Annotated in this window: 52 protein-coding genes and 1 pseudogene (1 of these 53 running past the window's edge); 27 read left to right on the top strand and 26 right to left on the bottom strand. The window is 42.0% G+C overall.

The features are described from left to right. Window positions 1–186 carry the 3' portion of an NAD(P)H-quinone oxidoreductase subunit O gene (locus tag V7K25_RS07960; RefSeq protein ID WP_100899786.1) on the top strand. It extends 30 nt beyond the left edge of the window, so 186 of the gene's 216 nt are visible here — the last part of the coding sequence; its start codon lies off the left edge, out of view; the stop codon is at window positions 184–186. A 435-nt stretch (window positions 187–621) separates the two neighbouring features. On the opposite strand, the gene V7K25_RS07955 is transcribed toward V7K25_RS07960, so the two are convergent. Further along, the gene (locus tag V7K25_RS07955; RefSeq protein WP_335156706.1) at window positions 622–951 is read right to left on the bottom strand and encodes a translation initiation factor; all 330 of its coding nucleotides are present in this window, start codon (window positions 949–951) and stop codon (window positions 622–624) included. Between the two features lie 220 nt (window positions 952–1,171). Further along, window positions 1,172–1,666 (bottom strand): hypothetical protein, encoded by a 495-nt coding sequence (locus tag V7K25_RS07950; protein WP_335156705.1) that lies wholly within the window; start codon window positions 1,664–1,666, stop codon window positions 1,172–1,174. Between the two features lie 338 nt (window positions 1,667–2,004). Here V7K25_RS07950 and V7K25_RS07945 point away from each other — a divergent pair, with 338 nt between their 5' ends. The 3 genes from V7K25_RS07945 to V7K25_RS07935 all read left to right on the top strand — a co-directional run bounded on the left by V7K25_RS07945 (window position 2,005) and on the right by V7K25_RS07935 (window position 6,117). Beyond that, window positions 2,005–2,679 carry a hypothetical protein gene (locus tag V7K25_RS07945; RefSeq protein WP_335156734.1) on the top strand — a complete coding sequence of 225 codons (675 nt, stop codon included), beginning with the start codon at window positions 2,005–2,007 and terminating at the stop codon, window positions 2,677–2,679. Between the two features lie 64 nt (window positions 2,680–2,743). Next, window positions 2,744–4,504, top strand: a complete 1,761-nt coding sequence (locus V7K25_RS07940; protein WP_335156703.1) for a P-loop NTPase fold protein — start codon at window positions 2,744–2,746, stop codon at window positions 4,502–4,504. A gap of 104 nt (window positions 4,505–4,608) precedes the next feature. Then, a complete protein-coding gene (locus V7K25_RS07935; protein WP_335156701.1) occupies window positions 4,609–6,117 on the top strand; it encodes a DUF1802 family protein in 1,509 nt (502 codons plus the stop codon). An 86-nt stretch (window positions 6,118–6,203) separates the two neighbouring features. On the opposite strand, the gene V7K25_RS07930 is transcribed toward V7K25_RS07935, so the two are convergent. The 5 genes from V7K25_RS07930 to V7K25_RS07910 form a co-directional block, all read right to left on the bottom strand. Next, window positions 6,204–6,566 (bottom strand): aspartyl protease, encoded by a 363-nt coding sequence (locus tag V7K25_RS07930; protein WP_335156699.1) that lies wholly within the window; start codon window positions 6,564–6,566, stop codon window positions 6,204–6,206. Continuing rightward, window positions 6,563–6,880, bottom strand: coding sequence for a hypothetical protein (locus V7K25_RS07925; RefSeq protein ID WP_335156697.1), 318 nt, complete (start codon window positions 6,878–6,880; stop codon window positions 6,563–6,565). The genes V7K25_RS07930 and V7K25_RS07925 overlap by 4 nt, the downstream gene beginning before the upstream one ends. A gap of 204 nt (window positions 6,881–7,084) precedes the next feature. Beyond that, window positions 7,085–8,671: a glucose-6-phosphate isomerase gene (locus V7K25_RS07920; protein WP_335156695.1), complete on the bottom strand. Its 1,587-nt coding sequence runs from the start codon at window positions 8,669–8,671 to the stop codon at window positions 7,085–7,087. 111 nt (window positions 8,672–8,782) lie between these two features. Beyond that, window positions 8,783–9,040, bottom strand: a complete 258-nt coding sequence (locus V7K25_RS07915; protein ID WP_335156693.1) for a cytotoxic translational repressor of toxin-antitoxin stability system — start codon at window positions 9,038–9,040, stop codon at window positions 8,783–8,785. Between the two features lie 67 nt (window positions 9,041–9,107). Further along, window positions 9,108–9,305 (bottom strand): hypothetical protein, encoded by a 198-nt coding sequence (locus V7K25_RS07910; RefSeq protein WP_109011273.1) that lies wholly within the window; start codon window positions 9,303–9,305, stop codon window positions 9,108–9,110. Window positions 9,306–9,480: 175 nt separating this feature from the next. On the opposite strand from V7K25_RS07910, the gene V7K25_RS07905 reads away from it, so the two are divergent. The 3 genes and pseudogenes from V7K25_RS07905 to V7K25_RS07895 all read left to right on the top strand — a co-directional run. Further along, window positions 9,481–10,614, top strand: coding sequence for a branched-chain amino acid ABC transporter permease (locus tag V7K25_RS07905; protein ID WP_335156692.1), 1,134 nt, complete (start codon window positions 9,481–9,483; stop codon window positions 10,612–10,614). Then, complete coding sequence (locus V7K25_RS07900; protein ID WP_335156691.1) at window positions 10,604–11,386, top strand: ABC transporter ATP-binding protein; 783 nt, start codon at window positions 10,604–10,606, stop codon at window positions 11,384–11,386. The genes V7K25_RS07905 and V7K25_RS07900 overlap by 11 nt, the downstream gene beginning before the upstream one ends. Window positions 11,387–11,453: 67 nt before the next feature. Beyond that, window positions 11,454–11,816, top strand: a pseudogene (locus tag V7K25_RS07895) (Uma2 family endonuclease); the annotation flags it as partial. Window positions 11,817–11,901: 85 nt separating this feature from the next. Here V7K25_RS07895 and V7K25_RS07890 read toward each other — a convergent pair. Further along, window positions 11,902–12,492, bottom strand: a complete 591-nt coding sequence (locus V7K25_RS07890; protein WP_335156688.1) for a Uma2 family endonuclease — start codon at window positions 12,490–12,492, stop codon at window positions 11,902–11,904. 92 nt (window positions 12,493–12,584) lie between these two features. Between V7K25_RS07890 and V7K25_RS07885 the strand changes: the two genes are divergently transcribed. From V7K25_RS07885 to V7K25_RS07870, 4 genes are all read left to right on the top strand, one after another. Next, on the top strand, window positions 12,585–12,719 hold the full coding sequence (locus V7K25_RS07885; protein ID WP_335156686.1) for a hypothetical protein: 135 nt from the start codon (window positions 12,585–12,587) through the stop codon (window positions 12,717–12,719). Between the two features lie 992 nt (window positions 12,720–13,711). Beyond that, the gene (locus V7K25_RS07880; RefSeq protein ID WP_335156732.1) at window positions 13,712–14,764 is read left to right on the top strand and encodes a permease; all 1,053 of its coding nucleotides are present in this window, start codon (window positions 13,712–13,714) and stop codon (window positions 14,762–14,764) included. Window positions 14,765–14,923: 159 nt separating this feature from the next. Then, window positions 14,924–15,697 (top strand): TIGR03943 family putative permease subunit, encoded by a 774-nt coding sequence (locus V7K25_RS07875; protein ID WP_335156684.1) that lies wholly within the window; start codon window positions 14,924–14,926, stop codon window positions 15,695–15,697. Window positions 15,698–15,749: 52 nt separating this feature from the next. Next, window positions 15,750–17,249 carry an Ig-like domain-containing protein gene (locus V7K25_RS07870; protein ID WP_335156682.1) on the top strand — a complete coding sequence of 500 codons (1,500 nt, stop codon included), beginning with the start codon at window positions 15,750–15,752 and terminating at the stop codon, window positions 17,247–17,249. A gap of 76 nt (window positions 17,250–17,325) precedes the next feature. Here V7K25_RS07870 and V7K25_RS07865 read toward each other — a convergent pair whose 3' ends face one another. Beyond that, window positions 17,326–18,384, bottom strand: a complete 1,059-nt coding sequence (locus V7K25_RS07865) for a threonine aldolase family protein (protein ID WP_335156680.1) — start codon at window positions 18,382–18,384, stop codon at window positions 17,326–17,328. Window positions 18,385–18,557: 173 nt separating this feature from the next. Next, window positions 18,558–19,325 (bottom strand): cupin domain-containing protein, encoded by a 768-nt coding sequence (locus V7K25_RS07860; RefSeq protein WP_335156678.1) that lies wholly within the window; start codon window positions 19,323–19,325, stop codon window positions 18,558–18,560. Between the two features lie 1,141 nt (window positions 19,326–20,466). Between V7K25_RS07860 and V7K25_RS07855 the strand changes: the two genes are divergently transcribed. After that, window positions 20,467–22,020, top strand: a complete 1,554-nt coding sequence (locus tag V7K25_RS07855) for a hypothetical protein (protein ID WP_335156676.1) — start codon at window positions 20,467–20,469, stop codon at window positions 22,018–22,020. Window positions 22,021–22,062: 42 nt separating this feature from the next. Here the strand turns inward: V7K25_RS07855 and V7K25_RS07850 are convergent, their stop codons facing one another. Beyond that, the gene (locus tag V7K25_RS07850) at window positions 22,063–24,228 is read right to left on the bottom strand and encodes an NAD(P)/FAD-dependent oxidoreductase (RefSeq protein ID WP_335156674.1); all 2,166 of its coding nucleotides are present in this window, start codon (window positions 24,226–24,228) and stop codon (window positions 22,063–22,065) included. 160 nt (window positions 24,229–24,388) lie between these two features. Here V7K25_RS07850 and V7K25_RS07845 point away from each other — a divergent pair, with 160 nt between their 5' ends. Next, on the top strand, window positions 24,389–24,622 hold the full coding sequence (locus V7K25_RS07845; protein ID WP_229553634.1) for a hypothetical protein: 234 nt from the start codon (window positions 24,389–24,391) through the stop codon (window positions 24,620–24,622). A 514-nt stretch (window positions 24,623–25,136) separates the two neighbouring features. On the opposite strand, the gene hemB is transcribed toward V7K25_RS07845, so the two are convergent. After that, a complete protein-coding gene (gene hemB / locus V7K25_RS07840) occupies window positions 25,137–26,117 on the bottom strand; it encodes a porphobilinogen synthase (protein ID WP_109011263.1) in 981 nt (326 codons plus the stop codon). A 399-nt stretch (window positions 26,118–26,516) separates the two neighbouring features. Beyond that, the gene (locus V7K25_RS07835) at window positions 26,517–26,876 is read right to left on the bottom strand and encodes a DUF4870 domain-containing protein (RefSeq protein WP_335156672.1); all 360 of its coding nucleotides are present in this window, start codon (window positions 26,874–26,876) and stop codon (window positions 26,517–26,519) included. Between the two features lie 124 nt (window positions 26,877–27,000). Between V7K25_RS07835 and prfC the strand changes: the two genes are divergently transcribed. The 8 genes from prfC to V7K25_RS07795 all read left to right on the top strand — a co-directional run bounded on the left by prfC (window position 27,001) and on the right by V7K25_RS07795 (window position 37,041). Next, window positions 27,001–28,629, top strand: coding sequence for a peptide chain release factor 3 (prfC, locus tag V7K25_RS07830; protein WP_335156671.1), 1,629 nt, complete (start codon window positions 27,001–27,003; stop codon window positions 28,627–28,629). A 108-nt stretch (window positions 28,630–28,737) separates the two neighbouring features. Then, window positions 28,738–31,020, top strand: coding sequence for a M48 family metalloprotease (locus V7K25_RS07825; RefSeq protein WP_335156669.1), 2,283 nt, complete (start codon window positions 28,738–28,740; stop codon window positions 31,018–31,020). 642 nt (window positions 31,021–31,662) lie between these two features. Then, a complete protein-coding gene (locus tag V7K25_RS07820; RefSeq protein WP_335156667.1) occupies window positions 31,663–32,169 on the top strand; it encodes an RNA recognition motif domain-containing protein in 507 nt (168 codons plus the stop codon). Between the two features lie 484 nt (window positions 32,170–32,653). Beyond that, window positions 32,654–33,094: a SufE family protein gene (locus V7K25_RS07815; RefSeq protein ID WP_335156665.1), complete on the top strand. Its 441-nt coding sequence runs from the start codon at window positions 32,654–32,656 to the stop codon at window positions 33,092–33,094. Window positions 33,095–33,188: 94 nt separating this feature from the next. Next, window positions 33,189–34,103 (top strand): alpha/beta fold hydrolase, encoded by a 915-nt coding sequence (locus V7K25_RS07810; protein WP_335156730.1) that lies wholly within the window; start codon window positions 33,189–33,191, stop codon window positions 34,101–34,103. A gap of 474 nt (window positions 34,104–34,577) precedes the next feature. After that, on the top strand, window positions 34,578–35,549 hold the full coding sequence (locus tag V7K25_RS07805; RefSeq protein WP_335156663.1) for a CobW family GTP-binding protein: 972 nt from the start codon (window positions 34,578–34,580) through the stop codon (window positions 35,547–35,549). A gap of 79 nt (window positions 35,550–35,628) precedes the next feature. Continuing rightward, window positions 35,629–36,690 (top strand): WD40 repeat domain-containing protein, encoded by a 1,062-nt coding sequence (locus V7K25_RS07800; RefSeq protein WP_335156661.1) that lies wholly within the window; start codon window positions 35,629–35,631, stop codon window positions 36,688–36,690. Between the two features lie 78 nt (window positions 36,691–36,768). Further along, complete coding sequence (locus V7K25_RS07795) at window positions 36,769–37,041, top strand: hypothetical protein (RefSeq protein ID WP_335156659.1); 273 nt, start codon at window positions 36,769–36,771, stop codon at window positions 37,039–37,041. Window positions 37,042–37,164: 123 nt separating this feature from the next. Here V7K25_RS07795 and V7K25_RS07790 read toward each other — a convergent pair whose 3' ends face one another. Next, the gene (locus V7K25_RS07790) at window positions 37,165–37,389 is read right to left on the bottom strand and encodes a hypothetical protein (protein WP_335156657.1); all 225 of its coding nucleotides are present in this window, start codon (window positions 37,387–37,389) and stop codon (window positions 37,165–37,167) included. A gap of 3 nt (window positions 37,390–37,392) precedes the next feature. Between V7K25_RS07790 and V7K25_RS07785 the strand changes: the two genes are divergently transcribed. After that, window positions 37,393–38,997 carry an NAD(P)H-quinone oxidoreductase subunit N gene (locus V7K25_RS07785; RefSeq protein ID WP_335156655.1) on the top strand — a complete coding sequence of 535 codons (1,605 nt, stop codon included), beginning with the start codon at window positions 37,393–37,395 and terminating at the stop codon, window positions 38,995–38,997. Window positions 38,998–39,225: 228 nt separating this feature from the next. On the opposite strand, the gene V7K25_RS07780 is transcribed toward V7K25_RS07785, so the two are convergent. The 6 genes from V7K25_RS07780 to V7K25_RS07755 form a co-directional block, all read right to left on the bottom strand. After that, window positions 39,226–40,587 (bottom strand): sensor histidine kinase, encoded by a 1,362-nt coding sequence (locus V7K25_RS07780; protein WP_335156653.1) that lies wholly within the window; start codon window positions 40,585–40,587, stop codon window positions 39,226–39,228. A gap of 94 nt (window positions 40,588–40,681) precedes the next feature. Beyond that, a complete protein-coding gene (locus V7K25_RS07775) occupies window positions 40,682–41,218 on the bottom strand; it encodes a methanogen output domain 1-containing protein (protein WP_335156651.1) in 537 nt (178 codons plus the stop codon). A 120-nt stretch (window positions 41,219–41,338) separates the two neighbouring features. Beyond that, a complete protein-coding gene (locus tag V7K25_RS07770; RefSeq protein WP_335156649.1) occupies window positions 41,339–41,776 on the bottom strand; it encodes a hypothetical protein in 438 nt (145 codons plus the stop codon). 6 nt (window positions 41,777–41,782) lie between these two features. Beyond that, complete coding sequence (locus tag V7K25_RS07765; protein WP_335156647.1) at window positions 41,783–42,934, bottom strand: FIST signal transduction protein; 1,152 nt, start codon at window positions 42,932–42,934, stop codon at window positions 41,783–41,785. A 38-nt stretch (window positions 42,935–42,972) separates the two neighbouring features. Beyond that, window positions 42,973–43,224: a sensor histidine kinase gene (locus tag V7K25_RS07760; RefSeq protein WP_335156645.1), complete on the bottom strand. Its 252-nt coding sequence runs from the start codon at window positions 43,222–43,224 to the stop codon at window positions 42,973–42,975. A 924-nt stretch (window positions 43,225–44,148) separates the two neighbouring features. Continuing rightward, window positions 44,149–44,802, bottom strand: coding sequence for a response regulator (locus V7K25_RS07755; protein WP_335156728.1), 654 nt, complete (start codon window positions 44,800–44,802; stop codon window positions 44,149–44,151). A gap of 439 nt (window positions 44,803–45,241) precedes the next feature. Here V7K25_RS07755 and lipA point away from each other — a divergent pair, with 439 nt between their 5' ends. Beyond that, window positions 45,242–46,210 carry a lipoyl synthase gene (gene lipA, locus V7K25_RS07750; protein ID WP_335156643.1) on the top strand — a complete coding sequence of 323 codons (969 nt, stop codon included), beginning with the start codon at window positions 45,242–45,244 and terminating at the stop codon, window positions 46,208–46,210. A 158-nt stretch (window positions 46,211–46,368) separates the two neighbouring features. Beyond that, window positions 46,369–46,506 (top strand): photosystem I protein PsaX, encoded by a 138-nt coding sequence (locus V7K25_RS07745; RefSeq protein ID WP_322717902.1) that lies wholly within the window; start codon window positions 46,369–46,371, stop codon window positions 46,504–46,506. Window positions 46,507–46,526: 20 nt separating this feature from the next. On the opposite strand, the gene V7K25_RS07740 is transcribed toward V7K25_RS07745, so the two are convergent. Continuing rightward, window positions 46,527–47,432, bottom strand: coding sequence for a branched-chain amino acid ABC transporter permease (locus V7K25_RS07740; RefSeq protein ID WP_335156641.1), 906 nt, complete (start codon window positions 47,430–47,432; stop codon window positions 46,527–46,529). 205 nt (window positions 47,433–47,637) lie between these two features. Here V7K25_RS07740 and hrmK point away from each other — a divergent pair, with 205 nt between their 5' ends. Together hrmK and larE are read left to right on the top strand one after the other, a co-directional pair. Continuing rightward, window positions 47,638–49,482: a hybrid histidine kinase/response regulator HrmK gene (gene hrmK / locus V7K25_RS07735; protein WP_335156639.1), complete on the top strand. Its 1,845-nt coding sequence runs from the start codon at window positions 47,638–47,640 to the stop codon at window positions 49,480–49,482. A 66-nt stretch (window positions 49,483–49,548) separates the two neighbouring features. After that, window positions 49,549–50,379 carry an ATP-dependent sacrificial sulfur transferase LarE gene (gene larE / locus V7K25_RS07730; RefSeq protein ID WP_335156637.1) on the top strand — a complete coding sequence of 277 codons (831 nt, stop codon included), beginning with the start codon at window positions 49,549–49,551 and terminating at the stop codon, window positions 50,377–50,379. 31 nt (window positions 50,380–50,410) lie between these two features. Here larE and V7K25_RS07725 read toward each other — a convergent pair whose 3' ends face one another. Beyond that, entirely contained in the window at window positions 50,411–50,767 is a 357-nt protein-coding gene (locus V7K25_RS07725) for a DUF4864 domain-containing protein (RefSeq protein ID WP_335156636.1), read from the bottom strand. Between the two features lie 45 nt (window positions 50,768–50,812). Further along, window positions 50,813–51,868: an SGNH/GDSL hydrolase family protein gene (locus V7K25_RS07720; protein WP_335156634.1), complete on the bottom strand. Its 1,056-nt coding sequence runs from the start codon at window positions 51,866–51,868 to the stop codon at window positions 50,813–50,815. A 918-nt stretch (window positions 51,869–52,786) separates the two neighbouring features. Here V7K25_RS07720 and V7K25_RS07715 point away from each other — a divergent pair. After that, complete coding sequence (locus V7K25_RS07715) at window positions 52,787–52,999, top strand: hypothetical protein (protein ID WP_100899890.1); 213 nt, start codon at window positions 52,787–52,789, stop codon at window positions 52,997–52,999. Window positions 53,000–53,158: 159 nt separating this feature from the next. On the opposite strand, the gene V7K25_RS07710 is transcribed toward V7K25_RS07715, so the two are convergent. The 3 genes from V7K25_RS07710 to psaA all read right to left on the bottom strand — a co-directional run. Continuing rightward, window positions 53,159–53,290, bottom strand: coding sequence for a hypothetical protein (locus tag V7K25_RS07710; protein ID WP_335156632.1), 132 nt, complete (start codon window positions 53,288–53,290; stop codon window positions 53,159–53,161). Window positions 53,291–53,639: 349 nt separating this feature from the next. Next, window positions 53,640–55,871: a photosystem I core protein PsaB gene (gene psaB, locus V7K25_RS07705; RefSeq protein ID WP_335156630.1), complete on the bottom strand. Its 2,232-nt coding sequence runs from the start codon at window positions 55,869–55,871 to the stop codon at window positions 53,640–53,642. Window positions 55,872–56,061: 190 nt separating this feature from the next. Then, window positions 56,062–57,671: photosystem I core protein PsaA (gene psaA, locus V7K25_RS07700; RefSeq protein WP_335156628.1), on the bottom strand; the 1,610-nt coding region annotated here is incomplete at its 5' end.

Here is a 57,671-nt window from a genome sequence, read left to right as displayed (position 1 = left end):
GCTATCCGCGAGAAACTAGAAAACAGTCTGGAAGCAAAAGCTAGTGATACTCGCTTTCCTCCCTATTTGTTTGACAGCAAGGGCGAAATTGTAGATATCAAAGGTGATTACGCCCTTGTTAAGTTCGGGAAAGTGCCAACGCCAAATGTTTGGTTACGTGTGGATCAGCTTGAAGAGTTTAAATAATTAAACGCCTTGAGACTGAAGTCCTTACAGTTAGCCATATCCCGTCCTGTGCTGAAGTATGGCAATTCAAAGATTCAGTCTACTTAAAGTGGACTAAAATTTTTGCTTAGAGGATATTTGTAAAGTATCAAGTTGTATAAAGATCCCCCCTAAAAAAGAGGGGGGAACCGGAAGCTTTTTAACAGTTATCAGTTATCAGTAAACATTTAAAAGTATTGAGCGATCGCAGTAAATTTTGGGTAACAATGGGTAATCTAATAATTCGTAGAAGAAACCTCTCCCTGGTTTTACTACCTAAAAGTGTCCCTCTGTGAGTCGGAGAGGGAAAACTTGAACTTTAGTTTGGGGTAGGGAGAAGTAAGTAATGTTTTAAATGCGAGTTTGAATTCTCCCCCTTCCCTAGTAGGGAAGGGGGCTGGGAGGTTAGGTTTCGTGTTAGCGGCGGGAATCCTCATCTGCGGGGTCGCCATAGGGGTCTTCACTGGCTGGGCGGACATCACCGTAAGATGCGATATCTGCGGGGTCGCCGTAGGGGTCTTCACTGGCTGGGCGGACATCACCGTAAGACGCGATATCTGCGGGGTCGCCATAGGGGTCTTGACTAGCTGGAATCACGTTGCCGTAAGATGCCGGGTCTGCGGGGTCGCCGTAGGGGTCTTCGCTGGCTGGGCGGACATTGCGATCGCGAAATTCGGTATCTTCTGATTGCTCGCCGTTACCTCCCAACAAGAGATCCTTCGCTTTTCGGAAAAATTCATCTACCATAATCTGTCTCCTGATTTAAGTTTGTCAGGACTTACGCAAAAAGGCAGTGAAAGCCTTGATTTACCGTAGGGGTAATTCATGTAGACGCTGAATCGGCTTCCCCCAGGATATTGCCCCTACATTTCGTACCTGATGCGTAAGTCCTATTTGTGTTTCCGACGTGCGCGATTGGCGTTATCCTCCAGGAAACCCGCTTTCTTATTTACACACGCTTCGCTATCTAAAGTGCTGGGGCTGACTCTGAAGTTATACCAGTGAGATCGCGACCTGAAGTATTCCCGTTATAGCCTTGGAATTGGCGATATTTTTGTGCCTCAGATTCCGGTACTCGAATTCCTTGTGATGGTGCCGTTACCCAGTGAGCGCGATGTTCAGCATCACGGTAGTATACACGCCCATTCTTGGAAAGATAGTACTTACCTTGCGCTCCTTCTTGTGAAGCATTTTTATGCTGGTTGTAGAGGTAATAAAGTCCCGCAGCTCCTGCCAAAAGTGCCACTTTTTGCCCGGTACCCAATCCCTTCTTAGCTTCAGGTTGGTTTGTAGCGTTGCGATCGCTCACTGTTCTACCAGCAGTATCATCAACAGGTGGTGGCACAGAAGCGTTTCGGGAACCTCCTCCGCAGCTACTCAGCAAGGGTACAGTTAGCAATGCGGAAAGCAGCACTGCAAATAGACGCGAAACTATTTTACGTTCTTTTAATATTGTGTTCATCGGATTTCATCATCACCTGTATTTGCTAAAAGCTTTGCTGTTGCAAAAACAAAGTTGGAATTCCTGTTATTTCGCGCGGGATTGAAAAAACATATACCACTCAATTTACAACTGCACAGCTACAGCGTTTCACTGTTATGATGATCGATTTTCTCAAGTATTCCATCCTGCCTTCGAGAGAAACTGCATTCATCCGAAGGAAATATATTGTTGATTTTTTATTAATCAATTTAGCCAAAACGCGGAAATATTCAGCAATTTCTCGGTTATCTTTTCGGGATAAATAATTTAAAAAGATACAGTTACTATGATGATCTTTGCCAAAAAGTACACTCAATATAACATCACAAAATATAGCCCAAACTAGAACTCGTCTCCTTTTGGCTTTGTGGGATTTGGGAGGAACGCAGCAGGAAGTTAAGAAGGGTCAACTCACTAAGCGGATTGTATCCAAAAGCCAGAAGGTAGCAGATTATCAGGGTTCATTGGAAGAATTACAGAATCAGGGTGCGATCGCAATTTCCACAAAGGGATATTCTCTGACATCTGGCAAGGGTTTAGAGGTATTGGGTGAGGGTTTGAGAAGTGGCGATTTTAAGTTTGAAGGAACGATTGTCGGTACTTGGGCGGCGAATGCGTTGGTGAAGTGGATTAGTCAGATTGATGTTGCGGTAACTGGTGCAGATGTACCAGTTAATGGGAAGAGTGCGTTAGCGGAGCTTTCCAAAGGAATCGCATCTTACGACGAGTTTAAGTCAGTGGCGTTGGAAGTCTACGACAAGTTGAACCAAAACTACAACTTAGATGATCTCGTGCCAATTTATCGGATTAGGAGAGAAATAGGCGATCGGGTTAGTCGTAGAGAGTTCAGTGAGTGGTTGTTGGAAATGCAGGAGAAAGATATTTTACAACTTCAAGGTGGAAGTTTACCAGATAACGACCCAGCCAAACTTGAAGACTCAGTAACTACAGAAGTCAGCGGACTCCGTTGCTATGCCAAACTTTTAAACTAATCCACCAATTTTTGTAATTTTTGCTAATTCTCTGCTAGCCCTCATACACAACGACTTCAAATTTATGTCTAATGATTTAATTAATGCTATCAGCAAAAACAACCCATTTCAGGGACGCTTAGTAGTTAGAGATCAGAATGTTTGGGGACAAGGTTTTCCTGATGTATCCTCTTTAAATTCTCATGCTTCTAATGCTGTTTATGACGCAATTGAGAAAGTTCGTAGCGGACAAAGAAAAGTAGTTGGTATTACAATTACAGCAGAAAGAGGTTTAGGGAAAAGCCATATTATCAGCCGAATTCGTCATCGCTTACAAGTTGATGGTAGCGCTTTATTTGTTTACATGAGTCAGTGCAATAACCTAAACCGTATTAAAGCAGAGTTCTTAACTACTCTAGCCACTAGCCTTAAACAAATAGGTAGTCAAGGTGTTAGTCAATGGCAGTACTTAGCAACAGTTTTAATTAATGAAGCTTTCAACAAAAACTATACGGCCCAACAGCTAATAAATCAATTTCCTGGGGCATTAGTCAAAAATCCCAAGGTAGTTGAAGTTTTACGAGATAAGGTGCTTAGTATCAAGCCTGATCTAGAAAATCCTGATATTATCACAGCGATTTTATGGACACTATCTCCTGATCCAGCTTATGAAATTTTTGCTATTAGATGGCTTGCTGGTAACAGCCTACCACAGACCAAGGCTGATGCAATGGGTTTAGCTAATGTTAATGCAGATGATAAAGAGGCTGAATCCTTCAGTACGGCACGGCAAATCCTCAACTTAATTGGTGATTACAAACCAATAGTAGTTTGTTTTGATGAAATGGAAACTGACCACTGTAATGAAATAGGATATACTGGACGACAAGTAACTGCCATTTTTGCTAAAGACTTATGCGACAAAATTAAACGTGGCGTTTTACTAACTTCTATCTTTCCCGATCACTGGATTAATGAAGTTAAAAGATTAGGAAATGCTGATTCAGTTGTAGATAGAATTGGAGAGCAAGTTATTGAACTAAAGTATCTCAATTCTGATGATGTTATTAATTTAGTTTCTCGATGGCTTGAAGAGTTTTATCAAGAAAATGGTTTAACACCTCCTCATGTACTTTACCCATTTGATGAACAGAAGCTAAGAGCATTAGGTAAAGAAAGACCAATAGTTAGAAAAGTTTTGAAATGGTGTGCAGACAATTTTAAGTTTCCTGGAACAGCCGTAGATATACATCCTGTAGAACCTGCTTATAATCAACAAATATCTGCTTTAGAAACTACCATAGAAAATTACATGGAGGATAAAGCAACTCTTGCTCAAGCACTCCGATTAGGATTTAGTGCAGTCATTGGTGAAACTATAGAGAATGTACAAATTGAAAAAGTTGTCGATATTCAAGTAAAAGCTGTTGATAGAGGCTATCTTGATTTTAAAATTGTTGGCACAGAAAACGGTAAAGATGTCAAAATTGCCGTGGCTGTTCTGCAAGAGTCTGGGGGCTTATTTGTCCAAGCTACATTGAAACGGTTAATTCGCTACAAAGACTTTGATGTAACTCGTGGTTGCTTAGTTCGCTCTAAACAAATTAATAAAGGTGCTACTAAAGCACAAGATTGTTTAAAGACGCTTTTATCAAAGGAATTAGGTGGTGAATGGGTATTATTAAAATCTGAAGACATCAAACCACTTTTAGCATTGCATTTTGTGATGAAGGGTCGTGAAGATGATGAGTTAACAGAAGATCAAATCATAGATTTTATTCACACAAAACGGATAGCAATTGATAATTATCTTATCCGTGAAATTATCAGCGATCCATCAGGGTAAGTTCCTAAAGATGCAATTGATGAAGACAAAGAGAGTAGTATTATCACCTTAATAGAGGTTAAAGATGTAGTAAGTGTTGGTTCAGATGATTTATTCCAGGAATAATGATGAATACAGCATTACGTTTACCAGCACCAGAAATTGAGGCATTGTTGCAAGGGAGAATAATCGCAGTAATGCCTAATAAATTTATTACTCCGGGGCGAGAATTTGCCCTTTGTCCAGCAGATACGTCAATTAATTTACTACCCGTTGAGCAGTATTATTGCTCAAGTTTTTTACCTATTGCCCAAAGTACATTTGCACAACTCAATAGTCAGGGCGTTTTAATACAACCTCAGCAAATGAGTTTACTTCCAGATGAGGAACAGTTAAAACTACCCCTTTTAGCGTATGAAACAGTCTTACTTAAAGCTTGGGCTAAGTGTGAACTGTGCCAAATTATAAACAATGCTGGATCTTTGGCTGCTTTATCACAGCTAACTATTTGGACAACAGAAGCTTTAAAGGAAATACTAAGGCAAAAGCAAAATATTTTTTTGGCATATTTGCGAGTATATCAGTTGCCTAAATCAATTGAAGTCCCGATAAAATCAAATAGCCAGTTTGTTGCATTACCGCAACCTGTGAATCTTTCTGAAGTCAACCCAGTATTAAACGATCGCACCTTCGCCCAACGCAAACGCCAATTAGAAAAGCTAGAACCCCCGTTGCATCCTGAATTGGAAGAATTGCAGAGTGCGATCGCATACCTAACCATTAGTCAAGCAGCAGCTAAACAATTAGACGACGATATCAAAGTATTTTTGGGTTGGAGTAGCGATAAACTAACAAATCTATTAGATTCAGACTTACCTTGGATTCATAAAATTGCTGAAGTTGGCAACTCTAGTGACGGAAATACATTTGAAAAATTAGTTCGTAGAGGATTACTAAAATTAGGATTTACAGGTTCAGGCTTGAATCCAGATGCAACTGGTGGCGCAGGAGGTATGGATTTTTACGCTGAACAACCTTATCCAATAGTAGGAGAGTGCAAAGCAACTAAAACTGAGAAAGTTACTGATGGTACACCTGCACAGTTACTAAAAATAGGTATGAACCATCTTGGTAAATTTCAGTATGACAATTCTATTAAGTTAATTGTAGCCGCCGGAGAACTAAATTTTTACGCATTAAGAACAGCTACCGAAAATCAAATGAATGTTATTAGCCCTGAAACACTACAAAAACTCGTTGAACTGCAAGCACACTACAAAAATTATATCAACTTATTAGAACTAAAAGAATATTTGCAACAAGCTCCTTTTGGTTTAGCTGAAGATAAAATTAATACTTATATCGATAAAGTGAGACAATCTATAAGATTGCGATCGCACATTATCCAGCTTGTCAAAAATTATCTACAAAACTCAGGCGCAGAATCTGCTGGCGTTGATGCTCTACATGGTGCTTATTTCGGCTCACATCCACCACAGCCAATAAAAACAGCAGAAATGCACGAAATTCTGATAGAACTTTCTTCACCCTTAACAGGCTACTTGGGGCGAATTAAAGGTAGTGATTGGAATAGCGATCGCTTTTACTTTCTCCGCGATTTACCTATTAACTAAAAATCATATAATATATCTATTTTCTTACCTTCGCGCTCTTTGCGTCCTTTGCGGTTCGTTTAAAAATAACTGAAGTGCGATCGCAGTTATCCTAAAGTTAATATACCAACCTGATAATTTGCCACCAACGGCAGAATTTTTAGCCACTCTGAACCTAACAATACTTCCATAATTTCATTGCCCACATAAACATTAATTTCATACTCTTGTTCGTTTAATATCACCTTGCCTAAATAAATATCAAATCTTGATTCCCCCTTAGCAGTTCGTAAAGATTCCTCACCGATATAAAACCAATCTAGACCCTCCAAATCTTGTTTGTTAATAGCCAGAAAGCCTGTAAAACCAGTATCCAACATAGCATCCACAGGCAAATCTAATCCATCAGATGTAATCAAACCAATTTCAAAAAATAGTTGCCCATTATCTCCAAAGTTCCCCTGAATCATATTGCGCCAGTTGTTCCCGTTTCATTTAGACAGAATACACAATGTCTACTATTTGGGTATTTTTCAAGGGATTTTTTATGAGCTTGCATTTTATCCGCATCAATTAAGTAATCACCACTATCTGGCTCCACTGCAATATACCAGCCATAGTGTTCCTTAATCAAATCGGGACGCACACGCTCAAAAACTGCCCGACAACGCTGATAAAATAATTCATCTTCAGCTTTGCGTCTAGCAAGTTCTTCTGAGGATAAAGTGCGTTCTGGAAAAATTCTACCCCGACGTGCAGGTTGTTTTGCTGTTGATTCAGCCATAGTCTTAATCCTACTTAATTGATGCTGCCTTAACTTTATGTTAGGGCAAGCAATTAGTTCCTCTATCCTTCAATTGCGAATTATGAATTATACAGTGAAGCATCCTAGACTGAAGATACATCTTCTATCTAGGATGCTTCACAATAAATAATTGTTGCTTATACAACAATTAATGAACAAAATGTGATATTTGGACTAGAGCTATCAGCTAGCAGAAACGGTTAAACTGCCGGGTTTCTGAAGATCACCTTGCAAAACCACACCTCGCTGATTGGCATGGATATGACGCAAAATCTTGTAAATTGCCTCAACTTGCTCTGATGCGCCTGCTTTCTTTGCAAGTTCATCAAGAGAAATGGGAGCTTTTTCTTTTTGCAGCACTGCTAACACTCGTGTTTGCAAATCGAGAATGGAGGCGGCTGCTTTTTTGCCAGCTTCTACCCCTGGTTGATGGTAGGCGTTGACATTGACTAAGCTAGCGTATAAACCAACAGCACGTTCATACAAAGCAATTAATGCCCCTACAATTCGGGGGTTAACTTGGGGAATGGTGACTGTAATCGAATCGCGGTGATTTTCATAAAGCGCTTGTCGGGTTCCTTGGAGAAAACCAGAAAGATAATCGCCTGACGTAACTCCCGGATCTATTTCAGTGGATGGCCCCTGACGATCTTCCAACACTTCGATGAAGGTAGCAAAGAAATTTGCTACACCCTCACGCAATTGCTGAACGTAAGCATGTTGATCTGTTGAGCCTTTGTTGCCATAAACGGCGATGCCTTGATGAACAACGTTACCGTCTAAGTCTTTTTCCTTGCCCAAGGATTCCATCACCAGCTGTTGCAAATAACGACTGAATAAAAATAAGCTGTCCTTGTAAGGTAGAACAACCATATCTTTTTCGCCCTTTCCATTACCAGCAAAGTACCAAGACAAAGCAAGCAAGGCTGCTGGGTTATTTTTCACATCTGGGACGCGGGTAGCGTCATCCATTTCCTTTGCGCCATCTAGAATGGCGTGAACATCAATGCCCTGTAATGCGGCTGGTACTAGCCCCACAGCAGACATTTCTGAGGTGCGTCCTCCTACCCAGTCATACATAGGAAATCTGGCTAGCCAACCTTCGTCTTTGGCTAGTTTATCGAGGTTGCTGTCAACGCTAGTAATTGCTACCGCATATTGAGCAAATTCCAAATTGTGTCCGGCGTAGGCTTTTTTAACTTCAATCATGCCATTGCGGGGTTCCGGTGTTCCCCCAGATTTGGAGATTACCAATACCAAAGTGCTGGCGAGGCTATTTCGCAGATGATTGAGAACGCGATCGATACCTGCTGGATCGTTATTATCGATAAAGTGAAGTTTCAGGGGCGGGAAATCAGGAGCAAGGGCTTCCGCGACGAATTGGGGGCCGAGGGCGGAACCTCCAATGCCAATGGAGATAATATCCGTGAAGCGGCTTGCTCTGGGAGGATGAATAGCACCTGTTTGGACTTTTTCCGCAAAGGCTTCGATTTGTTCTAGGGTTTGGACAATTTCTTGTGTAAGTTCTGGAGTTGGCGCTAAATCAGGATTTCGCAGCCAGTAGTGTCCAACCATGCGATTCTCGTCAGGATTTGCGATCGCACCCTTCTCCAGTTGAGCCATATCCGCAAACGCCTTGTCAAACTTCGGCTGCAACGAATCCACGAAGGCATCATCGAACCGGATTCGACTCACATCTAAGTACAGTCCCAATCCCTCGTGGAAATATAACCAGTTTTGGTATCGTTGCCAAAGTGCCCTAGCATCCATAGGGAAATCTCAAATAAAGTGTTTTTCAAAACCAGTTTAATGTAAGGTTATAGCGATCCCTGCCTAGCCTTATACAGTTTACAGTTTTAAGTGTTCTCTTGAATCTTCACTTTAAACATCTGGCATAGGGATGACACGCAAAAATTTCACAATTTCACCCCTGATTTCTATCCCAATAAGATAATTGTCTAGGGTGAAGCGGTGAAAAATGCCTTCACCATCAAGCTGTCGCAGTTCTGTTAAATCGCTCAACTGCCACTTTTGGGCTAACTCAATAAAAACAAAATCATACACCCGCTCGTAGGCGGCAGGTTCTAAATTCTTCAGGTCTAGCAAAAAAGACCTTGCATAGCGCATTTCCAGAGTCACTAGGCGTTACCTTAACCAAAACTTGAGGGGGCCACCAAAGGAGTGCTGAGTTGAAAGCGCTGCTGAATCAGAAAAACATCAACAGTCTTACCGCTTCTTCATGGGTTAAGATATCCCACGGTTGCTGCGATCGCTTGACTTGTTGTATTGCTTTAAGCATATAAAAGTCACAATGTAAAGCTTCGAGAACGTCCCAAATGTTTTGCAAATCCTCATCGGCTAACTGCTCGATTAAGTGATGCATTCTCAGTCGCAGCAAATTCATACGTCACTACTCCCTATCGCCAAACACCAACAATAAATAGTATTCCCATAAAATTAGCTACGCTCAAGCTACGCTAAAATTTATTCGCTTAGTGAGTAGGGAGTAGGGGGATAAGCAAAAATAACCAACCATCCCCCATTCCCCATTCTCCATTCCCCACTCCCCATTGCAAAACATGGTTGACTATCTCATTTTCTTAGCAATTTCTACAGCACTTTTTGCTTTATTCGCACTAGGGCTTAATTTACAGTGGGGCTTTACGGGGTTAATTAACTTTGGTCATATTGCTTTTATGACCCTTGGAGCATATACAACTGTATTGTTAAGTTTAAAGGGCTTACCCCTACCAATCTCGGCACTAGCTGGGGCAATTGTCGCTGCCTTGTTGGGTTTGATAATTGGTTTTGTAACTCTACGCTTACGGGAAGATTATCTAGGAATTGTCACTATTGGTACGGGCGAATTAATTCGTTTGGTGGTAAATAACCAGGAATTACCTGTGGGTGACACCTGGACTTCTGGGGCGTTTGGTGTGCAAAGTTATCCTATACCCCTATCCACAGAGCCGAATTTGTTTGTCAGATTAGTGATGATTGGGCTTTTGACACTGCTGGCTGCTATAACTTTCTTTACTTTGTGGCGATGGATTCGCACCACCCAAATATCTCGGACTACTGATTTAGGCAAAAGGACAACTAGCAAACAAGAATTTGTATCACGTTTGGGTGTGGGAATTGTTTTAGCAGTTTTGGCCGCAGCGATTTATATTTCTGGGGCGATTGGATTGTATAATTACAACCCCAAAGCAGGTTTAATGCTGGTGTTGCTGTTGGTTTTAGCGTTTGTATACTGGCGCTTAGAAATTTTGGTGCGATCGCCTTGGGGTAGAATTCTCAAAGCCATCCGAGAAGATGAAGAAATTCCCAAAGCGTTGGGAAAAAATGTTTTTTGGTATAAATTACAATCTCTCATGTTAGGGGGTGCGATCGCAGGTATCGCTGGTGCTTTCTTCGCTTGGCAACTTAGCGCCATTTACCCTGATAATTTCCAACCGCAGATCACCTTTGACACTTGGATTATGGTGATTTTAGGTGGTTCTGGGAATAATGTTGGCACAATCTTAGGTGCGGTAATTTTCTTTGCTTACGATGCACTGACGCGAGAAGTCTTACCCAGAATCGTCCCCCTTGATGAAGCCCGTTTGGGTGCATTTCGGATCATGATAATTGGACTAATTTTGATGATACTGATGATTTGGCGACCTCAAGGTATTCTAGGCAAAAAGGAGGAACTTACTCTTGGTAAATAACCAGTCATCGCCACTTCCCCTTTTGGTAGCTACTGGACTTTCTAAAAGCTTTGGTGGTATCAAAGCAGTTAATGAGGCGAAAATCGAAGTTGCTAAAGGTAGCATTACGGGCTTGATTGGCCCCAACGGTGCTGGTAAAACAACTTTATTTAACTTACTCTCAAACTTCATTCGCCCAGATAAGGGACGAGTGATTTTTGACGGCGAACCGATTCACAACTTGCAACCATATCAAATCGCCCAACAAGGAGTAATCCGCACTTTTCAGGTTGCACGGACTCTCTCGCGGTTGTCGGTGTTAGAAAATATGCTGCTGGCGGCGCAAAAACAAACTGGTGAAAATTTTTGGCAGGTGCAGTTACAACCGCACGTTGTAGCTAAGGAAGAAAAGGAACTACAAGAGCGGGCAATGTTCCTGTTAGAATCGGTGGGTTTGGCAAAAAAAGCACACGATTATGCTGGTGGCTTGTCTGGTGGACAACGCAAGCTATTGGAAATGGGACGGGCGCTGATGACGAACCCCAAGTTAATTTTGTTGGATGAACCTGCTGCTGGTGTGAATCCGAGGTTGATTGATGATATTTGCGATCGCATTATCACTTGGAACCGCCAAGATGGAATGACTTTCTTGATTATTGAACACAATATGGATGTAATTATGTCCTTGTGCGATCGTGTTTGGGTACTTGCCGAAGGACAGAATTTGGCTGATGGTACACCCGCAGAAATTCAAACTAATCCCAAAGTTCTAGAAGCTTATTTAGGAAAATAGGGTGCGATTGGCTTTATGTTCCAAAGCTCTCCCACACAGGGAGAAAGGCTTTTATTCTTGCTTTGATTTGCTGCCAGATACAAACCTTAAAGCACCCGATGTTTCCTTTGTTCGCGCTTCCCGACTTCTCCAAAGTAACGAGGACTTTGGAGAACTTGTCCCTGACTTGGTGGTAGAAATTAAATCTCAGAGCGATAAAATTAAACTTATAGTAGCCAAAATTTTGAAATTTATAGAACTAGGAGCGGTTGTCGGAATTGTGATTGATCCTGATGAAGAGACAGTTACAATTTATCGCTCTACAGGCGAACCGACAGTTTTAGAAAATGGCGATACTTTAACCATACCAGAGCTTTTTCCCGGTTGGGAATTGCCCATTACTGAATTGTGGCCTCCTATCTTTACCGAGGAAGAAACACAAATTTTGTGAAGAACTTTGGTAGCTAATCGCTAAACAATTTTAAGTTAATTTTATTGGATGAACCAGCATCTGGAGTGAATCGGAGGTTTATTTCTTAATCCTCGTTATTTTCTGCAAAATTGACTTGCTCATAAAGGTCGTGCAATTCAATTTGAAAATCAACTGTTTGCAGTGATAAAATTGCAGATTCATTCTCAAGTTCAGTAAAGGACCATTGACTTTCCGCAGTTTTTACATACTGCATTACATGATACTGATATTGGTCAATTAAAATATATTCCTTGAATTCTGGAATAGAGCGATAATAAAGAAACTTATCGCCTTGGTCATAATTTTTAGTAGATTTAGATAAAACTTCAGCAATTAACATCGGGTTCATAACCGTTGTTGTGCTGGTTCCTGTATAAATAGGTTGTCCCTCAATCACCATCACATCGGGATAGGTATGCTGCCGATAACGGGGTATCCATAAACGCACATCACCAATATAAACATCATAGTTTTTGCCTCTCAAACCAAACTTCAAATAAGCATAAAAGTTGCCTGCAATTTTATTATGATTTGTAGTGCCACCTGTCATCGGTACAATTTCTCCATCACGGTATTCGCTTTTATATTCTGCTTTTTCTTCAATTTCTAAATACTCTTCAGGTGTGTAATATAATTTTTGTGTTTCTAATTGCATAAAAAGACAACCTATAATTGTGCGGTTATTGTGCGGCTAAAGCAGTAAGAATTAATTGTACTTCTGCTAAAACTGCTCCTCGAAAGATCAAGTTGCGACTTCATGACGAATATACGGCACTTGTTGAACGTCCTCACCAACAACAAACTCCAGAGTTTGAGCAAAACTACGCACGTCAAGCCAATGTTGAAGGTACTATTTTTCAAGGTGTATGTAGGTTTGGCTGATTACAAAGGCGATATTTGGGACTAGCAAAAACACATTTACAGCATATTGCTACTGCTTGTGCTATTAATTTAACGCGGTTTTTTGCCTGACCAAACAAGGATATACTTGCCTCACTCAGATTTTGATGCTCTTTCCAAGGGTTAGCGATCAGAGAGGCAGAGGAGCGGGGGGAGAAATCAGTTTAAAATTCAAAATGACGCTCTCTACGAGACGCTGCGCTAAGAAAATTCAAAATTAAAGAATTTCTGCCTCCTCTTTACCCAATGCCTAATAGAACTCTTGGAGAGGCTGCGCCAACGACTTACCTCGGCTTTGCTCGGCATGATTCGCTCACTATAAGTGCCCAATGCAATAGAGTTTCAGAGCTAATAAATTTATTTATCGGGTTCTCCTTCTCCTTCTTTCCTCTTCTTTGACTCGCTATCGCTCGACTTTTCACCTCATCTAGAAATTTAGGCGATCGCTAACGCCAAAAGATTCTCCCAATCAAATACCTGTGTTTGCTAAACTTTAATCTTGCATTTTTAGAGTTTTTATAGTAAAAAATCAACCAGAGCTTAGATTACATTTTGCCAGAACTAGCCAAAATCAATGATGGTAGCAACCAAGAGCGATGTCTACGACGGGCTACGCCTACCCCAAATTGTAAATCCTTGATGAAAATACAGCCGAGCTAATATCTTCTCTAGCAAATTACTGTAAGTATAAACATAAGTAATTTCAAATCATCTATGCAGCTACTTGCCATCTAGATAGGAACAATTTCTGAACTTAGACAATCTTAGAAATGGTTATCGTCAGTAAATGCGCTCAGGTAAATATCACTATCTTGGCTGAAGCAAAGGTTTACAGCGCTTAAACGCTACTTGAAACGTAGGATAACTTGCTACTTAAATAATGTTTAATTTTCCCGAACTGCTTTTGATCCCCATTTCGATAGAATGACTAGGCAGAACCCTAAAACTAAAAACCGCTTTTGACTGCGACGCCCATGAATCAACTGAACAATGGTTTTACTATATTTCTAAGTCTGCTAGTCGAGGCGATGCCTTTTTTGCTTCTTGGGGTTTTATTCTCCAGTTTGCTGCTGTTTTTTGTTGATGAGCGCAAATTAGTAGAAAAAATGCCCAAAAATCCATTGCTGGGTGCTTTAGTTGGCAGCATGATCGGCTTTTTATTTCCGGTGTGTGAGTGTGGGAATGTACCAGTAGCGCGGCGGTTCCTAATTCAGGGAGTACCCATGCCAGTAGCAATTGGCTTTTTGCTAGCAGCACCAACAATTAACCCAATTGTAATTTGGGCAACTTGGACAGCATTTCGAGATCAGCCAGAAATAGTGGTCTTACGAGTCGTATTTTCTCTTGCAATTGCCACAATTATCGGGTTTGTTTTTAGTTTTCAAAAGGACTTAAATCCCATAGTCCAACCTGCGATCGCTCGGTATATGAAGTTTAATCCACCCGCACAGCCAGAAACCAAGCGCCGTGGTAAACGTTCGCAAGTACAACAGGAAGCAACAGTACCGAATCTGTTACAATCCGGTACTTATATCTTAGGAGGAAAAGCAGGTATACCTCTGCGAATAGATGCGAATTTAGTACCACCTACCTTAATCACTACCTCCGATAAACCGCTTGCAGCTAAACTGCGCCTAGTTGTGGATAATAGCGTCCAAGAATTACGAGAATTAGGCGGAGTGATGATTGTAGGAAGTGCGATCGCGGCTGCTATTCAAGTGCTAGCTCCCCGTGAATTAATTCTCAGTTTGGGTGCTGGCCCCATTACTTCAATTGTGGTCATGCTGATATTAGCAGTAGTGGTGTCAATTTGTTCTACAGTCGATTCTTTCTTTGCACTATCTTTTGCCTCAACCTTTAGCAGTGGTTCATTGTTGGCATTTCTGGTGTTTGGCCCAATGATTGACATCAAAAGTGTTGGTTTGATGTTATCTATTTTTAAACCCAAAACTATCTTTTACTTATTTGCTTTAGCAGCACAGTTGACATTTGTATTCACCCTGTTTCTGAATTTACACGTCTTTTAAAAAACTATTTGTTATTTGTCATTTGTCCTTTGTCGTTTGTTAAGAACCAATACTCGACTCCTTTCGATTTCTCTACGAGACGCTACGCGAACGCTCAAGGCAAGTCGCTCAGTACAAGTGACCAATGACCAATGACCAATGACCAACGACTAATGACTAATGGCTAACAAAAATTCCAAATCTAAAATTCCTAATCTGTTATTCCCTTGGCTGGATGCTCTAGCAATTACAGCTTGGGGAATTTTGATGTTGAGATATTGGCTAACTAACAAGCTGAACCTGTTAATTCACCCAAATTACATTTGGTTGGCGGTCGTGACTGGTATCAGCTTCATCATTATTGGTTTATTTAAAATGCAGGAACTTTCGCAACAACGTCGCCGTGATGTTACGTCAAATACCCAGCATATTAGTTTATTTCCCCCTGGTTGGGGCAGTACTTTGTTATTAACTACAGCAATTATAGGTTTTATCATTACACCGCAAGTTTTTGCTAGTGACAAAGCACTCCAAAGGGGTGTGACGGCTGATTTATTGGGAAGTACACGCGTCAAACCCCAAGCCTTTCGAGCTACTGTTCTTCCAGAGGAGCGATCGCTTGTAGACTGGGTACGCACTGTCAATGTCTATCCAGAGCCAGATACATATACCGGACAAAAAGTCAAGGTGCAGGGATTTGTCATCCACCCGCCAGATATCGGAAAAGAATATTTGTTCTTAGCGCGATTTGTTTTAACTTGCTGTGCAGCAGATGCTTACCCTGTAGGATTACCCGTCAAACTTCCAAACAATCAAGAAGCTTATTCGCCTGATGCCTGGCTGGAAGTAGAAGGACAAATGGTAACAGAAAATTTGGCAGGTAAACGCCAACTCACTATTGCCGCTACCTCTCTCAAAAAGATTCCTCAACCCCAAAATCCTTATAGTTATTAGTTATTTGTTGATGACAAATAACTAATAACTAATGATAAATGACAAATCACAAATGACGAACTCTAAAGCATTTATTCAACCACTAGATCGGATAGCGATCGCACTAATGCTACTGCTGAGTGTGCTGATTGGGTTAATTATATTGCAAGGTGATGTGGTGACTGCTCGTGTCCGGGAATTTACCTGGCAAAATCAACAAATTGGAGCAGAAGATAATTCTTTCACCCTCACCTTCAGCCGCCCAATGGAAGTAAAAAGCGTAGAAGATAACTTGAAAATCGAGCCACCCCTAGCAGGTAAATTCAGTTGGGCTGGGCGGCGGATGGTTTATACGCTGTTGACACCAGCACCTTATGGCACAAATTATAAAGTGCAGTTACAAGGAGCCAAAGATAAGTTTGCCCAGCAAGAAGGTAAAAATCGGGTGATACAGCCCTTTGTTGGTAGCTTTCGTACACGCGATCGCGTCATCCTTTACATAGGAACTGATAAAGAAGAACAGGGACGATTAGTTCTTTACAACTTAACCCAAGAGCAAAAAAGGCTACTTACCCCTCAAGACCTGATAGTAATTGACTTTGAGTCCTTTCCTGATGGTGGGAAAATTTTATTTTCGGCTCGCGCGGCTAAAAACCAAGACTTACTTTCAGCCCAACTGTACACAGTGACAACAGGCGTTCCTGGTAAATCTGGGCAAGAAGTAGAACCAGCAAGCAAAGTTGACTTAGTTTTAGATAGTAAAAATTATCAAAACCTGAAATTTGACTTATCACCTGATGGGCAAACTATTGTGATTCAACGGGGCAATAAAAGTAATCCCGGCGACTTTGGACTATGGTTTATGCCAGCAACCAGTAACGGTTCAGCAGAAAAACCCACCCCTAAACGTCTGCAAAGCCAACCTGGGGGAGACTTTATGATCACACCAGATAGTCAAGCCGTAGCAGTTGCCCAAGGACAGGGAGCAGCTATCTTACCACTGCAAGGTGATGCCAGGAAACCCCTAGATTTTCTGCCGCAGTTTGGTTTAGTACAGGCTTTCTCTAAAGATGGCTCTCAAGCAGCAATGGTAAAGTTTAATACAGATTACACGCGAGATTTGTTTTTAGTGACAAACCAAGGCGTACAGAAACAACTATTAAAAACAACAGGCTCAATTCTCAGCTGCCAATTTGATATTGCCTCACCCACCCTCTATTGTTTGCTGACACAGCTAGTATCCAAAGAACAATACATAGAACAGCCTTATGTCGTGGCAATTGATCTGAAAACTGGGCAACAGAAACCACTGCTAGTACTGCCTCCCGCTCAACGAAATGTGCAAATGAGTTTATCATCTGATGGTTTGGGCTTGTTATTTGATCAAGTAGTACCGCAAGCAAACCCACCAGCATCATTACCTACAAACACTTTGAAAACTGATGATGGAGATGTTATTGCTACTAGTAGTCTGTGGTTAATGCCTCTGTTACCCATCGCTGATGCTGCGACTGTTGAAATTAGACCAGAACAACTCCCCTTAGCCGGATTTCATCCCCGGTGGCTACCTTGAAATAGAGGCAACGAGAAGGGAGCAGGGAGCAAGAGAGTATAAAACAGAATGGTTAAGAATTTTGAGTAGGGGAATGCTACTCCATTATCTTGTGCGACGATAATTTCGCAATTTTGGAAATAGCATCAACTGCCAAATCGAGATCAGCCCGCGAAACATCTAAATGAGTGACTGCTCGAATAGAATGACCAACGGCTCCCATTTTTACATCATGCTCCTGTAACAGAGTGAGAAACATCGCTTTGTCGAGTCCTAATCTTGAAACATCAAAGAAAACAATGTTTGTCTCAGGTTTTGAATCTCGAACTGTAATTCCTTCAATTTCACTCAGTCGTTGAGCCAGATAAGTTGCGTTGTCGTGGTCTTCTTGTAGACGTTCAACATGATGGTCAAGGGCATAAAGACAACCTGCTGCGACAATGCCAGCTTGACGCATTGCGCCACCAAAAATGTGTTTATATCGACGTGCTTCAGCAATGAATTCCCGTGTACCTGCAAGAACAGCACCGATTGGTGCGCCTAGTCCTTTAGTAAAGTCAATCCAGACAGAATCAACACAGGCAGCAAAATCCTTGGCTGGAGTTTGAGATGCAACAACTGCATTTAAAAGTCGTGCCCCGTCCATGTGGGTAGCTAAACCTTTTTGACGGGAGAACTCGCAAACCTCACGTAGTTCATTAAGCCGCCAAACCGAACCCCCTCCAAAATTGTGGGTTTGCTCTACACACAATAAGCGGGGAATTGCAGAGTAAAGATAAGGAGCAATTGCGACTCTTTCAAGTGATTGAGCCAGAGCATTGACTGTAAAAATTCCTCGATCGCTGGCGATCGGTTCCATCAGCACACCAGAAGTCATCGCTGCACCCCCCGATTCAGCTCGAATAATGTGTGCCATCTGTTCTACTAGCACCACATCAGCAGGGCGAGTATGGGTCTTGATTGCCACAAAGTTGCAAATGGTTCCACAAGCAAAGAAAAGAGCGGCTTCTTTGCCTAGTAAATCTGCAACCCTTTCTAGTAGTTGGTTAACGGTCGGATCTTCTCCTTTTTGCTCATCTCCAACTTCAGCAGTGGCGATCGCCTGTCGCATTGCCTGTGTCGGCTTTGTTTCAGTATCGCTTGTTAGCAAAATCATTAGCACTCCTAGAGCAGATATATAGTAATTTACAGTTGCATAAATCAGAGATACTCATTTAGTCAAGTTGGCTTCATCATAAAAGTTGTGTTCCACTGATGTGAAAACTGCTATTGATAACACAATATTGCCTTTACAATACTCAAATGAAAAGGCAAACCTGATGAGCATGGTTATTTGGTTCTAATCGCATCCAGAACTTTGGCTGACTTTTCTCCAACAAAAGTATTATTCAGCATCGTATGGGAATCATCAGTGGGGCCTACATCAGAATCTGGATGATAGATAATAATTCTTAAGGAATCATCAATTGCACTGAAGCTATGTAACTTGTTTTCTGGAAGACAGAAAACCGTTCCCGGCTCCATTTTGAAGGTTCCTTCGTCTACCTGACAAGTTCCACCACCCGCAGCGACAAGCCCAATCCGCAATGAGGGATGGGTATGGGGAGTTTGCGATACACCTGGAGGAACGTAGAGGAAATTTAAGCAGGGTTCTCCACGTCTTAAAGGATTAATCAGAACCGTTGAAGAGCAGCCATCAATATAATTCAATCGCCCTAATGGTTCAATAGGCCCCCCAATTGTGAAAAGTCCAGTGTAGTTGAGTCGTGTTGCGACTAACACTTTTCCTATACCATCTAAAGAAAAGTTCCCTGGAACTGCGGCAAAGCAGTTTTTTCGCAATAAGAACTCTCCGTTAGTGCTATTGAGGGTAACTTGACCCTCTGAAACAAATAGAAAGTGCGTGTCTTTTTCACTCTCATTAACTTTGATAGAATTCATAACCCAAAAAGCACTCGATGGATGACCCGCCATTGTGTAGTCAAGTTTTGTCGCCTCTAGGAATCGCTGACAGTAAAACTTTTGGTAGTCCCCCATAGGAATGCTAAATAGTTCGGACTCAAGAGAAATATTTTGTGCTTGTTTTTGTAATGGCATTTTGTTTACGTGCTGCATAATTTATATGTGTTATTTCTGTTGTATTACCTAGTGGATAACTCGGTTATTCCAATTATTATTTAATAGATGAATTAAAAACTGTATCCGCGATATTACTTAAGTATTTTATGTATTTAGTTATTTAGTATACTATGTATTTTTGAATTCACAAGTAGCTAAGTATACTTTACACAATTTTCTTGTAGTCATTAAATAAACTTGACACATTGAAGGCAGGTTATTAGCGAAAGCTCTCCCCAACTAAGCTTGAAATTGCTTATTAGGACTGTATTTACTTAGAAAAAACCCCGGTTCAAGTTGAGATTATTCTTTAAAAAAATTTTATTATTTTACTTAAGTAAATTGCTACCTATTTACTATACATGTCTACGTATTTATCCGTAATTGTCATGGTTGCCTAATATTTCAGGTCTAGCAGAAGCTCTTGTTTGTTTGCTGACATGAAATAGCGATCGCCCAAAATAACAGAATAGTACTTAAGTACTTTACATATTGACCATCATCTGGGTGGTAATCTTTTTAAGCTAAAATTCATACTCTGCCAAGTTCCCAGGCTATGCCTTCCGTAAAACTAGGAGGCTCTACTTTCTACAAGAGCATTACAAGGCTCTGCCTGTAACTAGAGGTAACTCGCAGTTAGTTGTCTCTGTCAATGCGTAAGTCTTACAGAATGATTATTGAATAGTAGATACTTGTACTGACATCTATCCTAAGTAATAAAAAACTCAGCCTAAAAATGTATTGAGGAATACATTTTTCTTTTATATATTAAGTTGGATGCGATTATAGACAATAATTTATGTGGTGAGGCAGTTTTTTCATGTAGAAAACTTCATCAGCCAAGACAGTTCAGTTTTTAAACATTGGGTTTCTCTTCTCTGCCGCCTATCTCCAAAGGCGGCCCAAATTCCCCTTCCGTCTCTTCTTGACGGGCGAGAGCATCATAGTGTTATAACGGCATCAGTCTAGATACAAAATAGGGAACACCAATTGATGATTAATTGCTGGCGCTTGGAGAGAGTTAAACTTAGCTTCTAGAGCAAACCCTGATTAGACACAGTTAATAAGCAATGCGAATGCCAGCACTGCTGAATATTTTTAAGCAGGTGAGTCAAGAGTGATGAATGAAGCTAACACCTCAAACAAGGGGGTTGTGATGGAATCCCTAAATTCTGCTAATTCGCCACAATCGGAGCAGGCGAGTTGTCCGTTTTACTCAGTTGTGCCTAATGACAATATGACAGTCAGCAAACTGCCACTCCTCATGCCAGCTGAAGATACACAATTTTCAAAAGATACCACCCAGCAAGACTGGGTTGCAGAGCCTGAAAGCGGCAAACAAGCACTTATTGACTCAGAATTTCAGAACCTGCTGGCATTGAACGAAGAATTGCGTGCAGCTAACAATAACTTGTATGAACAAGTGGAGCAGCTAAAAGATAACCTAGCTGAGTCAGAAAAGGTTTTACAGTGGCAGAAAACTCGTTCTAGCGTTAGTGAGTCGATGCTCAATCAACACGCTCAAGAACTGGCTGCGGCTCAAGAACAAATAAAATCCCTATTTCAAAAATTAGAAACTGCTGTACAAACTGTTCAACACCAGGAAATTCTCACTGAAAGTTATAAAGCACAGCTACAAATCAGCCAACAACGCCTTGCCCAGTTAGAGCGAGAATGTACGTTGTTACACACCAACAGCAGCGAACAGTCTCAGCAGTTATTGCAATCAGAAACTGTTTGTCGGGAGTTACGTACTAGACTGATGCGACAACAACGCCAGACGCTGCAATTTAAAGCAGCTTTGGAAAAATGTTTAGATACATCGGTTCCTAACTATGACTCCCTAGAAGATACTGCAAAACATCCCAAAGATATAACTAGTAAGCAAGGAAGATTCTCTAGAAAAGCTCGATCTTTGTTTCCTAACGCCCAGCCAATTCAACCTTGGTCAGCAGAACCAGAATCCCTGACTGATGATCTAGATAATTCTTGGGGCGAACCGTCAGCACCAATCCCATTCCAAAGAAATGAACCGACTCCGACGCCATCATCTTCTTGGAACTGGTCAGTTAAGGAAAATCCTTCAACACCAGCAGAATCGAGTTATTCTCCAAAAATTGATGATCCCACAGAAACACCGGAAGCTGTTTCAACTTCAGGGTCATCAAATTTAGATCAGCAATTAGATAGTCTCATCCAAATGTTTTTCACCTCCCAGCCAGCATCTGGATCACCACCACCTGCGGCAAAAACGAATATGGATAGTAATCAGGGTGATGCACCTATTTGGGAGACTTTAGCAACAATCTTAGAAGACGATCAGGAATTAGAAAATCCACAGGAGGAGCAGTTGGCAGCAGAAACTAATTCTCCTACAACTACCTCCACTTCTTGGACAATAGATTCTGTAGTCTCACCAGCCAATGACTTACCAGTTTCTTCTACTTCACCTCACACTGAGACGCCGCCTGAAGGAACTGAAGATTATTGGTCAGAAGTTTCACAATTGACACAGTTGGAATTATCGGCAACTGATTTGTCTCCAGAGTCATTAGGTGATAACACTAATGATACAAGTTCACCTTCACCAGTGGTTTATCCTCAGCGTCCACCCAAGGGGCGTAAATCATTAGCATCTGTGGAACTGCCAAATTTTCGCCCCAAGAGTCAATAGTTAGTTGTCATTAGTCATTTGTCTAATACTAATGACTAATGACTAATTAAGAATCCTTGCTTCTGACTTTGGAATTATGGCTTCTGGGTTGGCTTTTTCTACTTGAGCGCGCGATCGCGGTTTGCCTGTGGCGATCGCATAATTAATCGCTAGCAGCCACAACCATAAACTCGGATTCCGAGGTTCTAGCCACAAACCTACTCGGTTCAAGAAGCGCCCGAACCACGGACTCAGCAAAGCACCAACTAGGGCATGACGACCGAAGTTGAAATAACTACCAAGCCATCGTCCTAAATCTCTGGGGCCAGCAAGTTCCCAAATCCATAAAAGTAAGGCAGGATTTCTTCTAGCTGCTTTAAGTGCTAGCCGATTAAAGGTTAACCAATCACACCTATCTTTAATGAAGTTATCTGCTACTTCTTGGGGTTCGTCTGCTAACAGTCCAAAGAAGGTGTTGAGCATGGAGTTAATCCGTTGGGGTGGTAAAAATTTCCCTGTGGGTACCATCATGCCTTTGGAAAATAGCCAAGTCACGGAAACGTTGCTTTGGTAAGCACGAATTTGGTTCAAGTGGCGGAAACTCAACAAGTCATGTTTGAGAGCAGTATCTAACAGGGTTGTTAAACGCTCTAAGTTGCGAACTAGCGAACCAAAACCGGTGAAGACGAGGGGAGACTGAAGTGATGCTGCATCACCGATCGCAATCAATCGATCAAAGGCAACTGTGCGATCGCTACTTCCCACACTAAAATGTCCCGGTATATATCCAAATGTCGGTTTCTTCCACACCAATTTGTCCATATCGCACCTGCGATACTCTGGCAAAATCGTGAAAAAGTCCTCGTACATCTCTAGCAAGGAACCGGGATTTTCAGCATTGACCTCATGATAATGAAATAAATAAATCGTCAGTTCATCATCTGCCCCAGGAAACAGTTCCCAAATCAGCTGTCTTCCCCGCGAGATATCGCCATGACTGTAAAGAACGTCCCCATATTGGGAATCCCATACTTCCGGCTCAAATCCGCTCTCAATTGCCGCTCCCACTGTCGGACATACGCTATCAAAAGCACGACCACCATTTAATTGCCAAGCGATGGGCGATGCAGTTCCCATTGCATCAATTAACAGTCGTCCACTTACTTGCTTCTCAACTTGACTGGGTAAGTGCTTGACTTTCAGAAGTACTTGTGATATATCAATATCTGCACGGATAAACTCTGTTTCATCCCAGATTTCACCGCCTGCCGCTTGCAGTTTTTGCCCACACATTTGGAGCCATTTTTCGGAATCTAAGCCTAAATTTAGGACTGTGGGTGTGTGGAGGACAGGCGATCGCAATTTGGATGGATTATTAGCATCAAAAAACTTATTGAATCCGTCTTTGTATTCCCTGGCAATGATGGTTTCTAACTCAGCGGGGGTGAGTAAACCCAGGTTAACTAAGCTTTGAATCTCATCGCGGGAAATATTCCATTCTCGGTTCATCCGCCCAAAGGGCATTCGTTCCACCAGCAGGACTTTATAGCCGAGTTTTGCCATCAGTGCTGCATGAATTGCGCCTAGTGCGCCACCGATGTAGATGATGTCATAGGTCGGAGATAAGGGGGAAGAGGCAAGGGGGCAGGGTGCAGGGTGCAGAGGAGAGAAATTTTCCCCCTGCTCCCTGCTTCCTGCTCCCCTATCCCCTTGACTGGAAAATACTACCTGACGAGGCTGCTGCGGATTCCGTACCCCTTCGCGCCATCGTTGTTCCCACCAATAGGCACGCGTTAGATCGTATTCACCGTTAGGCATTTTCTGAAAATACTTGACGGTAAGGGGGTAAGCAGAGCCTAGTGCTGCAAATATTGATTGCTTAGATAAATCAATTGCCGGCGGTTCTGGGTAATGATGCGGAAAACGGCTTCTGATTTCTTTGGTTAGGCGTTGCAAAATCTGCCCCTCTTTGGGAAAGGGTTGTTCTGCCCAACGAAACACTTTCAGATAAGTAGTTCGTTGTACCGACCAGACAAATACCGAAAGTTCCGCAGGCAAGTTTTCGGAAATAGTCCCGGTAGCAGTTGTAGTTGCAGTGGGGATTTTGAGGCGAAAGCCTTCCGAGGTAAGCACTTTTTCTCCATTTCCGGGTTCAAACTCTGTTTGTAACCAGCTACGCACAGTTGCTATATCCGAAGTTGGAACTTCTAAATAAAGAATTTCTCTCATCGTTTCCTGACATCTCCGATCAATCTACTCACCAAGACAGATTTTATGAAGGCACAAAGTAAGGTAAACTCCGCCCTATTACTTTCGTAAAGATTCAGTGAAGAAATTTTAAGAATTTGTCAAATTTATTGTTCATTTTGTATTTCTGTAAACCCACGCCATGAATTATCCCATTCCAGACAGTCCCCAGGAAATTGTTGCCTTACGACAACAGCCGATTGATGAAGAACTAGTTGCCAGTGCGATCGCTGGAGTAATTAAAATTGTCCGCGCTCAGGGTCAATCTTTGGAAGAATTAACCGCTCAGTTGCTAGCAGATGATCCACTGCTGGATCAGCAACAACGTCGCTGGTTGAGCCAATTAGTTGCCCAATGTTGGGAAAATTTCTCCTAAAACCTTGCATAAGATGAAGTTTTTGTCGCAGCATTAGATTTTTAGTTCTGCACCTAAATATTGGCGATGCCTGCGGCGGGCTGCGCCTACGCATTTTAGGTATAGGAGTAACATGAAGTCAGGGATTAGTTATCTTTGCTGTAATTAGGTATCAAAAGTAAATAGTAAATGTGTTCTCTGCAAGATATTGAAAGATAGTTTTAGCTAAGAAGAAATTGAAATTTGCGGTTTTTCTAAAAGTTGATATACACACAAGTCATTGAATTAGCCAAAAATCTTGAATAACCTCACCCTGTCTTAAGAGCATGTTGGATATGAATAAGAACCTGCTATCCGCAAGTATAAGCGGATAGTAGGTCATGGGTGACGGTTGTTAAGATATTGAGCGATCGCTTTCTTACGGTTTGAGCGTTTCCATAAATCCATTGGTACATCTTGCAGCAGATGTTCAGGGTGTCCACCCCGCCTTTCAACCAAAGTTTTACTCGCTTGTAAGATTAGCCAGCCTTTGCCCCTACTTTAACCATCGTGCCGCATCTTTGGCATGGTAAGTCAAAATCAAATCTGCCCCAGCTCGTTTAAACCCAGTTAAAGTTTCCATAACCACGCGCTCCTCATCAATCCAACCATTGAGAGCCGCAGCTTTTACCATCGCATACTCACCAGAAACATTGTAAGCCGCAACTGGTAAGTTACTCGCTTCTTTCACCCGCCAGATAATGTCCATGTATGCCAAGGCTGGCTTAACCATGAGCATATCCGCACCTTCAGCGATATCCAGTTCAATTTCTTTAATCGCTTCGCGGGCGTTACCTGGATCCATTTGGTAAGTTCTTCTGTCCCCAAATTGCGGTGTCGAGTCTGCTGCATCCCGAAATGGGCCATAATAACCCGAAGCATACTTAGCAGCATAAGACAAAATCGGCGTATCTTGAAATCCGGCTTCATCCAAACCCTGACGAATTGCCTGGACAAAGCCATCCATCATTCCAGAAGGTGCGATGATATCAGCACCAGCTTTTGCTTGCGAAACTGCTGTTTTTTTCAACAATTCCAGAGTTGGATCATTTAAAACTCGTCCTGTTAAATCACCAGTTTGTAAATAACCACAATGACCGTGACTGGTATACTCACATAAACAAGTATCAGCAATTACAATCAAATCTGGAACTGCTGCTTTTACCGCAGTCGCAGCTTTTTGGACGATACCGCAATCATGCCAAGCACCAGTGGCATCCACATCTTTATCAGCCGGAATACCAAATAAAATAATAGAAGGAATTCCTAAGTCGTAAACTTCTTTTGCCTCTTCGACAATTTTATCTACCGAAAGTTGGTAGACTCCGGGCATCGATTTTACTTCGTTAGCGATTCCCTCACCCGGTACAGCAAATAGTGGGTAAATTAAATCGCTTGTTGTCAAAACAGTTTCACGAACCATCCGGCGCAGTTGAGGATGAGTACGCAGACGACGGGGGCGATGTGTAGGAAACATAAAATTTTATGAAGAAAAACAACGCAAATGGACACAAAATAAAGCGTCACAAAAGCAGGCTAAAATTTTCCTGCCGTCAGACAGACTACAAACAGTGCTTAACTGTCCTTTGCCCTACTCTTAATCAAGTTGTGGGGCAATTTTGTATTCTACAGCCTGGTTGCATCTATCCGACGGACTGGAAAAAAAACAACATAGTAAGCAATTCAAAATTCAAAATGATAAGACTGTTTGTTGGCAAAATTGTGGCGAATTGAGGGTGGAAATTTAAACGCATAGGCGCTTCTCTACGAGACGCTACGCGAATGCCTTCCCGCAGGGTAGTGGCGCAGAGGTAAACGTAAATAACTGACAATTACCAATGCCCAATGCCCAATGCCCAATGCCCAATAATCTGTGTTAAAAAACTCGGAAAATATAGGGATAACGAAAGGGTATATCAGGATTGCTAAAAACTTTGATGAGTGCCCAAATTGTTAATCCCCAGTGCAATATATATCCTAGACCGGCTAATGGCCCTAACAATAATAGAGGTAACACTAACCAACCGAATAGAAAAAACAGCGCTCCTAGAATTCCTCCATAAAGCCAGACGTTGAAGTGGAAATTAATGGATTCTTTGGCGTTTTCTTTAACAACAGGATCATCAGATACAAAGAAAATGGCGATAGGTATACCTACAGATACCACCGTTGTGCTGAAAAAAATGGCTCCATGCGACAAGGCGGATAGAAGCTTTCGCTTGTCTGTGTCGTACATTGCTTTCTCCTATTTAGTCAGATTGTTGGTTATATTACGACCCTATCACGAGCATCGTTGTCTTAAGATTAAAAGACTTACCAGAGTCAAAAAAAATTAAGCAAGCTAACAAACAAATACAATTATGTCTACTGAACTTCAGTCTGAACTTATTCAAGCAGTTGAACTTCGCCGCAACTTTGCAATTATTTCTCACCCTGATGCAGGTAAAACTACACTAACAGAAAAACTCCTCCTATACGGAGGTGCAATTCATGAAGCTGGGGCGGTTAAGGCGCGAAGGGCACAGCGTAAGGCTACCTCTGACTGGATGGCGATGGAACAACAACGGGGTATTTCTATTACTTCCACTGTGTTGCAATTTGAATACCGGGACTGTCAGATAAATTTATTAGACACGCCGGGACACCAAGACTTCAGTGAAGATACTTATCGCACCCTTGCGGCCGCCGATAATGCAGTGATGTTGATTGATGCGGCAAAAGGTCTGGAACCCCAAACCCGCAAATTATTTGAAGTGTGTAAGTTGCGCGGTATCCCGATTTTTACGTTTATCAACAAGCTCGATCGCCCAGGAAGAGAACCTCTGGAACTTTTGGATGAAATTGAGCAAGAATTGGGATTGCAAACCTATGCGGTCAACTGGCCAATTGGTATGGGCGATCGCTTTAAAGGTATTTTTGATCGGCATAAGCAACAAATTCACCTGTTTGAACGCAGCGCCCACGGCAGCCGAGAAGCCCGTGATACGATAGTCGAATTAACTGATCCGAGAATAGAAGATCAGCTAGAACAAAGCTTATACTACCAACTAAAAAATGATTTAGAACTGTTAGATGGCGTTGGGCCAGAGTTAGATTTGCAACTGGTACACGAAGGCAAAATGACGCCTGTGTTCTTTGGTAGCGCCATGACCAACTTTGGGGTAGAGTTATTCCTCAAGTACTTCCTCGACTATGCCCTCAAACCCGGTTCTCACTACAGTAGTGTTGGCGAAGTTCCTCCTACATACCCAGAATTTTCGGGGTTTGTCTTCAAACTGCAAGCGAACATGGATCCGAAACATCGCGATCGCGTCGCATTTATCCGGGTTTGCACTGGTAAGTTTGAAAAAGATATGATGGTGAATCACGCCCGCATTGGTAAACTGATCCGTCTTTCTCGCCCACAAAAACTCTTTGCTCAAGAGCGAGAATCGATTGATGTGGCTTATCCTGGCGATGTGATCGGTTTGAACAATCCTGGTGTTTTTGCGATCGGGGATACAATTTACACGGGGCAAAAGCTCGAATATGAGGGGATTCCGTATTTCTCGCCGGAACTGTTCGCATCTCTGAGGAATCCCAACCCCTCGAAGTCTAAACAATTCCAAAAAGGCGTTGCGGAATTGCGAGAAGAAGGTGCTGTGCAAATTATGTATTCAACTGATGAAGCCAAGCGCGATCCAATTTTGGCGGCGGTGGGTCAGTTGCAATTCGAGGTGGTACAATTTCGCTTACAAAACGAGTATGGTGTAGAAACCATATTAGATTTATTGCCCTACAGTGTCGCCCGTTGGGTTGAGGGTGGTTGGGAAGCATTAGAAAAAGTGGGACGAATATTCAATACCACTACAGTTAAAGATAGTATGGGACGACCAGTGTTGCTATTCCGTAACGAATGGAATTGTCAACAATTACTGGGCGACCATCCAGAGTTAAAATTAAGCGCGATCGCTCCAGTTTTTTCTAGTCAACAACCAGTGGAGAAATAATTCACTTGACAAGCAAAACTTGAGCGCGGTTGATTTCCACGGCATCCGAGGTTCGCGCTTTTGCACAAACGTGGATCACTTAGAAGAGATTGGAGTGCCAGAATTTGTATGCCTTCACATGCCAAACCGTCTTTGGAGGCTGGTTTAGTTGCCCTCAAGCAGGGAAATTACCAAACAGCGATCGCTCAACTAGAACCTATTGCTAGCAGCCAAAGTAATGGTACTGCTAGCTTACAAGCCCAGGTTGGTTTAGTGATGGCTTATGCACGGATTGGAGAAGCCTCCAAAGCGATCGCTATTTCTCAGAATCTCATTGAGAGTAACAATCCGCAAGTTCAAGAGTGGGCAACACGCGCACTCGAACACCTGACAAAACGTCAAAAACGCGATCGAGAATCAAAAAATGTCGAAACTGGATTTGTTACTTTTGATAATTCAACGCCAGATTCAACGCCAGATTCAACCCCAGTTACTCCCCCGGAAACTCCGACATTAGAGGAACCAAAAGATCAAGTAATAGAAACTAAGAGCAATGAAACCCCGCCGATGGTGCCACTAGCTAAACTCAAAGCTACAGTAGCGACACCATTGCCAGCAGCAGGCTCTGTGCCCTTAAGCGGCTTCATGGGTTCTGTTACCCGCACCCAAGCTAAATTATTTGGCGTTATTTATTGGCGACAAGCACAACGCGCCAGAGCATGGCAACCCCTACGCAAACCGAAATTAATCCCTTTACGATTGCTAACAGCAGGAACATTTATAGCCCTGTTTTGGGTGATGCGGGAAATGCTCAAGTTAGCAATGGGATTCATCAACCAGACTTTAGTTAAACTACCTTATCTGGAGCCGTTGCAGCTTTTATACAGCAACCCTACTAAATTGTTGCTAATAGTATTGGTGATTTTGCTCGGAGTATCACCTTGGTTGCTGGATCTGCTACTGGCGAACTTGTATGGTCAGCGAGAATTTCCCAAAGATATATTGAATGCCCATAGCCGCGAAGCTGTTCGGGTGCTACAACGTTGTTGCCAACAGAGGCACTGGCCGTTACCCAAACTGCGGATTTTACCAATGGCTGCACCAATTATCCTGACTTATGGTAGTTTACCACGTAATGCCAGGATTGTTGTAAGTCAGGGGCTATTAGAGCAACTAGCTGATGATGAAATCGCCATTATTTATGCCACACAGCTAGGGCATATTGCTCACTGGGATTTTGCTGTGATGTCTTTGTTGCTGCTGGTGACACTACCAATTCATCAGTTATATCAGCAAGTGTCGAACTGGGGAGATAAGATATCAGGGAAAATTTGGCGTTGGCCGGTGACAATTCTGGCTAGTATCGTTTATGGAGTTTGGTGTTTGCTGACTGGGACTGCATTGTGGTTGTCGCGGTTGCGGCTTTATTATAGCGATCGCGTCGCCTCTGAAATTACTGGTAATCCCAATGCCCTGATTCGCGCTTTACTCAAAATCGCCATTGGCATTGCAGCTGATATCCAAAAAGAGGAAGAAACCAGTTGGCAACTAGAAAGCTTAAATCTCTTGACACCAGTCAGCCACCAACAGAGCCTTTCTTTGGGCACTATTGCCAGTAATTTATCTTTTGAATCCTTTTTGAAGTGGGATACTGCCAATCCCTATCGTCGATGGTTTACAATTAATAATAGTCATCCCCTGATGGGCGATCGCATCGAACGCCTCTGCCAAATAGCCCGTCACTGGCATCTAGACACCGAACTACATTTTGATAGCGTTCCATCAAAAGTTAAGCGTCAGTCTTTCTTATTACAAATCGCCCCCTGGTTGGGAATTCCTCTAGGGGTTCTGTTTGCAGGTTTCTTTTGGCTAACCTGGCAATTAGTATTCGCACTCAAGTTGTTTTTAAATTTAAAGTGGGGATACGATGCTTCGTCTTTAATTACAGGCTCCCTTCTGATTGGCTTTAGCATCGGTACACTGATAAGGATTAATTCTTTCTTCCCCGATATTAAGCCTGCCACTGTGCAAACTGACGATTATCTACCCAACCTGTTAGCTGACCCTTCTGCCTTACCAATTGATAGTATCAGCGTGTGTCTTGTAGGTAAATTATTAGGTCGTCAAGGCACTAGCAACTCCCTAGCGCAAGATTTAATCCTTCAATCGAGCGCAGGTTTAGTGAAATTACACCATGTTTCTTGGTTAGGACAGCCAGTTAATCACCAGGATCTAATTGGTAGACAAATTATCGTCACAGGTTGGTTCCGCCGAGGAGCAACACCTTGGATCGATATCCAAACCCTGGAAACTCAAAGTGGCAAAACCATTCATAGCCCTCATCCCATTTGGTCTACTTTTTTAGCAGTTGCAGCACAGGCTTGGGGCGCATACATTTTTCTCACTAGTTAGTCATTAGTCATTTGTCATTAGCAAAGGACAAAGAACAAAGGATAAATTGGAATGTGAACAAAAGTTGCAGGTTTTCTTTCAAAATGTTACATTTATTTACACAAACAATAGCAGGTGACATAACTCAGCACTACAGCTCAGTTGTGAATTCAGATGCTTTTCCCCTCGCTCCATACCTTTTATCCTCCCAACACAGCAGGAGATTAACCAGCCACTGGCTGGTTTTTGTTTCAAAATATGCTCCCTTGAATAAAAAAATGTGTTTTATGTTACGATGCAGTAATACTAATTTCGGAAATGTATGCGCTAAACTAGCTACGTAGAAAATACCGTGGTAATTTAAGGAATGGTATTTGATTCTGCGAAAAAAGGCATGAAAGAAAGCGTGTACTTTAGCAGGCAATAGGCTATTAAATTTACAATTCTTAGAATTAAGGTGTTATTAGCTCACGATAGTGTGGGCCTTTAGATTAAACAAGCTTGATCCCGACGAAAAACTGTATTGTTGTATAGGTTGACAGTTTCAAGCAAAAAAATTGGTTGATGGTAGTCTTGCTCAATAGCATCTATTTAATTAAAAGCCAAAGCCAAGTGATTGTTTTCTTGCCTTGCCATGTTCATTTAACTCTGGAGGTATAGTTCATGTCCATTCGCCTATATATAGGTAATTTGCCTAAAGAAGAAATAGATCGTCAGGATCTGCAAGCAGTTTTTGCAGCAGAAGGTGATGCTGTAACTACTAAATTAATTAAAGACCGTAAAACTGGCAAATGCCGTGGTTTCGGTTTTCTTACAGTTAATAATGACGAGCAAGCTGACGAAATTATTGAAAAATATAATGGTCAGATGTTCAAAGACACTCCGATTAAGCTAGAGAAAGCATTACCTCGGACAAAAGGTGATGAGGGCGAGGAGCAAGCTCCAAAACCAGTTACTGCTGCTAGTAGTACCCCCACTCCTATCCCTAATAGAGAAGGTAGCCGCCGCGAGAAAAGCTCTAAGAAGCCTCGTCGTGGCGGCAGTGGCGGCGGAGGTTCTCGTGAAAACAACACCGCAACCACCGATTCAGACGCTATTCGTCCAGATCCTCGTTGGGCTTCGGAATTAGAAAAGCTGAAGCAGATGCTAGCTGCACAAACTACGAATTAATCCTTAAGGGAGAGAAATTAAAAATTAAAAATCAGAATTTTTTTGATTTTTAATTTTTAATTATTGATTATTCTCTAGCTGCTTAGTTAAAAGCTAATTGCAGCTAATTTTGTAAGTGCGTAGGCGCAGCCCAACCTAGGCATACCATAGTAAAATCAAGCTATACATAAATTTCACCCATTCCATATACTTACGTAATAGCAGTAAGCCTATAGTGATACAACAGTAACTTCCATAGAGTTACTATTAGAACTTGTTTATAAAAAAATTAAGTTTTTGTGATTAGGCGCATTGAAAAACCTGACTGAAAATGAATGCGGTGCTTACGGCTGGCTGCGCCTACGCAGTAATTGTCTAGATTTAACATGTTATAGCTAGCTGATATGCCTTAGTGAAGTGGAGGCGTGTACGCGCAGCCTGCCGTAGGCATCGCACTCCAGATAATTTACACTCAAGGTAAGACCGATCATTTGCAGCTTCTGTTATGTCCTCAACTCTAGATTCTTTGCCACCTGCGCTCGCTAAAATTGTCCAGCGCTTTCAACGCGCTTCCGAACCGAAGCGACGCTACGAACAGCTAATCTGGTATGCTCAGAAGCTCAATGAGTTCCCAGAAGCTGATAAACTACCCGAAAATAAAGTTCCTGGTTGCGTGTCTCAAGTTTATATCACCGCAGCATTGGATGACGGTAAGGTTGTGTTTCAGGGCGATTCCGATTCTCAGTTAACCAAAGGATTAGTAGGGCTTCTGGTTGAAGGATTACATGGATTAACGCCAACTGAGATTGTTCAAGTTACTCCAGATTTTATTCAAGAAACAGGTTTAAATGTTAGCCTGACACCCTCTCGTGCTAATGGATTTTACAATATTTTTAAAACCATGCAAAAAAAAGCATTGGAATGTAAGTTAGATTTACCTAGCTAAACTTGGTTCTTTGTCATTAGTCATTAGTCATTTGCAAAGGACAAAGGACAACTGACAAATGACAAAAAACATACAACTACCAAAATTTAGTCTTATGTCAACCAATTTATTATCTACCTCTGCTGCTACTGGCTTTGGTGGAGTAGTTCAAGAATATCTCTGGAATTGGGAAAATCAGCAATTACGCGTTGTTTATGAAACCCTCGGTAAAGGTTCACCGTTATTGCTGCTACCATCTTTCAGCAGTGTTTCAACGCGTTTGGAAGTAGGCGAACTTGCCAAGTTACTAGCTCCCAATTTTCAAGTTGTAGCAATAGACTGGCCAGGTTTTGGTGAATCTTCTCGCCCTAGTTTGAATTACCGACCGGAAATATATCAGCAATTTCTGGAAGATTTTGTCAAAGCTGTTTTTAATACTACCGTTACTGTAGTAGCGGCTGGTCATGCTGCTAGTTACGTTTTACAATTAGCTGTCAAGAAACCTGATACTTTCTCACGAATTGTGTTGTTAGCTCCTACTTGGCGTGGGCCTTTGCCGACAATGGGGGCAAGTCAGCAAATAGCTGGGATGGTGAGAGAATTGGTGCGATCGCCTATACTTGGTCAAGCTCTCTACAAACTCAACACTACCCAATCTTTCTTAAGTTTTATGTACCGCCGTCATGTCTTTACTGACGCGGCTAAAATTACACCCAGCTTTATTGAAAAGAAGTGGCACACCACTCAACAACCAGGAGCGAGATTTGCATCTGCTGCCTTTGTAACTGGTAATCTCGATGCTGTACACGAACAATCTGATTTTCTGGGACTTGTACAGTCTTTAACCGTACCGCTCATTGTAGTAATTGGAGAATCCAGCCCCCCTAAATCACGAGAAGAAATGAACGCTTTGGTAGCCTTACCAGGAGTGAAAAGCGTTGTTATTCCCGGTTCTTTGGGACTGCATGAAGAATACCCAGGAGTTGTTTTAGAAGTAGTTCAAGATTTTTTATTCTCTTCAGAAAATTAAATCTTTACATTGCACCTTGGTGCGAGACTAGGATTATAGAACTAGCCCTTTCAAGATGGGTAAAAATATTGGTCAATAAATTCTTTTAAACCGCAGAGGCACAGAGGACACAGAGAGAGAAGCAAATGCAGTTCTCGCACTTTTTCTCTCTGCGTTCTCTGCGCCTCTGCGGTAGCCTGCGGCAAGCCGCTCCGCATCTACGTTAAAAAAATGACTTTGACAAAGAGTGCTAACTTTAACCCAACCGTATTGACCGCAGTATAGGTCGGCTTGTATGCCATATTCCTACCAGCTACCCCAACTTATGAATATTTATTACTTATTACAGATGCATAAAAATAAAGTGCTTCTGGATTAAATTATGTAATTATTTTGCTGAAATCCAAAATAACAGCAAGTTCGCACAAAAATATAAAAAGATTTATCATAGGCGATAATGATTATCCATAAGGTGAGACAAGAGGAATTTAGAGTATGGTGGCTGACGTAATCAACAATTCAGTTCCCGTTACTGTTCTTACAGGCTATTTGGGAGCAGGTAAAACGACTCTACTCAATCACATCCTCACCTACGAACACGGTAAAAAAGTTGCTGTGATTGTCAATGAATTTGGGGAAGTGGGTATTGATAATCAATTGATTATCGATGCAGATGAAGAAATATTTGAAATGAACAATGGCTGTATCTGTTGTACAGTGCGCGGCGATTTAATTCGCATCATTGGCAATTTGATGAAGCGGCGCGATAAATTTGACCACTTAGTAATTGAAACAACTGGATTAGCTGATCCTGCACCAGTAATTCAGACATTTTTTGTTGATGAAGATTTACAAAACCAACTATCTCTAGATGCGGTGGTGACAGTGGTAGATGCCAAGCATATTTGGCAGCACTGGGATGCAGACGAAGCCCAAGAACAGATTGCTTTTGCCGATGTAATTTTACTTAATAAAACAGATTTGGTAGCGCCAGAAGAGTTGAATGAATTAGAAAAACGGATTCGGGCGATGAATGCGATCGCAAAAATTTACCGTACCCAAAATTCTGAACTCGGAATGGATGCTTTGTTAGGTGTAAAAGCCTTTGATTTAGATCGTGCATTAGAAATTGATCCAGATTTCTTAGGCGAAGATGCCCACGTACACGATGAAACTGTCTTTTCTGTAGCTTTAGTAGAAGCAGGTGCAGTCGATGGAGAAAAATTAAACACTTGGCTTTCAGAATTACTGCGTACCCAAGGCCCAGATATCTTTCGCATGAAAGGCATTTTAAATATTGCTGGAGAAGATAATCGATTTGTATTCCAAGGAGTCCACATGATATTTGATGGCAAACCCGATCGCCCTTGGAAAGCAAGCGAAACCCCCAAAAACGAACTAGTATTCATCGGTCGCAATCTTGATGCAGCCCAACTCAAGCAAGATTTTCTCGCTTGTTTAGCGTAAATAAAAAGTTAGGAGTTAGGAGTTATGAGTGATGAGTTAAAAATTCCTAACTTCTAACTCCTCACTTCTATAGAAAATTATGAACACCACAACCAGCAAATCTAAGGAATTTGAACAACACTATTCGGGGACACTTTCAGATTATGTAACTGCGATCGCTTGGTCGCCACAAGGTAACACTTTAGCAGCAACTTCCGCCGCAGGGGAAGTAGTTTTGTGGAATGATGGCGAACTCACAAGCTTACAAACTAGTAACGGTAAATCAGTAGACTGTCTAGCTTTTTCACCAGATGGAAAATTTTTAGCTGTTGGTGGACAAGATGGACAGGTAAAAATTTGGCGCAACACTGAATTAATCGCCACGTTAGAAAATGCTCCCGCATGGGTTGACAAGCTAGCTTGGAATTACACCAGTAACCAATTAGCTTTTAGTTTGGGGCGTTACGTCCAAGTTTGGGATGCAGATACTCGTGAAATTGTCGTAACGCTGAATTTCGATAACTCTTCAGTATTGGGTATAGATTGGCGGATTGACGGACAGTACTTAGCCATTAGTGGTTATAAAGGAGTCAAAATTTGGCATAGTCAAAATTGGGATGAAGAACCATACAGCTTAGATATGACTACTGTCAGTTTAGCTATGGCTTGGTCACCCGATGGTAAATTCCTGGCTTCTGGCAACATGGATCGTAGTGTCACCGTTTTGGAATGGAACAACCCCGATCCTTGGGTAATGCGTGGCTTCCCTGGTAAAATTCGCCAATTGGCATGGTCAGAAGCTATGACTAAAGTGGGTGCGCCAATACTGGCATCTTCTAGCGTTGAAGGTATTGTGGTGTGGGAAAAACTAGAGGATGATTCATTAGGTTGGGAAGCACGAGTATTAACTAATCATGTGGGTGTTATCAATGCGATCGCCTTTGCACCCAAAAGCTTCCTTCTTGCTTCTGCTGCTGCTGATGGCTGGTTGTGTTTGTGGAACAAAGCCAAAGAAGTATCCCAAATTATCACAGGTGTCTCAGCAGGTTTTTCCACCCTAGCTTGGCATCCCCAAGGGAAGTTACTGGCCGCAGGGGGTGAACAGGGCGAATTACTTGTATGGTCAAAGGTTTTGCGGGGTCAAGGATTTGGGCGCAGTTGAGCAATACTTGATAATTAAAATTGAAGGTGGGCAATTTATTAGCTATGCTGTATCAGCAAAGCTATCTTTGTGTGAATTATGAATATAGTCAAACTGATTTTACTTGCCTGTCCTGCATTTTTGGTATCCATGCTGCTGGTAGTCAATCCAGCAAACGCATCCAGCCTGAAATCTCTATATGCTACCCAAATTATGACGGTAGTATCTACACAACAAATTCCTGATCTGGCAACACCACATTTGATTCAAACATCTAATCCGATTATCGATCAATTTGGTTGCAATTGTGCCAACTGTGTTCAATCTAAATTTCAGTCACTACAAGGTAAACTGCCATCCGTCGATTTTTAATGAATTTAGGAGTTATGAATATTGTAGGGGCACAGCATTGCTGTGCCCTTATTAGTTTTATAAGCTTTTTATACGTGGCGATTGCCTACGGCACGCTACGCGAACGCATCGGTTGCAGCATAATTATTTATGATATTCGCTAAAAGTCACGCCTGAAAAACGAGGTAGGAAAGCTGTTAGGTAAGTTCCTCGATACTGAGAAAGCTGCTGGTAAGCTAGTGAAATTGGTGCAATCGCTATCTGCACCCAAGCTGTTAAGCTCTTATTAAAAGAGCTAGTCTGGGTATTGGAAAACTTGCTAGAGTGAACAGAGTTAGCCTTAATGTCTAATCCCCAAAACCTATACATCTCATGGATTTTGCTAATATTGCATCCCAGCTAAACGCTGGAACGATTTTACCAGAGGGGATTGTTATTCTCACCCTCTTGGGGGTTTTAATTGTTGATTTGATTTTGGGGCGTACATCCGCACGCTGGATTGGATATCTAGCGATCGCAGGTTTATTTGCTTCGATTGTCGCCCTATATTTTCAATGGGACGCTCCTAATCCCATCGGTTTTACCGGTAGCTTTAATAGTGATGACCTGAGTATCGTCTTTCGCGGTATTATCGCCTTGTCTGCGATCGCCACTATACTGATGTCAATTCGCTACGTTGAGCAGAGCGGCACCGCTTTAGCAGAATTTATCGCTATTTTGCTGAGTGCTACTCTGGGAGGAATGTTTTTATCCGGGGCTAGTGAGTTGGTGATGATTTTCATCTCCCTAGAAACCCTGAGTATTTCCTCTTATCTGTTGACAGGTTATACTAAGCGCGACCCCCGCTCCAATGAAGCAGCGCTGAAATACTTGTTAATTGGAGCTTCCAGTACAGCAGTATTTTTGTACGGTGTATCACTGCTGTATGGACTATCTGGAGGACAAACTGAACTAAGTGCGATCGCTAATGGCATTGCCACAGCTAAAGTCGGTCAATCTTTAGGCTTAGTGATTGCGCTGGTTTTTGCGATCGCAGGTATTGGCTTCAAAATCTCCGCAGCACCTTTCCACCAGTGGACACCAGATGTTTACGAAGGCGCTCCTACCCCAGTCATCGCCTTTTTATCTGTCGGTTCTAAAGCAGCTGGGTTTGCCCTAGCCATCCGCTTACTGACAACAGCCTTCCCCCTTGTTGCTGAAGAGTGGAGATTTGTCTTCACTGCTCTGGCTGTTCTGAGTATGATCTTGGGTAACGTAGTCGCCCTAGCCCAAACCAGCATGAAACGGATGTTAGCTTATTCATCCATTGCCCAAGCTGGGTTTGTGATGATTGGCTTGATTGCTGGTACACAAGCGGGCTATGCCAGTATGATATTCTACCTACTGGTTTACCTGTTCATGAACCTGTGCGGCTTTACCTGCATCATCCTGTTTTCACTGCGGACGGGAACCGACCAGATTGCCGAATACTCTGGTTTATATCAAAAAGACCCACTTTTAACACTGGGGTTGAGTATCTCCCTGCTTTCTTTGGGTGGTATTCCACCATTGGCTGGGTTTTTCGGCAAGATTTACTTATTCTGGGCTGGTTGGCAAGCAGGTCTTTATTGGTTAGTCTTGCTGGGCTTAGTTACCACCGTCGTCTCCATCTACTACTACATTCGTGTAGTCAAGATGATGGTAGTCAAAGAACCCCATGAAATGTCCGACTCGGTGAAGAATTATCCACAAGTGCGTTGGGATTTGCCTGGACTAAGACCTTTGCAGGTCGGATTGGTGGTAACATTAATTGCCACTTCCATAGCAGGTATTTTGTCAAATCCACTGTTTACATTGGCGAACAATTCTATCTCCAATACCCCAATTTTGCAAGCAACAATCAACACTAATGTAAAAGCAGAAAATCCACTGCTTTTACCAAAGTTAGATTCGGTTAGTCAGTCTCAACCCTCAGTTGATTCTACCGCTAAGATTTAACCGAGTCTCAACCAAAGTTTGTACTTAAAGATACGCCTGTCTGCCCATTAGCAGACAGGCGTATCTCATATTTTTTAACATAAAATCAAATTTACAACTTATACTACAATACTACTTAGATTTTTTCAAAAATAATTTACGATTCCTATATAAATAATATTACTAATAAATCATGATTATATTGATGTTTCGCAAAAATACTAAAATAGTAATTAAATTTCATGAGACTCAGGAAACAGGTATCCTAATTACAAATTCTGCTCCTTTTCCTGGAACAGAAAAACAACTAAGTTGTCCCTTATGTGTTTCAACTATAATCTGATAGCTTATAAATAGTCCTAATCCAGTACCTTTGCCCACAGCTTTAGTAGTAAAAAATGGATCAAAAAGCTTTGAGTGAACTTCTTCATTTACCCCCAAACCATTATCAGTAATACTAACCGTTATCCATTTTTCATCGATTACCTCAGTTTTAATTTTAATTTGGGGATTATTCGTAGTTTGTGGATTGACTTCTGACCACTGACTATTGACAACCGACGCCTCCAGCGCATCGATCGCATTAACAATAATATTCATAAAGACTTGGTTAAGTTGACCAGGATAGCAAGTTACATTAGGTAGCTGACTATATTTTTTGATGACTTTGATTTCTGGGTACTTATGGCTAGCTTGCAGCCGATGCTTCAAAATCATTAAAGTACTATCAATTCCTTCATGGATATTAACTTGCTTAATTTCTGCTTCATCCAGTCTGGAAAAGTTACGTAGGGATTTAACAATTTCCTGAATGCGCTCTGTTCCTACTTTCATTGACTGGAAGAGTTTAATTATGTCTTGAATCAGAAAATCTAAGTCTATTTCTTCTAGATACTCTTGGATTTCTGGAGGAGTATTTGGAAAAAATTGTTGATAAAATTGCACCAGTTTTAGTAAATCCTGAGTATATTTGTGAGCATGGTGAAGGTTTCCATGAATAAAACTGACGGGGTTATTAATTTCATGGGCAATACCAGCAACCATCTGTCCTAAACTAGACATTTTCTCAGCTTGGATAAGCTGAGTTTGGGTAAGTTGTAGTTCGTTTAGTGTTTCTTGTAAAGCAATTGTACGTTCCTCAACCCGAATTTCTAGTTCTTGATTGACTTTCAAGAGCGCTTCCTCTGCCTGTTTACGTCTCTGAACTTCTTTTGCTAACTCATCGATTTTCTCGTTTAGGAGGACGAAATTACTGCTAGCTAAAGTTCTACTTTCCAAGCGTAAGAGAATTAAAGCTGAAGATTCAGGCGACCAAGGTTGAATAACTGCTCCTTGACTACGACATATTAAGGTTTGTCCATCATTTTTTCGTAAAGTTAAGGAGCCAATAACCATTGCTCTGCTACTTGAACAAGCTTGCAGGTACTTTACAACATCATTAGTAGACTCGGTTACAAGTTCAAAGAGCGTTCTTCCCCGCAGTTGCTGACGGCGTAGCCTCAGCATATCTGCTACTGGTTGATTGGTAGCTAACACCTGACCATCACTACTGACTAGAAGTAAAGGTTCTGGTAAAACTCTAGCAAGTTCAAGAAATTGTTCAGGAGTCATGGGCTTCCAATTTCACAGTTCGGCTCTACTTTACATATCTGCACTCAAGCTTGTATATTGGGGTTAGTTTAGTGGTGAAGGGTTTACACAGGTTCTATTCTAGTCCTTTAAAGTATTCTCGACCTTCTGCATCTTCTGCCTCTTCTGTAAGTTTTAAGTAAATAATAACTCTACATCCAGAAGCACCCTGCGCTATGGTTTCTTGCAATTCTACTTTCGCATATCCCAGATTATTAGCTGCGATCGTTCCAAAAACGTTTGAAGTCATCATACACATGGCAGGGCGATTAACCACTTTTTCGGCAAATGGGCAGACGCGGTTGCCAAAGATAATTTTTTCATCATCCTGCTCAATCACATAAAAATCGCCCTGGATTCGTTTTTTTAAATCAACCAAGACATCAGCTAGCTGCTCACGCGAAAGATTTGAGACTTCCAAGGCAGATTTGTAATCTTGGTTTAGCTGCCTAGCCATCCTTTCACCAACTACACTAATAAATCCAGAAGCTTCTTCTAAGCCAACTACGTCCTGCAAAGTACCAGATAATTCTCTGATTAATGTACGTAAAAATATATCGCGTTCTAAAGAAACATTAAGTGTAGCCATTGAGCCGTTAAGTGCATTGGTCATAAATTTTGAGGATACAATTTTGAAAGTACAGTTCTAGAGTTCCCCAAAATACATCTAAAATAACTGCTTAATCTCTTTTGTCAGAGAATTTCATGCTTGCTTTTATCCGCTTGTTCACAATCAGGGCCAAAGTTTGCTATTTTTCATACATAAATTTTGCGGCAAACCGTAATTAATTACGAATGTCTGTTGATAAAGTTTTATCAGATGTAATAAATTTTCAATATACTCTTGAGCCGGAGCCAGATTACCTGCTATAAAGCTAACTGGATTATTAATTTCATGAGCTACATCGGCAACAAGGCTTCCCAAACTAGACATCTTATTCTGCATTATCTGAAGATTAAGCAGCATCATTTCTAGTTCCTGGCTTCTTTCCTCTAAGTTATTTTGATATTCCTTTAACTCCTCAATTACTGTTCTAAGCAAACATTCTTTTTTTTGATTTATATCTTCAAGTTTTATCCGGTCTAATTCAGAACGCTGCAATTGCTTTTGGATAATTCTATTTGCTCTTTTGAGTTCCTTAATTTCTTGTTGATAATCCTCAATTTTCATCAGCTTCTACCGATTTCCCAAAATTAAAGTAACAAAAGTTTCATTGTGAAATTGCGTTTGGCTAATTCGATCTATAGGAGCAATCTCTCCGTAAGAATAAAATCCACAGGCAGGTAAATAGCGAGTCAGAGAAAGTTTGGTATTCTGATACTCTTCTTGTGCCCTCGTACCAAGTATCTGCCGACGAGCTACACATGAGAAAAACAACACAGCACTCGGTTCTGTGCCTGAATAGTTATCTAAGGCATTCATGAATGATGATTTGGAAGCTGCCAAAATATCTTCATAAGCTGCTTCTGAAATTTGAATAACTGCTTGATCGGGAATATCTCCAAAAAAGGTTATGCTGCCAGATTCTTGATTGTAACTAATAGGTGCTCTTATATAAAAATTTTTTCCATTCTGATCAAACACTGCTAGCGGATACTCTATTGAAGGAGGAAGAAAACCTAGATAATGATAATAAAAATCTAAAGCTGGCTTACCATCTATTTCATAGAGTATATTTTTATCTACTTTAGTTACTTTGCTTGTTTGACCTATGGGATGCCAACCACTTGCAACAGCGTGGGAAAATAATATTGTGCCGGAAAAAAGCAGAATTGGTACAGAATCACTTAATACTTCTGTTTGAAAAAATTGATATGTATTTTGATATCTTGACTGATCGCCTGCCAAGCCACCGAATATTGGCACATGTTGCCCAAGAGCTAGTTTTAAGCCATTCAATATAGACACACCACTAGTTGTGAGGCTCTCTGGATGGGTTAAACATAGCTTTGGCTCTGCGTTACTTTTTGCTTTAGCTTCTTCTACAGCTTGTTTAGTTGCAGTAATTGGATCGCCTGAAACTTTGCGTCCAACTCCTGCATAAATTTCAACTTCGTCTGAGCAAAACAACATCAAAGTAATTGAGTCCTGCTGAAACTCTAAAACTGAAGAAATTTCTCCATCTGTTGTTCCACCAATCAACTCAATTCCCGGAAAAGCCTGATGAATTTTCTGCAAAATCAGAGAATGTTCAAAGTCAATTGCAGCAAAAATAATCCAAGCTTTTGGTATATCTTCTATAAGAAAACTGATACATTGCTGAATAACTTCATCAACTGCTGATAGAGAATCTGGATCGTTACTGTGACCAACTACTGCCTTAAACATAAATTTATCTATATGGAGAATTATTTTTGCTATGATTTTCAAATGGGAAGCTTAATGATGAACTCTAAACCTTGTCCTGGTGCTGAATTTACTTCCAGAGTTCCTCCATGTTTCTCGACAACAATTTGACGAGCAATTGATAAACCTAATCCTGTGCCTTGGCCCACAGGGTTGGTTGTGAATAAATGATCAAAGATTTTTTTCTGGACATCAGGTAACATTCCCACGCCATTATCTTTAATCCGAATCAAAATATGTTTTTTGTTTTCAGTGAGGCTAGTCTCAATCAAAACTTGATTGAGCTAAGTCACCTTTGTTTTATTGGCAGACTGGCTGACAAATTTTTAGCCTAATAATCTTATAGTTCCCAAAAACTCTGATAACAGCAACATTTTCACAATAAATTGCTCTATGCGACTACGAGGGCGATCGCTACAGCCTGGGAATTAAGCAACAATCTTTACTTTCATGAAAGCGAACGCTCTAAAACTAGTCAAGACAACGTATTTAATACTATTGACATTACGAAGTATGCTCATAATTCTTGTTTATATGGGTTAGTATTCCCCTGCAAAGGCTATGTGTATCATGAAATAGGAATTTCATCTGTTTAAATAAAATTAAAACATATCCTTTTTTATTAAATATTTCATATTAAACTATGTAATTATGCTTTGATTTTTTAACAAAATTATGTGCTGTAGGGTGCTTTACAGATTTCATCCTAACGCAGCATTCGTAAAGATTTAGTACTGTAGTCTCGCACCCACACACCGACATACAGCATGGTCTATTTCCGATCGCAGGATAATTCAGAAAAGCCTGAAATAACCTTGAGATCATTAATTCACATAATTTACATAACGATGCATTTTTACAGTGTGTAAGTCCTACAAATAAGAAAAAAGCCTGCCGTTCTCCTTAGAATTAAGAGCAAACTGCGGCAGGTTGTGTGGGTATTGGGCTGCTTTTATAGACTGTCAACCTCTTCTTTTGCCAAGACGCTGTTCGCGTTCGGGGAATTCAAAATTCAAAATTTATAGAGGTGCAGATAATTGCTAGTTATGTTTTCCTGCTTTTGAATTTTGTTTTCTTTCAACGATGGTTTGTCAACATAAGTATTTTTGAACTAACTATTTTTACCCGCTTTTAATCGGACACCCGTATTATAAACGGGGTATTTTTGGCTGCGATAATAATAATGAGTACAAATGCTACTTGAGTTTTTGTTTAATAAAGGTCACAACCTGAGTAAGCTGTTTCTTCAAGCCATCGATTTCAGCTTGCATTTTGACAATTTTCTCATTCAATGCACTAATTTCTGCGTCGGAGGCTCCTCCAGCAGTAGGGGTTGCGTTGCTTACCGCCGTAGGCATCGCAGTATTTGCGACGCTAGGGGCTGCTACAGTAGCAGTGGTTACACCAGAAGTTGCAATTGTCCCATTTTTGACAGCGGTTGCTGCTCCTGCTGGCACTAGTTCTGGGCGTGGCAGTTTCGCCTTGGTCATAGCTAACTTAATTGCGTTAATTAGTTGCTTCTGATCAAAAGGCTTACCCAGAAATTCAAAGTATTCAAAGGGTTCTGTGATTTTCTCAGTCACCTCTTCCTTGCGACCCGACATGAGCACCAAAGGAATTTTCCTTAATTCAGGATCGGCTTGAACTTTCTGGAAAACCTCCCAGCCACTCATTTTAGGCAACAGGAAATCCAGCATAATCAGGCTGAGTTTTTCCTGAAGAATGAAATTTAGTCCTTCCAAACCATCTTTTGCTTCCAGTACCTCAAAATTGCCCGGAGGCAACATTTCTCGTACTTTTACCCTGACAACTGTAGTGTCATCGATAACTAAAATCTTGTTGCTTGCCACGGCTGTTTGCTCTAACAGAAACTTTAAGTGTAAATAGCGGCTTTGCCGATTGTCATTGAGAATTCCCCCACTATATACAAAATTTTTAGCAATTGGGGGATAGTATATTTCGGTATAAATGACATTGCTAGAGATGTTTTGCAAAACTTTTGATTCTGCTATTTTCAATTTGTGTCATGGTGATATTTAAGGCTCTAGCTCTGTTCTAGGGCATAAGGGACATGCTGGTACTGAGACATGAGGACTTAATGAAGAGCATCCCCGCGTCTATTCTTATGTATCATTTGTTAATTAACAGATTATTACTCTATAGCCGTATTTTGCTTAGATGTCTATAGGACTCGTATTTGATTTTTACAAAAAATCAGTACACCCCGAAAAGGCTTCTTCCCTACTCTCTAGCTAGACAAATAATTTCAAAATCCAAACGGACTATTATATGATTTCGTCACAACGAGCCGAACTAAAGTCTGAAATTACGGCAATGCCTAGCTGGTTACGTCGTCCTATTGGCAAAGCCAGTGAAATCTCTACCGTACAACGCATTATTAAGCAGCGCCAAATTCACACGATTTGTGAAGAAGGGCGCTGTCCCAACCGGGGGGAGTGTTATGCCCAAAAAACTGCAACTTTCTTACTAATGGGGCCTATTTGCACACGCTCTTGTGCTTTCTGTCAAGTAGATAAAGGTCATGCACCGATGCCTCTTGATTTAGAGGAACCCCAAAAGGTAGCCCAGGCGGTGCAGCTTTTGGGATTGCGTTATGTAGTGCTGACTTCTGTAGCCCGTGATGACTTGCCCGATCAGGGCGCAGGGCACTTTGTGGAGACGATCGCGACTATCCGCCAATTGAACCCAGAAACTCAAATTGAAGTGCTGACTCCTGATTTTTGGGGTGGTGCTGGTGTTGGGGAATCAGGTCAACGCCAACGAATAGCCTTGATTGTAAAAGCCAAACCAGCTTGTTTCAATCACAATATCGAGACAGTAAAACGGTTAACTGGGCCAGTGCGCCGGGGAGCCAAATACGATCGCTCCCTTTCGGTACTAGCTATGGTTAAAGAAATCGATCCGACAATTCCCACCAAATCAGGTTTGATGCTGGGACACGGAGAAACACTTGATGAAGTCGTTGAAGCAATGGCTGATCTAAGGGCTGTGGGGTGCGATCGCTTGACTATCGGGCAGTATATGCGTCCAACTCTTGAACATCTGCCAGTCCAAAAATATTGGACTCCAGAGGAATTCGATCAACTAGGCAGATTAGCATGGGAAATGGGATTCAACCATGTTCGTTCTGGGCCTCTGGTTCGCAGTTCCTATCATGCTGGAGAGGAGGGAGTCGGGAGTGAGGGGATGAGGGAGCAGGGTGAGCAGGGTGAGCAGGGGAGGCCGGGGAAGAAATAACCAATGCCCACTTGCCCTGAGCGAAGCCGAAGGGATACCCAGTCCCCAGTCCCCAATCCCCAATTTCCAACTTCACACAAATATTCTTAAAGAATTTGAATATTTGGTACACCAGTTTGGTATTTCTTAAAAAGTCCTGACATTAGGAGAATCGCATTATGACCTCTAAAACGAAGAATTCCCCAGTTGCCGATAGTGGAGCTAAACCTCCCTACGCCTATCGCACAGGCTGGGCACTGTTCTTGTTAGCTATCAATTTTTTGGTGGCAGCCTACTATTTCCACATTATTGAGTAGTTAGAAGTAGGTGGTGCTGCTCAAATCGTTCCTTTGAATAAACCTTTGGGACGAATGAGCAGCACCAAAATCATCATTAACAGTGCTACACCCTGTTTATACTGTGAACCTAGCCAAGGAGTGCTGATTTCTTGGACGATGCCAATGATAAAAGCTGCTGCGATCGCACCGTAAGGGTTGCCAATCCCACCAAGAATTACTGAGGCAAATAAAGGTAAAATTAAAAACCATCCCATATTCGGGCGCACGGCTGTAATTAACCCATACATACTTCCGCCCAAGGACGTAATACTGCCAGCAATTACCCAAGTCCATAAAACTACTCGGTCAACATTGATACCTGAAACCCTGGCTAAATCCAGATCGTCAGCAACTGCTCGCATCGCTTTACCAATTTTGGTATTTTGCAGCAGGTAATGTAGCGCCAAAATTGCTAGCACCGCCAAACCCAATACCAATAATTGATTTTGCGGCACCTTTAAACCCGCAATGTCTAAAGCTGGCGTAACAGGTAAATTATAATTTTGGTTCTTGCCACCCCAGATCAAAATAATGCCGTTGCGAAGAAATAAGGCAAGTCCGATAGAAATAATAATCAGCGTAGTGGAAGTAGCACGGATAGAGCGCATCTTTGACCATAGTAACTTTTCCGATAACAGCATTGCTGCTACAGTTCCCGCTGCCGCCAGGATCATCGACAGCCAAATATTAATTCCTGGAATATTTAGGGAAAACCAGAAAATTTGAATACTTATGCCAGTATTTAACAAAAATGTCAGATAGGCTCCTAAAGTTAGAAAATCACCATGAGCAAAGTTAGATAGCCGTAAAATTCCGTAGGTAAGAGTCAGTCCGACTGCCGCTAGAGCAATAATGCTCCCCACCGCAATCCCATTAACGATTAGTTGGGCGAATTGTGTATCCATAAGCCTTACGTTGCTTTAAAAAATTTTACGTCAGTGGTTCGTATAATAATTTTTTTAGAAGAGATGCTAAATTTAACATCATAAGTTATGGTTTATAACAACATAAGTTATGGTTTATAAATAAAAAAGAATTGTCAGTTAATATACATAGAATCCTTTTCGGATTCTTATGCGAAGCTAAACTAGTTCAACGGTCTAGTTGACCATGCAGCAGTACTCAAGCTTACCAGACCATAACTCACAGATAGATGTAAGGCCAAAACCTTTGACAACAATTGAGCAACTTCGCGCCAAGTTGTGGCTGGAGAGCAGCTTGAACCAGTTGCAAGGTCGCCTTAATGATTGCCTGCTTTCTGCTTGTAACACTGTCTCACAGCCAGGAGCCGCAGAAACAAAAATTCTCCAAACTGTTGTCAACGAGATTAACAGTGCTGTGAACAGCAGTAATTTGGCGGTTACAGATTGTGCCGTAGGCATCGCTTTGTTTGAACCAGAAGCAACTGTTGCCACAGTTTGCTATGTTTCGTCTTCTCTATCCCCGAACTCACAACCTTTATCTCTAGAATTGCTGACAGCAGAAAAAAAGCTGCTGTTGAGATTGCAAGAGGTCATAGAACTCGAAGATTTGCAGCAGCTTGAAAATCAACAACCACCGAGCGCTTGGCGGTTAGCTGATGATTCTGGCAACGTCATGGGTTGGCTAATTATCGCCGCCGCACCCCTAAACTCTGCTCGTGATTCGCTGATAAAATCACTTGCTCAACTCAGATCCCAATTTATGGCAAGGTCTGCCAAGCATTGTACAACAGCCTTGGTACAACTTAGACACATTCTATCTTGGCAGCAACGGCATCAAGAGTTAAATAACTCTAATCAAGAATTGGAGCGCACCAATCAACTCAAAAATCAGTTTTTGGCAAACACCAGCCACGAAATTCGCACACCGCTTAGTTCTATTATTGGGTTTACCCACCTACTTTTAGCCCGAGGGTACGAACCAACTAAAGAACGCCAGCAAGAGTATTTAAATATCATTCAGTCTAGCGGCAAACATTTGCTAGCTCTGATTAATGATATTTTGGATCTCTCTAAAATTGAAGCAAATCAGCTGGAGGTGCAGTGGGAAACAATTGATGTGCCAATGCTATGTAGCAATGTTTTCGCACTGGTGAAAGAGAAAGCCGCTAATAAGGGTTTGAAACTCCGTTTAAAACTTGACCCCGATATTACAACCCTAGTAGCTGACCCCTTGCGACTCAAGCAAATGCTGTTGAATTTACTCTTCAATGCCCTAAAGTTTACTAGTACAGGAAGTGTTGGCTTAGAGGTTGTTCCCAAAGATCTATCTGTGTATTTTACAGTTTGGGATACTGGCACTGGCATTTCCCAAGAAGACCAAGCTCAACTGTTTGAACCCTATTTCCAAATTGCCAAGGCTGTTGCTGGTGGTGAAGGTACTGGTTTGGGTTTAGCAGTGACTCAAAAGCTCGCCCAAATTCACGGTGGTTCTGTGAAAGTGGAATCTGAAGTAAATTGCGGTTCCCGTTTTACCCTTGTACTTCCCTTTAAGCAAGAGGCGGGAGAGGCGGGAGATGAGGGAGATGAGGGAGCAGGGGAAGAAAAATCCTCCTCACTTCCTTTGCCTTTCACCCCTAGTTCTTCTGTAGATATTTTGCTGGTAGAAAATGACTTATCCAACGCTCATTTGATGCAAATTTATCTACGTAAATTGGGATATCGGGTGACTTGGGTTAAGAATGCTGCGGAGATGTGGGAAGCTTTACCACAGTTAGACCCAGTGTTGATTTTGATGGATGTTCATCTGGCAGATGGAAATGGTCTTAAGTTGGTACAGCAACTGCAAGAAAATCAGCAATATCGGGCGATTCCGGTAATTGTTCAAACAGCAATGGCAATGAAAGGCGATCGCGAAACTTGTCTAACAGCTGGAGTAAATGACTATATTTCTAAACCAATTGATTTACCACTTTTAGCCAGTCTGATAGCTAAATACAGCAAACCGCCAACAACAGGGGAATTAGAGGAGTAGGGGAACAGAGGGAAATGACTACAATAGAAACTGTTGGGTGCTATAGGGTTTGGGCAGGACTGGGAAATGATGCTGACAGAAAAATTTGAGCAATTAAAAGCCTTATTTCAAGAAATGGAGCAGGCGTTGATTGCCTACTCTGGGGGCGTTGATAGTACTTTGGTTGCCAAAATTGCTTATGATGCGTTGGGCGATCGCGCTTTGGCTGTGACGGCTGTTTCTCCTTCGCTTTTACCAGAAGAGTTGGAAGATGCCAAAATTCAAGCCGCAACTATTGGGATTGGGCATAAAATCGTCCAGACTCACGAGATGGAAAATCCCAATTACACCTCTAACCCGGTTAACCGTTGTTATTTTTGCAAAAGTGAATTACACGACACTCTCAAACCTTTAGCTTTAGAGTTAGGTTATCCCTACGTGGTGGATGGGGTAAATGCCGATGATTTGCATGATTATCGCCCAGGAATTCAGGCGGCGAAAGAAAGAGGTGCGCGATCGCCTTTAGCAGAAGTCGGTCTTACCAAGGTTGAAGTTAGACAACTTTCGCAACAACTCGGCTTAACTTGGTGGGATAAACCAGCACAACCTTGCCTCAGTTCCCGCTTTCCTTATGGTGAAGAGATTACTGTAGCTAAGTTACAACGAGTTGGTAGAGGAGAAATTTTCTTAAGAAAGCTAGGTTGGCAGAATTTGCGCGTGCGATCGGAAGGAGATACAGCCCGCATTGAATTACCACTAGAACAAATTAAAGAGTTTGTGTTAACTACAGATTTACAGAAAGTAGTTTCTGCATTTCAAGATTTCGGATTTATTTACGTAACCCTGGATTTAGAAGGTTATCGTAGCGGTAAGTTAAATCAGATTTTGAATCGGGAAGCCTTGAGCGTTAAATTATAATATTTTGGTTGTATGAAGATATAATTTATACTTATTTATTTTCTACGGAAACTAGAAAGCAACCGTTAATCCTCCAGGTATTATCTGGTTGTTTTTCCATAAAATATAAAGCCCTCAAGGGAACTCCATCAGGAGCTAGTAGTAACACCGGCTGAGTTATGTTTCCCTGGATGGTTGTTATCTTCTCAAAAAAGACAGAACGAGGACGGTATACTGCTGGATAGCTTATCTTTACCATCTGGATAAAATATTCTGGGGTTCCAAATTGCGCCTGAATTGCCGGACTAGCATAGGCAAAAGCACCTTGGGCATCATCCTTCTGAAAGGCTGCCAATTGGTGTTCAATTAGAGAACGTATGGTGATGGCATCGTTATCAGTAACTTCCATAAATCTAAAAATTGCGCTCGCTCCAAGTCTTCGCAAAGCGATCGCTTATTTCTCACGCTGAGTTACCTTGTATTCTATCTGTTGTAGTGCCAATCGCCACACATCATAACCCTCTTGAGACAGGTGTAACCCATCTGTGGTCAACTCTGGGCGCAAATTGCCTTCCATATCCGTAAACCAGCTATAAATATTTAGATAATTAGCACCTTCTTGTTTGGCAATCTGAGTTAGTTGTGTGTTGAGGTGACGAATGCGGCTATTGGAAAGTTTTGCTAGGCGAGTAGGCAAAATTGATTGGACAATGATTTGAGTTTTTGGGTGAGTATGCCGTAAACGACGGACAATTCGGCGATAATTACGCAAAATTGTGTCATCACTAGCGCCTCTTCGTAAGTCGTTAATCCCAGCCATGACATAAATCACATCCGGTCGGGTTGCCGAAAATGCCCCCAATCTTTTTAAAACGCCACTGGAAGTATCTCCAGATATACCTTGATTCAGCCATAATTTCCCAGCAGGCAGTTTTTCTCTAGGAAACCACATGCTCAAAGAATCACCAACTAAGATACTTAGATGATTTGCACCTTGACCTTGAGCGATCGCTCTAGCTTCTAAAGCTAATAAACTTTTCCAGTCATCATAAGTTAATTGACGTTTCTTGATCGACTCCCACAATGATTGCAAATTATCACTTTCTACGCGCGTATAAATCTGACCTGTTTTCAGAGCCGCCAATCTTTGGTAGTAAAGTTGATTCCCAGATGTCAATGAGAGACCAGTTGCTTGGGGGCTGGGGTTGAGTGATGACTCTGTTGGAGCTGGTAATTCCTGACTACTGACTTCTGGTAAACTCTTAATGTTTTTCTCACCTGCTGTTGGCTGCAAACTTTTTAGGGGTTGGAACGCTTGGCCGCTGAGTTCTGGTAAGGAGATATCAACGCTATTGATAATTTTTGCACTGACTATTGCCTGGGAACCCTGTTTTAAATCCCACAGGGGTCTAGAATTTTCTGGCAAGATAATCGACAAATGTGGAAGAGCCAATGCTGGTATTGCTAATACTGTTAACAAGCCTGCTGCCAACAGATAAGGGTCCCTCATCGCTTTGTCTCTCCTCTACTCACTGCTTTTCCCTATGACAGCATTAGTTGCCTGTATTCAGGAAAATTTTACTTCGGTTAAGTTATTATTCTTATTTAAACTGTATAGTTCTGTAAAGCCTGTTAACGAGATTATATTTGAGAATTCACGATCTCTTTAAATTACGGTTTTCCCGGTGGTATACAAATTTTATTTGTCAGGATAGTTGTACTGAAAACCTTATTTTCACAAACCGACTATTTTTATAACTCAGTTGCCACAAATATGGCAAGTATGTACAAACTCAGCAATTAGTAGGTTATTTTTGAGTATCTCAGAACAGAGGTTTTGGCTTTTGCCGTTGCTAACATAATAAATAATAATTTGATTTCAGGTTTAAAGATGTCATTCAATTGTTGCGATCGCATTAGACTTTACTAGAACTGGGGGAATAGCTTTTTAATTTATCAGATTAAATTGAGTGTTGCAAATGTGTCAGTTCTCAAATATAGAATTAGTTAGATTCAAGATTCGATAACTCGCATCATACAAGGATCGATACTCAAAGAAGTTTCTGACCATTTTAGGTAATTTACAGCACAGTTGAAGTTATGTCGGTAGACCCTCAATTAGAAAGGTTTAGGATAACTCCAGAACTATTTATAGCACTGTTAGACACTATACTCGTTATTCTGGGATAATAAAAGTTAAGTTTATTTTCATCCAAAAGTAGGCTCTTACTTTTGATGTCATAATTGAGGTTTTGATATAAATTGTCCAGTTGTGAGATAGTGCCATGCACTTAGAAGGTTATTCTCTACATACCTAATTTAAAATTAATGTTTACTTATTGAAGTATGAGTTGAAACACATTTAAATTAAGTTTTAACTAGAGAAAATAACTTCATAGGAGGTGGTAAGATTTAGGCTTAATCATTAGTGTTTTCCTTTTATTCCGTGGCTAGAGCTAGTACAGCGATTGGTGTGAGTCCCATTATTAAAGAGATTGTGCAAAAACAGGCACATTCGACACGTTTGACCCTGAAAGAAGTTATTCTCATGGGGATGTTAGCTATTGACAAACTAGATGATCAAGGTCGTCAAGAGTTAGCGGATCAAGTTCATCAAATGCAGGTGAATGGAGAAATTTAAGTAGTTATGAGTTAGGAGTTAGGAGTTATGAGTTATATATTTTAACTCATAACTCCTGGCTCTTTACTTAATGTGATTATTAGTTTAAGTACTAGTAAAATCTGGAGATGAAGGTTCTAAAATGAATTCTTCTGAACTCAAATTACTTATATTTTGAGATTAAATAAAACATAAAGTGACATCATCGCCTATAGTGTTTATCCATAAAACTAAACCAGGGCGTAGCTTTGTTCCACTCAAGTCTGTAAATGGAAATGGAACCAAGACGATATCACCTTTTTGGAGAGACATTAGATAGGTTCTCCATCGTCAAGCGAGTATATGTCTGGTTCATTTTCAAGAAAGTTAAAGGCTCCTCCAGTCTGGGCAAGTAGCATTAAATCACGAGTTGAAGGCTCTGATGAATCGAAAAATAGTTTTTCTTCCAAAAGCGATCGCTCCTCATGAGAGAGATAATATTACTTAAACTAGAGATTTAATCAGGGACTTTCAAATAAAAAAACATCCAATAATTTCTTGTGGGGTGGGCATCTTGCCCGCCCCTTCTCTATTTTTCCCATCCTCCCCACCCAAAACTAAAAAAATCCCCCACCTTGCGGCAGGGGATTTAAATTACTTATCTACGAAACTAGCAGCCCAGTTAACCGAACTTACCAGCAGTAGAAGCAATCAAGAATGCGGCGTAAGTCAAGACATAGCCAACAGTGAAGTGAGCTAGACCAACCACACGACCTTGAACGATAGACAGAGCCACGGGCTTATCTTTCCAGCGAACTAAGTTAGCTAGAGGAGTACGTTCGTGTGCCCAAACAAGGGTTTCAATCAACTCTTGCCAGTAACCTCTCCAGGAGATTAAGAACATGAAGCCAGTAGCCCAAACTAGGTGTCCAAACAAGAACATCCAAGCCCAGACAGACAAGTTATTCACGCCATACGGGTTATAACCGTTAATCAACTGAGCAGAGTTAGCCCAGAGGTAATCGCGGAACCAGCCCATGAGATATGTAGAGTTCTCATTGAACTGAGCTACGTTGCCTTGCCAAATACCTAGATGTTTCCAATGCCAGTAGAAGGTAACCCAACCAAGGGTATTGAGCATCCAGAATGTAGCTAGGTAGAAGGAATCCCAAGCTGAGATGTCGCAAGTACCGCCACGACCGGGGCCGTCGCAAGGGAAGGCATAGCCGAAGTCCTTTTTATCGGGCATCAGCTTAGAACCACGGGCATCCAAAGCACCTTTGACCAAGATCAAGGTGGTGGTGTGCAGACCCAAAGCGATCGCATGGTGTACCAAGAAGTCGCCAGGGCCAATTGTCAAGAACAAGGAGTTAGTACCAGCATTGATGGCATCTAACCAGCCTGGTAACCAGACGTTAGCGTAGTTGGGCCATGCTGTATTGGCAATACTATCTGGGTTAGACAACAAGGTGTCTAAGCCGTACAGTACTTTACCATGAGCAGCTTGGACGAATTGGGCAAACACTGGCTCAATCAGGATTTGCTTTTCAGGAGTACCGAAAGCAACTACTACGTCGTTGTGGACGTACAAGCTGAGGGTGTGGAAGCCTAAGAAAAGAGATACCCAGCTAAGGTGCGAGATAATCGCTTCTTTGTGCTTCAACACGCGCTCAAGGACGTTGCCTTTGTTTTGTTCTGGATCGTAATCACGTACCCAGAATATAGCTCCGTGAGCAAAAGCACCAAGGATCAGGAAACCAGCAATGTATTGATGGTGCGTGTACAGCGCTGCCTGAGTTGTGTAGTCCTTAGCAATAAATGCATAAGGAGGCATGGCGTACATGTGCTGTGCCACCAAAGAGGTGATGGTTCCTAGAGCAGCTAGGTGAATACCCAACTGGAAGTGCAGTGAATTGTTATAGGTGTCGTACAACCCTTGGTGAGGCAGGTTGAACTGACCTTCGCTCTTGCTACCAGGTACTAAACCGGATTTGGAGTTCAGCATTTCTTTAATGCTGTGACCAATTCCGAAGTTAGTCCGGTACTGGTGTCCGGCAACGATAAAGATAACTGCGATCGCTAAGTGGTGATGAGCTATGTCAGTCAGCCACAAAGCTTCTGTCTGGGGATGGAAACCACCCAAGAAAGTCAGAATTGCAGTACCTGCACCTTGAGATGTGCTGAATATATGCCCAGGAGTGTCAGGGTTTTGAGCGTAAACGCCCCAGTTACCGGTGAAGAAAGGTGTCAAACCTGCTGGGTGGGGTGGGGTGTTGAGGAAGTTATCCCAACCTACGTGCTGTCCGCGAGCTTCGGGGATAGCAACGTGAATTAAGTGACCAGCCCAAGCCAAAGAACTAACACCAAACAAACCTGCTAAGTGGTGGTTTAGCCGATGTTCAGCACTCTTAAACCATGCCAAGCTAGGACGGTACTTGGGTTGCAAGTGCAGCCAGCCAGCAAACAAGAGGACAGCTGCGAACAACAACAGGAATACTGAACCTGTGTACAGTTCACTGTTAGTCCGCATACCGATGGTGTACCACCAGTGGTAAACACCAGAGTAAGCAATATTTACCGGATTACTAGCGCCAGCTTGGGTAAAAGCTTCGATCGCTGGTTTACCAAAGTGGGGGTCCCAAATCGCGTGGGCGATGGGACGGATATGAAGGGGATCTTTAATCCACTGTTCAAAGTTACCTTGCCAGGCTACGTGGAACAGGAGGCTGGATGCCCACAGGAAGATGATTGCCAAGTGACCGAAGTGAGTTGCGAAAATCTTTTGGTAAAGATTTTCTTCCGTCATGCCATCATGGGTTTCAAAATCGTTGCCTGTAGCGATCGCATACCATATCCGACGAGTCGTCGGGTCCTGTGCGAGATCCTGGCTAAATTTCGGAAATTTCGTCGCCATAGGTTTAATAAATCCTCTGACCTTTAGCCATCAAGTATCAGCTCGGATAGTTAGGAGTTATGAGTTGTGAGTTATGAGTTGAGATTTATGAGTTGTCAGTTATGAGTTTTCAATTTTTATTTCTAACTTCTAACTCCTAACTTCATTCCTAACTCCTAACTTTAACTCCTAACTTGTAGAAAGCTGATTGCTACCCTACTGAAAGGATGTGTGCATGGAAGAACGCCCAAGTTGTGGCAATTCCTCCCAAGAGGTAGTGAGCTACCCCTACAGCCCGACCCTGAATAATACTCAGAGCGCGAGGCTGAATTGCTGGTGCTACCTTCAGTTTGTTATGCGCCCAAACAATGGACTCAATCAGTTCTTGCCAGTAGCCGCGACCACTGAACAGGAACATCAAGCTGAATGCCCAGACAAAGTGAGCGCCTAAGAAGAGTAGACCATAGGCAGACAGCGCACTGCCGTAGGAATTGATGACTTGTGTTGCTTGCGCCCACAAGAAGTCTCGCAACCAACCGTTGATGGTGATGGCGCTTTGGGCAAAGTTACCACCGGTGATGTGAGTCACAGCACCATCTGCATCTACAGTTCCCCAGACATCTGATTGCATCTTCCAGCTGAAGTGGAAAATTGCAATGGATATTGTGTTGTACATCCAGAATAGTCCGAGGAACACATGATCCCAACCTGATACTTGACAAGTACCGCCACGACCAGGACCATCGCAGGGGAAGCGGAAGCCCAGGTTTGCTTTGTCTGGAATCAGACGCGAGCTACGGGCAAACAGTACACCTTTGAGCAGAATTAGGACAGTAACGTGGATTTGGAATGCGTGAATATGGTGGATTAAGAAATCCGCCGTACCCAAAGCAATGGGCATCATCGCTACTTTTCCGCCTACAGCCAAAATCCCACCGCCGAAAGCATAGCTAACGGGTTCTAGCGCATTGGGAGCAGTGCCACCAGGAGCTAGGGTGTGGATATTTTGTACCCACTGGGCAAACACTGGCTGCAATTGAATTGCAGTATCAGAGAACATGTCTTGGGGACGTCCCAAGGCACGCATTGTATCGTTGTGGATGTAAAGTCCAAAGCTATGGAAGCCGAGGAAGATACAGACCCAGTTAAGGTGAGAAATAATCGCATCTCGGTGACGAAGCACCCGATCCAGTAAGTTGTTTTGGTTCACAACTGGATCGTAATCCCGCACCATGAATATGGCAGCGTGAGCCGCACCGCCGACTATACAGAATGCACCAATCCACATGTGGTGGGTGAAAATGCACAACTGTGTAGCATAATCAGTTGCCAAATATGGATAAGGGGGCATCGCGTACATGTGATGCGCGACGATGATGGTCAGCGAACCCAAGAAGGCCAGGTTAGTAGCCAACTGAGCGTGCCAGGATGAGGTCAGGTTTTCGTAGAGACCTTTGTGACCTTCACCGGTGAAAGGACCTTTATGGTTTTCCAGGATCTCTTTAATGCTGTGACCAATACCCCAGTTAGTACGGTACTGGTGACCAGCAATGATAAAGATAACTGCGATCGCTAAGTGGTGATGAGCAATGTCAGTCATCCACAAGCCGCCTGTTACTGGGTTTAGACCGCCCTTGAAGGTGAGGAAGTCAGCATACTGACCCCAATTCAAGGTGAAGAAAGGTGCTAAACCAGCAGCAAAGCTGGGATACAGCTCGGTCAACAAGTCTTTGTTCAAGATGAACTCGTGGGGCAAGGGTATGTCTTTGAGAGCAACGCCTGCATCCAAAAGCTTGTTGGTCGGTGCGGATACGTGGATTA

The sequence above is a fragment of the Nostoc sp. genome, from assembly GCF_036919495.1.
Taxonomy (GTDB): Bacteria; Cyanobacteriota; Cyanobacteriia; order Cyanobacteriales; family Nostocaceae; genus Nostoc.
Note: the sequence above shows the minus strand (reverse complement) of the source record. Positions and strands in the feature narration are given on the sequence as shown.

Bases quoted from the DNA above. Each gene is read 5' to 3' on its own strand.
- hemB (WP_109011263.1), bottom strand. From the start codon at position 26,117: ATGTTTCCTACACATCGCCCCCGTCGTCTGCGTACTCATCCTCAACTG.
- V7K25_RS07820 (WP_335156667.1), top strand. From the start codon at position 31,663: ATGTCCATTCGCCTATATATAGGTAATTTGCCTAAAGAAGAAATAGAT.
- V7K25_RS07810 (WP_335156730.1), top strand. From the start codon at position 33,189: ATGTCAACCAATTTATTATCTACCTCTGCTGCTACTGGCTTTGGTGGA.
- V7K25_RS07910 (WP_109011273.1), bottom strand. From the start codon at position 9,305: ATGAATTTGCTGCGACTGAGAATGCATCACTTAATCGAGCAGTTAGCC.
- V7K25_RS07935 (WP_335156701.1), top strand. From the start codon at position 4,609: ATGATGAATACAGCATTACGTTTACCAGCACCAGAAATTGAGGCATTG.
- V7K25_RS07780 (WP_335156653.1), bottom strand. From the start codon at position 40,587: ATGACTCCTGAACAATTTCTTGAACTTGCTAGAGTTTTACCAGAACCT.
- hrmK (WP_335156639.1), top strand. From the start codon at position 47,638: ATGCAGCAGTACTCAAGCTTACCAGACCATAACTCACAGATAGATGTA.
- V7K25_RS07940 (WP_335156703.1), top strand. From the start codon at position 2,744: ATGTCTAATGATTTAATTAATGCTATCAGCAAAAACAACCCATTTCAG.
- V7K25_RS07720 (WP_335156634.1), bottom strand. From the start codon at position 51,868: ATGAGGGACCCTTATCTGTTGGCAGCAGGCTTGTTAACAGTATTAGCA.
- V7K25_RS07865 (WP_335156680.1), bottom strand. From the start codon at position 18,384: ATGATTTTGCTAACAAGCGATACTGAAACAAAGCCGACACAGGCAATG.
- V7K25_RS07870 (WP_335156682.1), top strand. From the start codon at position 15,750: ATGACGAACTCTAAAGCATTTATTCAACCACTAGATCGGATAGCGATC.
- larE (WP_335156637.1), top strand. From the start codon at position 49,549: ATGATGCTGACAGAAAAATTTGAGCAATTAAAAGCCTTATTTCAAGAA.
- V7K25_RS07890 (WP_335156688.1), bottom strand. From the start codon at position 12,492: ATGCAATTAGAAACACAAAAATTATATTACACACCTGAAGAGTATTTA.
- V7K25_RS07860 (WP_335156678.1), bottom strand. From the start codon at position 19,325: ATGCCATTACAAAAACAAGCACAAAATATTTCTCTTGAGTCCGAACTA.
- V7K25_RS07845 (WP_229553634.1), top strand. From the start codon at position 24,389: ATGAATTATCCCATTCCAGACAGTCCCCAGGAAATTGTTGCCTTACGA.
- V7K25_RS07930 (WP_335156699.1), bottom strand. From the start codon at position 6,566: ATGATTCAGGGGAACTTTGGAGATAATGGGCAACTATTTTTTGAAATT.
- V7K25_RS07805 (WP_335156663.1), top strand. From the start codon at position 34,578: ATGGTGGCTGACGTAATCAACAATTCAGTTCCCGTTACTGTTCTTACA.
- V7K25_RS07725 (WP_335156636.1), bottom strand. From the start codon at position 50,767: ATGGAAGTTACTGATAACGATGCCATCACCATACGTTCTCTAATTGAA.
- V7K25_RS07710 (WP_335156632.1), bottom strand. From the start codon at position 53,290: ATGTCTCTCCAAAAAGGTGATATCGTCTTGGTTCCATTTCCATTTACA.
- V7K25_RS07920 (WP_335156695.1), bottom strand. From the start codon at position 8,671: ATGGATGCTAGGGCACTTTGGCAACGATACCAAAACTGGTTATATTTC.
- V7K25_RS07765 (WP_335156647.1), bottom strand. From the start codon at position 42,934: ATGTTTAAGGCAGTAGTTGGTCACAGTAACGATCCAGATTCTCTATCA.
- V7K25_RS07795 (WP_335156659.1), top strand. From the start codon at position 36,769: ATGAATATAGTCAAACTGATTTTACTTGCCTGTCCTGCATTTTTGGTA.
- V7K25_RS07850 (WP_335156674.1), bottom strand. From the start codon at position 24,228: ATGAGAGAAATTCTTTATTTAGAAGTTCCAACTTCGGATATAGCAACT.
- V7K25_RS07855 (WP_335156676.1), top strand. From the start codon at position 20,467: ATGAATGAAGCTAACACCTCAAACAAGGGGGTTGTGATGGAATCCCTA.
- V7K25_RS07925 (WP_335156697.1), bottom strand. From the start codon at position 6,880: ATGGCTGAATCAACAGCAAAACAACCTGCACGTCGGGGTAGAATTTTT.
- V7K25_RS07950 (WP_335156705.1), bottom strand. From the start codon at position 1,666: ATGAACACAATATTAAAAGAACGTAAAATAGTTTCGCGTCTATTTGCA.
- V7K25_RS07740 (WP_335156641.1), bottom strand. From the start codon at position 47,432: ATGGATACACAATTCGCCCAACTAATCGTTAATGGGATTGCGGTGGGG.
- V7K25_RS07775 (WP_335156651.1), bottom strand. From the start codon at position 41,218: ATGACCAATGCACTTAACGGCTCAATGGCTACACTTAATGTTTCTTTA.
- prfC (WP_335156671.1), top strand. From the start codon at position 27,001: ATGTCTACTGAACTTCAGTCTGAACTTATTCAAGCAGTTGAACTTCGC.
- V7K25_RS07815 (WP_335156665.1), top strand. From the start codon at position 32,654: ATGTCCTCAACTCTAGATTCTTTGCCACCTGCGCTCGCTAAAATTGTC.
- psaB (WP_335156630.1), bottom strand. From the start codon at position 55,871: ATGGCGACGAAATTTCCGAAATTTAGCCAGGATCTCGCACAGGACCCG.
- V7K25_RS07785 (WP_335156655.1), top strand. From the start codon at position 37,393: ATGGATTTTGCTAATATTGCATCCCAGCTAAACGCTGGAACGATTTTA.
- V7K25_RS07745 (WP_322717902.1), top strand. From the start codon at position 46,369: ATGACCTCTAAAACGAAGAATTCCCCAGTTGCCGATAGTGGAGCTAAA.
- lipA (WP_335156643.1), top strand. From the start codon at position 45,242: ATGATTTCGTCACAACGAGCCGAACTAAAGTCTGAAATTACGGCAATG.
- V7K25_RS07790 (WP_335156657.1), bottom strand. From the start codon at position 37,389: ATGTATAGGTTTTGGGGATTAGACATTAAGGCTAACTCTGTTCACTCT.
- V7K25_RS07955 (WP_335156706.1), bottom strand. From the start codon at position 951: ATGGTAGATGAATTTTTCCGAAAAGCGAAGGATCTCTTGTTGGGAGGT.
- V7K25_RS07770 (WP_335156649.1), bottom strand. From the start codon at position 41,776: ATGAAAATTGAGGATTATCAACAAGAAATTAAGGAACTCAAAAGAGCA.
- V7K25_RS07880 (WP_335156732.1), top strand. From the start codon at position 13,712: ATGAATCAACTGAACAATGGTTTTACTATATTTCTAAGTCTGCTAGTC.
- V7K25_RS07905 (WP_335156692.1), top strand. From the start codon at position 9,481: ATGGTTGACTATCTCATTTTCTTAGCAATTTCTACAGCACTTTTTGCT.
- V7K25_RS07825 (WP_335156669.1), top strand. From the start codon at position 28,738: ATGCCTTCACATGCCAAACCGTCTTTGGAGGCTGGTTTAGTTGCCCTC.
- V7K25_RS07875 (WP_335156684.1), top strand. From the start codon at position 14,924: ATGGCTAACAAAAATTCCAAATCTAAAATTCCTAATCTGTTATTCCCT.
- V7K25_RS07800 (WP_335156661.1), top strand. From the start codon at position 35,629: ATGAACACCACAACCAGCAAATCTAAGGAATTTGAACAACACTATTCG.
- V7K25_RS07835 (WP_335156672.1), bottom strand. From the start codon at position 26,876: ATGTACGACACAGACAAGCGAAAGCTTCTATCCGCCTTGTCGCATGGA.